This is a genomic window from Aquisalimonas asiatica (assembly GCF_900110585.1).
GTDB classification, from domain to species: Bacteria; Pseudomonadota; Gammaproteobacteria; order Nitrococcales; family Aquisalimonadaceae; genus Aquisalimonas; species Aquisalimonas asiatica.
Map to the genome: position 1 here is coordinate 45,001 of NZ_FOEG01000005.1, position 56,216 is coordinate 101,216.

Genomic DNA, 56,216 nt, shown 5'->3' on the forward strand with positions numbered 1-56,216 from the left:
GGGTTAGCCCTCGGGCGAAGCTCTTGATCGAAGCCCCGGTAAACGGCGGCCGTAACTATAACGGTCCTAAGGTAGCGAAATTCCTTGTCGGGTAAGTTCCGACCTGCACGAATGGCGTAACGATGGCCCCGCTGTCTCCACCCGAGACTCAGTGAAATTGAAATCGCTGTGAAGATGCAGTGTACCCGCGGCAAGACGGAAAGACCCCGTGAACCTTTACTACAGCTTCACACTGAACTTTGAGCCTGCTTGTGCAGGATAGGTGGGAGGCTTCGAAACCGGGACGCTAGTCCTGGTGGAGCCATCCTTGAGATACCACCCTGGCATGTTCGAGGTTCTAACCTAGGTCCGTTATCCGGATCAGGGACAGTGTGTGGTGGGTAGTTTGACTGGGGCGGTCTCCTCCCAAAGAGTAACGGAGGAGTGCGAAGGTACCCTCAGCACGGTCGGAAATCGTGCTATGAGTGTAAAAGCAGAAGGGTGCTTGACTGCGAGACTGACAAGTCGAGCAGGTGCGAAAGCAGGCTTTAGTGATCCGGTGGTTCTGTATGGAAGGGCCATCGCTCAACGGATAAAAGGTACTCCGGGGATAACAGGCTGATTCCTCCCAAGAGTCCACATCGACGGAGGAGTTTGGCACCTCGATGTCGGCTCATCACATCCTGGGGCTGTAGCAGGTCCCAAGGGTATGGCTGTTCGCCATTTAAAGTGGTACGCGAGCTGGGTTTAGAACGTCGTGAGACAGTTCGGTCCCTATCTGCCGTGGGCGTCGGAGATTTGAAGGAAGCTGCTCCTAGTACGAGAGGACCGGAGTGGACGCACCTCTGGTGTTCCGGTTGTCACGCCAGTGGCATTGCCGGGTAGCTAAGTGCGGACGGGATAACCGCTGAAAGCATCTAAGCGGGAAGCCCCTCCTGAGATGAGATCTCCCTGGGTCCTTGAGACCCCTGTAGGGCCGTTGAAGACTACAACGTTGATAGGCTGGGTGTGGAAGCGCAGTAATGTGTGAAGCTAACCAGTACTAATTGCCCGTGAGGCTTGGCCATATAACACCCAAGAAGTTTGGTGTGGCCTGCGCTCTCCAATGCGACGTGCGCGATACAGCAACTTTCCGAATTCACGGCCGGCGCCGAAAGGCGTTGGCAATCGTGAGCCAGTTTGCCTGGCGACAATAGCAAGTGGGAACCACCCGAATCCATTCCGAACTCGGAAGTGAAACCACTTAGCGCCGATGATAGTGCCGCCTCGCTGTGGTGCGAAAGTAGGTCATCGCCAGGCTCCTAAACGCTAAAACCCCGCAGCAATGCTGCGGGGTTTTTTTTTGTTTTGTTATTCTGGACGGCGTCCTGGCGCGCAGCCCTGCCGTCAGGAACCGGCTTCCCTGCTTGGTATCACAGGACAGAACGTGGACAACGACAACGCAAGGGCGCGCGCCAGCGCGCGTGATCTGCTGGAGTTCATCGACCGGAGCCCCTCTCCCTGGCACGCCGTGGCAGAGATGCGCGTGCGCCTGGAGCAGGCCGGATTCCAGAGGCTCCATGAGGAGACAAAGTGGTCACTGACCGCGGGCGGCGCCTATTACGTGATCCGGGACGATTCCACGATCGCCGCCTTTCGGCTTGGTGCCGGATCGCTGGCGGACGAGGGCTACCGGATCATCGGCGCGCACACCGACTCGCCCGGATTCCGGGTCAAGCCTGCGGGCGGTCAGCCGCGGGGAGGGCATGCCAGCGTGGATGTCGAGATATACGGCGGGCCCATTCTGGCCACCTTTGCAGACCGGGATCTGGCTCTGGCAGGGCGCGTGATGCTTCGTGATCCGAACACGGGCGACGTGGTACGCCGCCTGTACCACTCGGACAAAGCCGTGCTGCGACTGCCCAACGCAGCCATCCACCTGAATCGCCAGGTCAACCAGGAGGGGCTGCGGTTCCAACAGCACGACGAGCTGTCACTGGTGGCCGGCATGCTTCATGACGGACTCCCGCCGGAGGACGCGTTCAGGGCGCACCTGGCATCCCGCCTGAGCTGTGAGCCGGATGACGTGCTTGCCTGGGAGCTCGCAGTGGCGGATACGCAGCCGGGCGGGTTCTGCGGGCTTGACGATGAATTCATCGCCACCAGCCAGCTGGACAATCTCGCCTCCTGCCACGCCGGGCTCGACGCGTTGCTCGCGTCGGACGGCGACGCCTTCTCCGGTGTGTCCATGCTGGTGTGTTTCGATCACGAGGAGGTCGGGAGCCAGAGTTTCAAGGGCGCCCAGGGCTCGTTTCTTCCGGACCTGGTATCCAGGATCAACGCAGCGTCCGGGGTCGACCCGGACGACCGCCACCGCGCGGCGGCGGCAAGCATGCTGCTGAGCGCCGACATGGCCCACGGCTACCACCCGAACTTCGGGCGGCTGTACGATCAGGCCAATCAGGCGAAGCTCAACGGCGGCCCCGTGATCAAGATCAACGCGCAGCAGCGCTACGCAACCGATTCCGCAGCTGAAGCGGTGTTCATGGCGCTGTGCGAAGAAGCTGGCGTACCCTGCCAGAAATACGTCCACCGCAATGACATCCCCTGCGGGAGCACCATCGGGCCAATGACCGCCTCGGCGCTGGGCGTGCGAACGGTTGATGTGGGTAATGCCATGTGGTCCATGCACAGCCTCCGCGAGACCGCCGGTGCCAGTGACCAGGTTGCGATGATTGACGTCATGACCCACTTCTTCGGGCGTGAGCGCCTGCCGTGGAGAACGGATAGAGCGACATGACACGGGTTGAGCGTCTACTGAGCCTCCTGGCAGACGGTGCCCCGCACTCCGGGGAGGCACTTGGTGAAGCCCTGGGGGTCACCCGGGCGGCCGTGTGGAAACTCGTGCGACAGCTCCAGGACACCGGTGTGCCCGTGGAATCCGTGCCGGGCAAGGGCTACCGCCTGCAGGAGCCGGTGGAGCTGCTCGACAGCGGCGCGATCCGTGCCGCCATGGGGCGGCCTACCGCGGCGATGCTGCGTGACGTGTCGGTGGAACGGGTGGTGGATTCCACCAACCGCAGACTCTTCGAGAGCAGTCGTCGGGACGCCCTGCCCCAGGCACTTCTGGCGGAAGCGCAGAGTGCCGGACGGGGGCGGAGGGGGCGTGACTGGCATTCCCCGTTCGGGCGTAACCTCTACCTCAGCGTGGCCTGGCCGTTCGACGCCGTTCCCGGCGGGCTTGGTGGCCTGAGCCTTGCGGTGGGTATCGCCGTTGCCGACGTGCTTTCCACCCACCGCACTCCCGGGCTGGGGCTGAAGTGGCCCAACGACCTGCTGGTTGACGATCGCAAGCTGGGCGGGATTCTGGTGGAGTTGCAGGGAGAGCCTGCCGGCCCGTGCACCGCGGTGGTGGGCCTGGGGCTGAACCTGTTCATGGACGACGCCCCCGCCGTCGAGCAGCCCTGGACGGCGCTGGCGGAACACGTCATCAGCTGGCCCGGGCGGAATGTCCTTGCAGGTCAGGTGCTCGACGGTATCGTCGACGCCCTGTCCCGGTTCGGCCATGAGGGGTTTCCTGGTTTCGTCGATCACTGGCCGCGGCACGATCTCTTGGCGGGCAAACGCGTCCGCCTGTTTGCCGGCAACCGGACGGTGGACGGGATTGCCGCAGGGGTGGACCAGACCGGCTGCCTGCTCCTGGAGCGGGACGGCCGCCTTGAGCCGTGGAGCGCCGGGGAGGTGTCCCTGCGACCGGTCCAATGAAGCTGCTCTTCGATCTCGGCAATTCCCGTTGCAAGTGGTGCCTGTGGCAGAACGGGGAGGCCCACGCCCACGGCGCAGCCGCCTATACTGCGGATGGTGGGCTTCCGGAGGCGCTGTTCGCCGCGCTCGAGCGGCGCAGCGAACCGGTGGACACCGTCGTGGTGTGCACGGTATCCGCGCCCCGCGTGGTGGATGACCTGGAGGCGTGGGCGCGCCGGTGCCACGGACTTCCGATCCGGCGGTTCACGTCCCGAGCCTCCCACGGCGGCATCGTCAACGCCTACCCGGATCCCTCGAGCCTGGGCGCAGACCGCTGGGCTGCCATCATCGGCGCCCGCAGCCGGTACTCAGGGGCCCTTTGCATCGTCGATTGTGGTACCGCAGTGACCGTGGATGTCCTCGGGCACGACGACCGTCACGCGGGCGGCCTCATCTTCCCCGGTCTTGGTCTGGCCCGTCGTGCGCTGTCGTCCGGGGCCCACCAGCTGGGCGAAGCCGGGCAGGGGGAGTTGCCACTGCTGGCCACCGACACGCCTACCGCGATCCGCGCCGGCACGTTCCATGCCCTGGCCCATGGCATTCAGGGGGTGAAGCGCCAAATGGAGCAGGGGGGCGTTACGCCGCTCACGGGCGTCATCACCGGTGGCGATGCCGATGTGCTCGCCGGCGTGCTGGAGGACGACTGGCGTGTCGACCACCAGCTGGTATTTGCCGGCATGGCGAGGGAGGAGGGTGCCGCGTGAAAGCGTTCTTCATCCTCATGCTGCTGCTCAACGCCGGCGTGTTCGCATTGTTCACGATCAACGCCCGCGACGACGCGCCACCCTATCCCTCGCAACCTGCAGACGGATCGCTGCGTCTGCTCAGCGAGGTTCCCGCAGACGAACCCCCGGAGCCCGAACCCGACGATGAGGCCCCCGACGTGACCGCCGACGACAACGGCCTGGAGTGCTTCAGCGTGGCCGGCCTGGACCGCACGGACGCCGAAGCCCTCGCCGCAACGGTGCGCACCGCCGGTGACGTTGCCCGCGTGCTGGAAGTCGAGGACCGGGACTTTGTCGGTTACTGGGTTTACGTGCCGCCCCATGCCACCATGGCGGACGCGCAGGAAACCATGGCTGAACTGGCTGATCAGGGCATCAGCGATTACGGGTACGTCGGCGGTGATGATGAACACGCCGTCTCCCTGGGCGTGTTCAGCACACGTGACCGCGCCGCGGAGCGGGAAGCGGAGATCCGCGACCTGGGCATCGACACCGAGATCGGCGAACGTTACCGCACCGCAACCGAGTACACCCTGCTCGTGGGTGTCGAGGATGCCGACGCGCTGCCCGCTGCGGATTGGCAGCCCGCCGATTGCCAGGACATCGAGGATTGAACTACCATACCTGCCCGTGACGCTGGCGTAGCTCAGTTGGTAGAGCAACTGATTTGTAATCAGTCGGTCGCAGGTTCGACTCCTGTCGCCAGCTCCATATCCGCTCGGGTCTGTACCGGACACATGGGTTACCGATCATGGCGAGCACATCGGTAACACCCTTGACCCCAAGGGGGTCTCGACTCCCCACCGCGCCGTCTCCCGGCCTCGATCCGCTGCTCTAGCCGCGCAGGCCCCGTGAGATGGAGCCTTGGGCGGCTGCTCCGGATACGGGGCGGTGACTCCTGGTCGCGGCCGTGTCAGCCTGTCGTCCCAACTGCCGCTGCTTGTGCGCGTGATCATGACCGGGAAGACAATCGATGCCAACGGAGGCCCGCTCAACGCGGGCTTCACGAGCCCACGCCGCGGACCCCGCGAGTACCGGTTCGGTTTTCTGCTGGTCCCGAACTTCTCCTGTATCGGGTTCGCCTCGGCGATCGAGCCCCTGCGGCTGGCCAATCTGGCATCGGGGGAACGGCGCTTTACCGCAGGCGTGATTGCCTTGGATGCGGCCCCCGTTCCTGCCAGCAATGGCATGACGGTCATGCCCGACGCCACGATCGCCGCCGTGCCCGGCGAGCTGGATGCGCTGTTCGTCGTGGGGCCCAATCCCATTCATTTCCCCGGCGAGAGGGACCTGTGTGCCATGCTCAGACGGTTCGCCCATGACGGCGTGGCCCTTGGCGGCATCTGCACGGGGAGCTACCTGATGGCCCGGGCCGGGCTCCTGGACGGGTATCACTGCACCATTCACTGGCAGGACTCGGGCGAGCTGCTGCAGGCATTCCCCGATCTCATCGTATCGACCCATCTGTTCGAGATCGACGGCCGGCGCTACACCAGCAGTGGCGGCACGGCGTCCATGGACATGATGCTGCGCCTGATTGCCGGGCTGCCGCAGGGGGCGGAGCTTGCCGCTGCCGCTGCGGAGCTGCTGGTTCATGACCGGGTGCGTGAATCCGGTGAGCGTCAGCGTATGCCGCTGCGTCTGCGTCTTGGCAGTGATCAGCCCCAGTTGGTGGATGCGGCCATGATCATGGAGGCCAACCTCGAAGACCCGATCAGCCTGTCGGAGCTGGCAGGCCACGTCGGGATCTCCGAGCGCCAGCTGGAGCGCATGTTCCGGGCGGCGCTGGACTGTACGCCGAGTCAGTACTACATGGAGCTCCGTCTCCAGTACGCCCGGCAGTTGTTGCGCAGCTCGTCCCTGTCGGTGAGCGAGGTTGCCCGGGACTGTGGCTTCATCTCCGGATCCCATTTCGCGCGCCGGTACCAGCGGTGTTTCGGTCTGTCCCCGAGCGGGGAGCGGCGCCGCAGCGGCCTTTCCCCGCGCACGGGCACCGGCTGACGGGCGCAAGCCGGAGGCCCGCGTTCCGTCCCTGCGCTGCATGTCGGAATCGTACTCCCCGACGTCGGAATCGAGAGCGACTCGGTCTCCGCTAGCCCCGATCGTAGTGGTCATGCCCGTGAGTAACGCCCGCGGGCTCGGTGAACCACGACGAGGAGGGGAGATTCATGGAGCTGCCGCAAATCCTGCAGATCCCGAACGGGGAGAAGGTCAGGGGCACGTTCTCCAGCGAGGAGATGCAGTCCCGGCTGGACCGCCTGCGCAAGGTGATGGCCGAACACGACATCGATGTCGCGCTGTTCACGTCCCATCACAACATCAACTACTACAGCGATTTCCTGTACTGCTGTTTCGGCCGCCTGTACGGGCTGGTGGTGACACACGACAACTCCACCTCCATCTCCGCGAGTATCGACGGTGGCCAGCCCTGGCGCCGGACCTACGGCGACAACATCGTCTACACGGACTGGCACCGGGATAACGACTACGTCGCCGTGAAAAGCCTGGTCCCCGATGGCGTGCGGGTGGGGATCGAGTTCGACCACATCAACTACGAGACTCTCCGCAAACTCCAGGGCGCGCTGCCAACCGCGGAGCTGGTGGACATCGGCAAGCCGGCCATGCGCCAGCGCATGATCAAGTCCGCGGAGGAGATCGCCCAGATCAGGGAGAGCGCACGGATTGCCGACGTTGGTGGCGAGGCGTGCGTCGAGGCCATCGGTGTCGGTGTCCCGGAATACGAGGTCGCACTACACTCCACGCGGGCCATGGTGCGGGAGATCGCGAAGACGTTTCCTCATGCGGAGCTCATGGATACCTGGACCTGGTTCCAGTCCGGTATCAACACCGATGGCGCCCACAACCCCGTGACCAGCCGCAGGATCGAGCGCGGGGACATCCTCAGCCTGAACTGCTTCCCCATGCCCGCCGGCTACTACACGGCCCTGGAGCGTACCCTGTTCGCCGAGGAGTGCTCCGATGTCCACCGGCGCCTGTGGGAGATCAACTGCCAGGTGCACGATGCCGGCAAGGCTCTGATCCGGCCGGGCATGCGCTGCTGCGACATCGCCAACGCGCTCAACACCATTTACCGGGAGCACCACCTGCTCAAGTACCGCGCGTTCGGCTACGGTCACTCCTTCGGCGTGCTCAGCCACTACTATGGTCGCGAGGCCGGGCTGGAGCTGCGCGAAGACATCGAGACGGTGCTGGAGCCCGGCATGGTGGTCTCCATGGAGCCCATGATCATGATCCCGGAAGGCCAGCCGGGTGCCGGCGGCTACCGGGAACACGACATCCTGGTGGTTACGGAGGACGGTGCCGAGAACATCACCGGCTTCCCGTACGGCCCCGAGCACAACATCATCCGTAACTGAACATCCTGCAGCGGCATGGAACCAGCCCTGGGAGGGCAGGGCTGGTGTGTCCGAGGGCGCCAGCCCGAGTCGCCGGCTACCGGCCGCAGGCCGGTCATATCCGGCGGCAATGGATCGACATGTCGCAACAGCCAGACAGCGCGCTGTACATCCCGGAGCCCGGACCTTATACTGATCGGAATACGAATCAGTATCATTTGTAATTGCGTCGGTGTGCGCACTCGGCTGGAAGGCGGCCGCGTGGCTCTGCCGCTTCAGCAATGAGCGGCCGCAGGCGGCGTGCCCCTGGCCAGTTGTTCGGAGAGGTATGTGGAGGCCGGAATCAGCAGGAGCGCTGCCGGATGTGTCACGCTGGTTTGTGCCGGATTGCTCTGGGTTCCCGCGATGAGTCACGCGGGCGGTGACGAGACGCAGATGCTGGCGCCCCTGTTGGTTCAGCCCCTGCGCGACACGCCGGTCAGTGGCGTGGAATCCGGTGAAGGGCGGTTCCGCTTCGACCGTGACGCCATCGACCGGTATGGCGGCGCGGACGGAAGCCTGGATGGTGTGTTCCGGCAGATCCCGGGGGTGCAGTTCGGTGAAAGCGCCCTGGAGCCGGAGTCCGCCTCGGATCTGCGCCCCGAATCCATCTCGATCTCCGGTGGGCGCTTCTACGAGAACCGCTTGCTGCTGGACGGCCTCAACGTCGGCAGCCGCCTCGACCCCGCGGCGAGTTCGGCGACCGGGGTGGACGCCCTGCCGGGCCACGAGCAGGGCTGGTTCGTCGACTCGGATCTGATCGGCGAGGTTCGCGTGTTCGATAGCAACGCCCCCGCCGAGTACGGGCGTTTCACCGGCGGCGTGGTTGACCTGGATACCCGCCGCGCCGGCGTGGAGCCGGAAGGCAGCCTGTTCTACAGCACCACGCGCAGTGACTGGGTCCGTTACCACACGGTCTCCGGGGCCTGGGATCCGGACGGCGATACCCCACCACCCGCACCCCGGGAGCAGCCGGACTTCCGGCGTGAGCGCGCCGCCTTCAACTACAGCGCCCCCGTCGGTGAGACCTCCGGGGTTGTCGCCGGAGCCAGCATCGCGCGGTCCAGGACGCCGCAGGTCACTCTGGGCGAAAGCCGGTCCGAGCGCCAGGAGAACATCAATCTGCTGGGCAAGTTCAGTACAGCGGTGGGAGAGCGTGGCTACCTGGACCTCTCCGCAACGTACGCCCCGTTCCGCAACGAGACCTTTCTCACGGATGTACGGGACAGCGACTTCACCACCACGGGGGGTGGATACGGTGTCAATGCGTCGCTGGATTACGCCGGCGCCGGCCTGGACCAGGAATGGAAACTCGGCGCCACGTACAGCGAGAACAGCCGGTCGGCACCGAACGGGTATTTCAACTCGCGCAACACCGCCAGCCGGAGCTGGGGGCGCGAGGCCGATGTCGGCAATAGCCGCGAAGGGGGCTACGGCGATCTCGAAAGCCACCAGGCGGCGATGACCGCGGGCTGGCGCGGCACCACGTCCACCTTCCGCCGGGGGCGTCTGGCCTATCGGCACCGCATCGGTGTGGATGCCTCCCACCAGCGTTACCGCTTCAACCGGCCCGACCCGCTGTTGCGCCATACGACCGCGGTTGAAAACACGGATGTGCAGTGCCGGGGGATCACCCGTGACTGCGTGCAGGGCGAGCAGTACTTTGCCGTACGCCAGGTCCACCCGGCCGACGACGTGGAAGTCGGCGTCAACGAGTTTGCCGCGTTCGGAGAGACAACGTTCGACTACCGGCGGCTGAGCCTGACCCTTGGGTTGCGCTACGACCACGACGACTTCCTGGATAATCAGGATATTGCCTATCGCAGCCGCGCCGTCCTGGATGTCTTCGGTACCGGGCGCACAAAGGTCCGGGCCGGCCTCAACCGCTACTACGGCGCCCCACTGCTGACGTATCGGCTGCGGGAGGCGCGACGCCCGTACTTCACTGAACAGCGGGGGACCAGCCGTAACGTCGTGCAGGACTGGAGCCGGGACGTCGGCCAGGGGCGCATCCGCTATCGCTTCGAGGACCTGAGCACGCCGTACAGTGACGAGCGCGTACTGGGAATCGAGCAGGCACTCCTGGGCGGTCGTCTCCGTGCCCAGGTCCTGCAGCGGGACAATCGCGACGAATTCGCCCAGACCACTACCGAGACACAACCGGACGGTTTCCGGTACCGCATCATGAACAACGACGGGCGCTCCCGTCATCGCGAGATCAGCGCGGCGTGGTATGCCGAGTACGGCCGGACCGCTGTCAGCCTGAGTGCGAGCTACTCGGAAACGGAAACCTCCAACGCCAATTACGACGACCCGCTCAACGACACCGGGGGCAGCGAGTTCGTCCTGCTGGACGGCGAGCGCCTGCAGTTCCGGGACCTGGAGATTCTGAGGAGCGACTTCGCCCGCCCCGTTGTTGCCAACCTGCACGTTGCGCGAGAGATCGGTTCCCGGGTCACCGCCGGCGTCAATGTCCGCTACCGGGGGAGCCAGGACGTCATCGCCCGGACCGGGGCCACCGCCCCGGGCGAGACCATCGAACTCGACTCCGGGGAAGTCATCCGCGAAGACCTGGACGTCTACCGCAAGACCCGTCGGCCCGCGACGTTTCTCACCGGTATCAATCTCGACTATCACCAGCCTCTCCAGGGGCGGCACTCCCTGACTCTGGAGGCTGAAATCACCAATCTCTTCAACTCTCGGACACACACCGTCGCCTCCGGCGAGTCGGGGGTGGAGATGGGGCGGTTCTTCTGGGTGGGTGCGCGCTATGGCTTCTGACGGTGCCCGGAGGCGCGCGCGGATCATCCGCGTTTTTCATTCCCTGGTGGACAGGAAGGGGGGCCACGCATGTTCTCTGTAATTCATCGACGACACCTGTTGGTGTCGCTCCTGTGTATCTCGGCCCTGGCGGCGTCCGGCTGCTTCAGCAGCGGTTCGTCGTCCGGCAGTGACGCGCCCGCACAGAGCAACGGGCTGGAAGGCCTGGTGACCGACCCGCCCATTGCCGGGGCCGCCGTGTGGCTGGAGGCTACCGACGGTGAGGTGCTGACCAACATCGCCCGCACCGACGAGCGCGGCCGCTTCGAGCTGGAGGCGCCCGCCAGCCTCGACAGCGGGGCGCGCCTGGTCGCCACCGGCGGTGTGGATACCCGGACCGGGCACAGCTTCCAGGGCGTCATGCTGGGTGCCGGGGTTCGTGACGGCCAGTCGCGGCAGGTGGTCACGCCACTCACCCGGCTGGTCGACGTCCGGGCTCAGTCGGCGGGCGCACAGTCGGCTGCGGCGGAGTACATGGGCCAGCTCCTGGACCTGGATCCGGATGCACTGCTGGGGGATCCGGCCGCGGCGACCGACGTGCAGCGCGCGAGTCTGCTGGTGACAGAACTCGTCATGGCCATGCAGGGCGTCGCAGACCCCTTCGAGCGGCTCGCTGACGCCCTTGAGGGGACCGGCGGCAACTTCGCCAACGCCGCGTCCGCGCTTGGTACCGACAGCTCGCTGCCCGGGTCCGTCCGCGACAGGCTGCTCGCGCTGGAGGGGCGCCTGGCGCATCTGCAGGATCTCCAGGTTGCCGATGCGGACGCCATGATCGGCGCACTCAACCGCGCCAATCTCGAAGCCGGGCTCACGGGGTATCTCGAGCGGCAACTGGGTGTGCCGGTCAATGGAGACCCCCTTGCCGGCAACCTGGAAGAGCTGGCCCATGCCGTCTGGCAGGCATCGGGCCGTCGTGGCATGCCTGCCGATGGGCCCGCCATCGTCAACGTGGCCCGCTATCTCTTCCAGCAGTACGACGACGCCATCTCCTCCGAGGCATTGGCGGACGACGGGTTCTCCGTTCCTCAAGGTCTGCGTGATGATGCGCAGGTGTCGGCCCTTGCGGCAACACAGGTGATCGATCACACCCTGCCTCTTGCCCCGGACGAGACCCTGGGGATGGACAACGCCGCGCGCGCGGCCTACTTCTTCGGTTCCGATCTGTCGCCCTACTACCGGGCTGCAAGGCTGTTTGACGCGGTCTTCGACGACGCCACCACCGACCCCGTGTTCGCCCGCATTGCGCGCGGCCAGGCCGCGGCAGGGCGTGTGGAGGAGGCGTCGCTCACCCTGGAGACGCGGATCTTCCAGCCGGCCGAGCGGGCCGAGGCGCGGCGGCTGGTCGGCGAGGCGCTGTTCCGCAACGGTGACACCGGGGCGGCACTGGAGCAGTGGCGACAGTCCCGGGCCATCTACCAGGGCATTCTCGACCGCAAGGGCGTGACCAACCTGGAAGCCGAGGATGCCCGCTTTCTTGCGCGGCTCAGCGGCAACTTCGGCGAGACCGGCAAGACGGACGAGGCGGAGCGCACCCTGGAGGCCGTGCGCACCTTCATCGACATCGAGGGGGGGCGCAACCAGCCGTACAGCGACGCCTACCGGTCCATTGCCCTGGCCGGCTACGACAACGCCCGGCTTGCCGTTGAGCAGTTCCAGGCGGCGCCCGGTGAAAGCGGGCGCCGGGCGCGGGCCGAATCGGCGATGGCGCTGGCCCAGGAGTTGATCTGGGGCATCGGCACGGAGCCGAACCCGATTTTCGCAAGGATTGAACGCGTCTACAGTACCCGCACGCAGCACGTTGCCCAGTACGGTGAGTTGGCGGCGCGGCTGGGCCTGAACACGGAAGCGCAGCGGAGTGCCACCGAGTTTGAATCCCTGCTGGAGACCTCGGACAACCTGGACGCGGCGGGCCTTTTCCTCACCAACATGGCGGCGGTCTACGATTTTCTGGATCGGGTCGAGGACTATGCTGCACTGGTGGACCGGGGCGATGCCCTGGATGGCCCGGGCGACTGGAGCCGTGCCGCGTCCCCGCGCGCAGAGATCCGCCTCCTGGAGGCGCGCGCCCTGGCCCTTGAAGGCGACGTGGACGCTGCCATCGACGAGGCCCTGGACGCACGGGCCGACCCCGATGGCGCCGCCCGGATCCGCGATCTCACGTTCAACCTCATCAGCCGCGAGTCACTGCAGCCGCAGTCGCCAAGGCTGGCTCTCTCCCTGGTGGACGCGGGGCAGTTGGCGGCCGCCCGCCAGGTGACCGAGGCGGCCGCCGGGATCGCCCTGAGCGACGCGTTCGCCGATGAACAGTTCGACGGCAGTAACGACTGGCAATACGTCTACCTCGGTTGCCGGCGCGTGGCCTTCATGTTCGAGCTGGCGGAAGCTCCGGATCGCGCCGTGGCCCACCTGCGGAGCTGTGCCGACGCCGTCGCCAGTCGCATGGCGTCCGCGCCGGTGGTGACGGCGGATCGGGCCGAGGCCACGCGCCTGTTGGCAGCAGGGCACCTGTTCCTCGGCGACGTCTCCGGCGCCCGGGATCGGGCACAGGAGTTCGCCACCATTGGTGAGGCGTTCACGGGTGTTGAACGGGTCGCGAACCGGGGGCAGCTCGCGCAGTTGCAGAGTGGGGCAGGCGACTACGCGGACGCCCTCCGGAGCCTGGACGCGGCGGCGGACGCCATGACCCAGATCGCAACACCCGGCAGCGATGAGCAGGCGCTGCTGCAGGCGTCACGCTGGTTTACCCGGGGTGGATCGACGACGGCCCGCGGCAGTGCCGCCAATGACGGCCTGGTGATCATTCACGCGCAAGTGGCGGATGCCGTGCGTGAACGGGTGGCGGCCGGTGCCCAGGTCAGTGCCAACGACCTGGAGCGGGTGCAGGCGGCACGTGACAAGGGTGTGGAGCTGGTCGAGGGCGCGAACGGGTCCAGCGGGGCGCTGGCGCTGATCGAGGCGCTTCCCAATCAGGACGATCGTGATCTGGAGATCCGTGAGATCGTCTCCGCGCTCGCGCAGGTGCGCGGGTTCGACGTGGCCAAGCGCCTTGCAGGCGCCGAGGACCGGTCGAGTGAGCGCAACCGGCTGCTTCGCACCGTCGCGGAGTCTCTTACCGAACTGGATGACTATCCCGGCACCGCTATCGCCCGCTTCGATTTCGACGGCGACGGCCAGGCCGACTTCTTCAACCCGCGCAGCAGCGAGAGTGAGCGGCTCACCGCAGGGATCGCGATGGACTCCGATATCGACGGCGATGCCATTCCGGATTCCGACGACCTGACACCCTACTGCCCGGCGTCGCGGGCAACCTGCTGGCAGCCTTGAGGGGGGAGCGTGGCATGTCCGGAGCCAGGCCCTTCGTGCTGGCGTGTGGTGTACTGCTGGCGTGTCATGCGGGCGCGCCGGCAACGCTGGCTGACGATGACGGGGAACCGGAACAGCGTCGCCACCTGCAGGAGCAGGATTTCGGTGCCTGGGAGCGGATGGGCGGCTTCGCCCTCGCCCCGGAGGGCGACTGGTTCATTTACACAACCCGGACCGTGGATGGTGACACCACGACCCGCCTCACGGCGACCGACGGCTCCACGCCCCCGGAAGACCTGGGAGCGGCCCGGACCGCACGCTTCAGTGACAGTGGGCGCTTCCTGATCCATGTGCAGCCCGGTGCATCTTCGGATGAACAACAGGGGGTGGTGGTGCGCAACCTGGACACGCAGGAGGTGACGGACTGGCCCCTGCTGTCGTCCTTTCAGCTCGCGCAGGGCCGGGATGTGCTTGTGGGCACGATCCCGGAAGGACGGCGCGGCGCGGACACCCCGCGAGCCCTCGACGTGCGCCACCTCGGGGCGGACAGGACGCGCCGGTTCGACCACGTGGTGCGCTCGGCGCTCTCTCCCGAAGGGTCGCAGCTGGCGGTTGTGGTGAATGAGCAGGGCGACGGCGAGACGTTGCTGATCGTGGACCTGGACAGCCTGGAATCCCGGACCGTCGCCACGGCGCCCCGGTTTGCGTCCCGCCCGCGCTGGCGTGCGGACGGAGATGCGCTGGCCGTTCTGGAGCAACGGGAGACCGACGACGCCCCGGACCACCAGCGCTTGCTGGTGGTACACGACGTCACCGGCTCCGATCCCCGGCGGCATCGCTTGAGCCCGGCACACCTGGACGATCTCTGCCCGGATACCCGGTGCGGGCCGGTAGCACGCATGGAAGGGCTGGGTCCGCCGAGGTGGATCATGGGGGGCGACCGCATTCTCGTGGGGATCGAAGCCGATCATCCGCACGATGAATCCGGGGGTAACCCCGGGGGTGAATCCCGGAACGTCACCGTCTGGCACTGGAGAGACCACACCCTCGCGCCGCGCCGTGCCTCCGCCGCCCCGGGGAACGGGCGCGGCCGGACCGTCGCCGTATGGGCCCCGGACGACGGGACCATCACGCCACTCCTGCACCTGCAGGGTGAGCAGTCCCTGCAGCGTCTCGACGACCGTACGGCCCTGCTCACCGATCCGACGCCGCACCAGCCCCATCTGCGCGAGCGGTGGCGGGACTTCCGCACGCTGGACCTTGAGACGGGGCGGCTTGAAACCGTGGTCAGTCGCCAGGAGCGTGTGGAGGTCTCACCCGACGGGCGCTACGTCCTCTACTTCCGGGATGGCGACTGGTGGAGCGTCGATCTCGCCGATGGCACCGCGAGCAACCTCACCGAAGCAGTGGCTACGGGCTTCGAGGACGACAGCCACATCAGTGGTCGTGAGCAGCCCGAAGCCTTTGGCAGCGGCCAATGGGGGCAGGACGATGAATGGGTGCTGCTCCACAGCCGGTATGATGTCTACCGGGCGGCATCCGACGGCAGCGGTATCGAGCGGCTGACCGAGGGGGGCGGCCCCGAGGGTCTGCGCTACCGCGACCACAGGATCGACTGGCATGCGGACGCGCCGGGCCCGGACGACCCGCTCTATTTCTCGGTATTCGGACAACGGGACAAGTCACACGGGTACGCGCGCCTGAACACGGATGGCGATCTACGGATGCTGACCCGGCAGCCCAGGACCCTGCGTTTCCTGCACCGGGCGGACGACGCACCCGTGTACACCTTCATGGCGGAGAGCGCCACGGAATCACCGAACTTCCACGCGACGCGGGACGATTTCGAGACGGTTCACCAACTCTCCGATACGAACCCGCAGCAGGATCAGTACCACTGGGCGGGGGATACGCTGCTGCACTACCAGGACCAGAACGGCCGCGACCAGCAGGCCAGGCTCCTCTACCCGGCGGACTACCGCCCCGGGCAGCAGTACCCCATGGTTGTGCTGATCTACGAGAACCGGTCCGACAACCTGCACAGGTACACGGCGCCGAGCCTGGCGGGGCTGTTCAATCAGCGCGTGCTGTCCTCGGCGGGCTTCTTCGTCCTGGAACCGGATATCGGGTACAGCCTGAATGCCCCCGGGCGATCGGCGTCGGCCAGCGTTGTGTCGGCCGTGGAAGCCGCGCTGGAGACAGGCAAGGTGGATGCGGACGCCGTGGCCCTTGCCGGGCACTCCTGGGGGGGATACCAGACCGCGTTCATCATCTCGCAGACCGACGTGTTCGCCGCTGCCGTCGCGGCCGCTCCGGTCACCAATCTAACCAGCCAGTACAGCGCGGTGTACCAGCGCACGGGGCGGTCCAACACCGGGATCTTCGAGGTGGGGCAAGGGCGGTTCGCAGCCCCGTTCTGGGAGCTGCCGGACGCGTACACGGACAACTCCCCCGTGTTCCATGCCCATCGCATCGCGACCCCGCTGCTCATGGTTTTCGGGACCGACGACCAGGCCGTGGATTTCAATCAGGGTGTGGAGCTGTACAACGCCATGCGACGAGCCGGGAGCCCGGTCGTCATGCTCGCCTACGAGGGGGAAGGGCATCGCTTTCAGGACCAGGACAACCGCAAGGACGCGACGCGCCGGAAGCTGGCATGGTTCCGGCACCATTTGACGGGCGACGCCCCCGAGCCGTGGATGATCAGCCCGGACGGAGCGCCGCGGCGCCCCGGCCTGCCGACAGCCGGTATCCGGGGCGACAGTTGTGCGGTGGGTCTCCTGCTACTGTGCGGCGAGGGATGACCTCTGGAGGGCCGGGGCCCCACGGGGCTGGTCTGCCTCAAACGCCGATGTCCTCGTTCCAGACGTCCGGAGACGTGCGGATGAACGTCTCCATCAGCTCGATGCACTCGGGGAGCTGCTGCACGTCCACGTCCACGCCGCGCTCCCGCAGCAGCGCCTCCTCGCCCAGGAAGGTCCGGTTCTCGCCCACCACCACCCGGGGGATGCCGTAGAGCAGAATGGCCCCCGAACACATGGGGCACGGTGACAGTGTCGTGTACAGCGTGGACTCCCGGTACACGGCAGCCGGCTGTCGGCCCGCGTTCTCCAGGGCGTCCATCTCCCCGTGCAGCACGGTGCTGCCGCGCTGCTGGCGCTGGTTGTGGCCGCGGCCGATGATCCGGCCCCGGTGCACCAGCACCGAGCCGATCGGCACCCCGCCTTCGCCGAGCCCTTTTCTGGCCTCGTCCAGGGCTGCCTGCATGAACTCATCCATTATCGCTCTCCGTCCTCTGCCGTTGCCGGCCTGCCATCCGCGTGCCGACGAGCATACCGCCCCAGCACCACGTGGGCGAGGGCGGCCACGGCGACGCCCACCACGGGCGCAAGAAACGGCGAGAAATACGCCGCCGCGGCGCCTACCCCGTAGGCCGCCAGGCCGGACCAGAGGTAGTCGGGTAGCGCGGTGTCGGCCAGCGGCGTGTAGCGCCGCCGGTGCAGTACGAAGAAATCCGCCATGAGCACGCCGCCCAGGGGCGGGATGAACGTCCCCAGCAGAACCAGGAAAGGCACCAGCATGTCGTGCATACCGAAGATGGCGAGGGCTGTGCCAATGCCCGCACCGACCAGGGTGACCAGCCCGCGCTTTTCCGTGCGCAGCAGGTTGCAGCCCGCCACGGCGAAGTTGTAGATGGTGTTGTCCTGGGTGGTCCAGATGTTCAGGAACAGCATCACCACCGCCAGGGCCGCCAGCCCCTGGGCCAGCATCACGTCCACCACGTCCGCCTCCTGGTAGACCAGCGCGCCCAGCGCGCCGGTGAACACCATGAGCCCGTTGCCGATGAAGAACGCAACCAGGGTGGCAAGCACCGCCTGTCGGCCGGAGATGGCGAACCGCGTCCAGTTGGTGGCCTGGGTGCCGCCGCTGACGAACGTGCCGATGACCATGGTGATCGCAGCGCCCACGGAGAGGGTCTCCGTGGGGGACATGGCCAGAAGGCCGTCGATGCCGCCCACCTCCACGACCCCGAGGGTCAGGCTCACCGCGATCAGCAGCAGCATCGCGGGTACGGCGAAGCGGGACAGGAGTTCCAGTCCGCGGTAGCCGACGATGGCGGTGATGCAGAACCCGAAGCCGAACAGGATCATCAGCGGAATGGTGAGAATCTCCGGCAGGCCCAGGATCCGCACCAGCAGGATGGCGATGGTGGCTGTCCCCCACGCGTACCAGCCCACCTGGGTAAAGCCGAGAATGCCGTCCGCCAGGCGGCTGCCCTTTTCACCGAAGGCGTAGCGCGCCATGAGCACCGTGTTCAGCCCGGAGCGGGCGGCCATGTAGCCCAGGGCCGCGGCGTAGGCGCCGAGCAGCAGGTTGCCGGCGAGGATGACCAGCAGCAGGGCCTGGAAATCGAAGGCCACCCCCAGGCTGCCGCCGGCCCACATGGTGGCCGTGAAGAACGTGAAGCCCACGAGGACCAGCGTCAGCGACCAGAACCCGCGCCGCTCGGAAAGGGGGACTTCGCTCAACGGGTAGTCGTTGTGCGGCACATCTGCCAGTTTTTTCATTGTTCGCCCTTATACTGGATGGATCGGATCTCGGGCGGCCTGTGCCGGCCCCAGGCTGCCACGCAGGCCGAGCGTCCTTGCAAAAGGCATACCCTGACGGCGTGCCGCCGACATGGGGATGCTGCGTATGCTACCTGCACCGGTACCGGGCCCGGTAGTGCCGGTTGCGCACCACGGGAGTGCTTGAGACGGCATGACGTTTGATCAATGCTTGCGCGAGACTCCGCGGCGCCTGGTCAGGTGGATCGGCGTGGCTGTCGGGTTGGTGATCCTCGGTGTTGCTGCAGGCGTCAGCGCGGGGGAGACCCGCCTCGAGCGCGTGGAGGCGTCTGCGGCATCCATGGAACGTCTGCACAGCCTGCTTGTGCTGGTGGATGGGGAGCCGCGGATCGAGCGGGTGTTCCAGGGCGGGGATCTGGAGACCCCGGTCAACATCAAGTCCGTTTCCAAGACCGTGCTCTCGGCACTGGTGGGCGCAGCCATCCAGGAGGGCGTGCTGACCGGCGTCGACCAGTCCATCGCCGATGCCCTGGGTGGCCGGCTGCCGCCGGACGCCGACCCGGCGGTGGCGGACATTACCATCGGCCACCTGTTGTCGATGCAGTCCGGGCTGGAGCGGACGTCCGGTGCCAACTACGGCACCTGGGTGGCCAGCAGCGACTGGGTCGCGGACGCGCTGCGTCGACCCATGGTGGGCGAGCCCGGCGGGCGCATGCGGTACTCCACGGGAAACTCCCATCTGCTGTCGGCGGCCCTGGTCGAGCAGTCGGGTCAGACCACCCTGGAGCTCGCCCGGCGCTGGCTGGGTGCACCGCTGAACATCCGCGTTCCCGACTGGCTGCGCGACCCCCAGGGCGTGCATTTCGGCGGCAACGAGATGCGTCTCAGCCCGCGGGCGCTGGCCCGGTTCGGCGAGCTCTATCGGCTCGGTGGCGAGATCGGCGGCCAGCGGATCCTGGCCGAGGAGTGGATCGACGCATCCTGGACGCCCCGCGGCCGCTCCCGGTTCACCAATGACGCTTACGGGTACGGGTGGTTCATCACGGACCTGAACGGGCACCGTGCCTACTACGGGTGGGGGTTCGGCGGCCAGATGCTCTACGTGGTGCCGGACCTGCGGATGACCGTGGTGCTCATCTCCGACCCGAATCCGCCATCGCCGGGGGGTGCGTATCGCCGGCAGCTGGAACGACTGGTTGCCGATCAGCTGATTCCGGCAGTGCAGGCCCATGCGGCATCAGCGGAATAGACTCATGCGCTGCATGACGCCATCCCGACGCCAGCGCCAGTGATACACCGCACCGGCGATGTGGACGCAGGCAAGCAACAGGATGGCCCAGCCGACCACCGCATGCCAGAAGAACAGCCGGCCTGACAGCGCCTCGTCCACGCCGATCAGCCCCGGCAGCGGCACGCCGAAGAAACTGACCGGGTAATCGCCGGCGGCCGTCGCCAGCCACCCGAGCACGGGCATGGTGATGAGCAGCAGGTAGAGCAGCGTGTGCACGGTGTTGCTCAGTGCCCGTTGCCAGGGCTCCAGGGGGCGGAAGTAGTCCGGCTTCCCGGCCAGCGCCCGCAGCATCACCCGCACGACCATGAGTACCAGAATCAGGATGCCAGCCGTCTTGTGGCCGGTGTAGAGGATGTCCGGTGCGAGGGTGCCGAACTGATCCCGCGCGCCCTCCGGCCCGAGCGTCCCCAGTGTCATGCCCACCCCCAGGGCAAGCACGACCAGTGCGGCGACCGCCCAGTGGAGCAGGCGCTGAACCAGGGCGTAGCGGCGCGTGGCGATCTCTGCCGTGGTGCGGTTCATGGGCGTGCGCCTCTCCTGCGAACGAACGGTCAGGGTCTCTGGTAAGGTATGCTGCAGCCATGGAACAGAGTCAATCCGAAGATCAGTTCGCGCCAGGCCGCCTGTATCGCGTCACGCCAAGACTCGCCCGCATCACCGCGCCCAATCCGGGCATGATGACCGGCCCGGGAACCAATACCTGGATCGTGGGGGATGCCGACCGGGTGGTGGTGGACCCCGGGCCGGACGACGAGGCGCACCTCCAGGCCGTGGCGGACGCCGGGGAGGGGCGCATACGCGCCATACTCATCACCCATGCCCACCCGGACCACTCGCCCGGCGCAAGGCGGCTGCAGGCCATCACCGATGCACCGGTCATGGCCCATCCCAACGAGCTCCAGGGCATCCGCGATGATGCGCTTGCGGCGGATCACGCCATTGACGACGGCGACCGGCTCGACGGTGACGACTTCACCCTGCACTGTCTGCACACGCCCGGTCATGCGGCCGATCACCTGTGTTTTCTGCTGGAGCAGGACCGCATCCTGATTGCCGGCGACCAGGTCATGGATGGCAGCACCGTGGTGATCAGCCCGCCGGACGGTTGCATGCAGGACTACCTGAGCTCCCTGCGCCGGCTGCGGGAGCTGTCGCTGGACGCGATCGCGCCCGGTCACGGCCGCCTGTTACGGCCGCCGCGCGACGTCCTCGATGCGGTGATCGCGCACCGGCTGGAACGGGAACGCATGATCCTGGAACTGGTCAGTGCAGGTGAGGCGCAGATCCCGGGGCTGGTGGGCCGCATCTACACCCATGTGCCGGAGGCCTTGCAGCGCGTGGCCTTCGGTTCGGTGCGCGCGCATCTGGAGAAACTGCGTGACGAGGGGCGGGTCACCGGAGACGGGCACGGGCCGTGGCGTCCCGCAAGTGCTGGAAATGGCGAGGATCAATCATGAGTACGCAACAGACCGCGATTCTGGGCGGGGGCTGCTTCTGGTGCCTGGATGCCGTGTTTCGGGAGTTGAGCGGCGTGCACGAGGTGGTCTCCGGCTACGCTGGCGGCGAGCGAGAGAACCCCACCTACGAGCAGGTGTGCAGTGGTGCCACCGGTCATGCCGAGGTGGTCCGCGTGCGCTTCGACCCGGACGTCATCAGCTACGCGGAGCTGCTGCAGGTGTTCTTCAATATCCACGACCCCACCCAGCTCAACCGGCAGGGCAACGACGTGGGCACGCAGTACCGCTCCACCATCATGCCCCTGGATGACGAGCAGGAGCGCCAGGCGCGGGAAGCGGTCCGTCGCGAAGAAGACAGCGGCGTGTGGCAGCACCCGGTGGTGACCACCATCGAGCCGGACGTTACGTTCTGGCCGGCGGAGACGGAGCATCAGGACTTCTTCAGCGCAAACATGTTCCAGCCCTACTGCCAGTTCGTGATCGCGCCGAAGCTCAAGCATGCCCGCGAGGCGTTTCCGGAGCGTATGCAGTCATGAGATCAGGACCCGGCTGGAAAGGCGTGATCTGCCTGTGCGCCATGGTTGTCGCGCCGGCGGCGTTCGGCGAGGGCCTTGAGCAGGCGCTGGAGGCGATCGACGGGCGCTGTGCCGATCGTGCGGCCGAGGAGGTCGCGGCCGAATGGCCGGAGATCGAGCGCGGTGCTGAAGAACGGGGGCTGGAAGTGACCCAGCGCCACCGGGCGGCGCACGAGCGCGTGCTCCAGCGTCGGTGCGCGGTGTCGGATCGTATCGAGCTGGTTGAAGGGATTCGGGAAGACCTGTCCGAAGACGAGTGGGAGGATTTCGGAGGGGATGAGCTGCTGCGGGATCTGCGTGACGAGATCCAGGCGCTGCAGGCCTATTGATGCGGCCGGGCCGCGACGGTCACGTTGCCCGTCGCGGCGTTGCCGGGGCACGATGGCTCAGGCGGCGGTGCGCGAGAACCGCATGGCCGCGGTGTGGATCGCGCGGATGACGTACTGGATGCCGGTGGCGATGACGGCGCCCCGGAGCATGTCCGCCTCCAGGCGAACCTGGGCGAGATGCGGCTGTTCGGCCGCCGGCGTGTGCTGCTGGATGGGATCGTACTGCATGACGGCCTCCTGTGTTGACTGCGTGAATGGCACTACAAAACGGACGAACGCGGCGCGCAGGCCGGTCGTCCTGTATCGGGTGCTCTCGGAAACGTCCCTGCTGCCAGGGTGTTTCACGGCCATCGGCAGGCACCGATGAAAGGCTCTGCGGGAGAGGAACGGTCCGCCTGCGCGATGTTCCGGAATAATAGTGGAAAATCCACCGTGAATCATCCTTTTAGGCGTCATAACCCTTATGATCGGTCAGACCAGGTCGCGCCCTTCCACACCGGTGTGACGGACAAAAAAAAGACGGGCCCCGGTAGGAACCCGTCGAACTTCGTAGAGACTACGAAGGAGGAGGAGAAGCATCACGGGTGGGCTGCATTGCCATGCCGGCCCACCGAACTACGGTCGAACTCAGGCCAGCCCGGAGGGGTCGCGGCCAGCGCAGACGCGGATCGCCGTCTGCAGCGCTTCACGGCTGTCGAATTCGGATTCGAGCAGGCTCACTGTCGCAGTCCGGGACTGGTCGTCACTGGGGGTAGCCGTGTCACCATCTCCCAGACTAAGGAAACTCTTGCGGAGAAAACGTGAAAGCCGCCTCATGGTCACCTCCCGGTGTCAGCTCAGACGATTGCGTCGATGTTGCGAAGCAGCATAACGAAATCTACACGAATAGACAAACCGGTCTTTATCATAAGGGTTTTTCCAGCCTGGCAATAATCAAAGGAGGCTTTGGCTGATGGATCGCGCTTCGGAAATGATGATCTTTGTCCGCTGTGTGGAGGATGGCAGTTTCTCCGCCGCGGCCCGCGCCCTGGACATGACGCCGTCGGCGATCAGCAAGCAGATCCGGCGCCTGGAAGACCGGCTTGGCGCCCGGTTGTTCAATCGCACCACCCGGCGCATCAGCCTCACCGAAGTGGGGCGGGACTTCTACGATCGCTGCTCGCGGATCATGGTGCAGATCGAGGAAGCGGAGGAGGCGGTCAGCTCCCTTCAGGATCAGGTGCGCGGTACACTGCGGGTGACGGGCACTGCCGCGTTCGCGCGGGGTGAAGTCCTGCCACGCATCAACCGGTTTCTCTCCCGGCATCCCGAACTCAACCTGGAGTTCGAGCTCACCGACCGGCAGGTGGACCTGGTGGACGAGGGAGTGGATGCGGCCATCATGCTGCAGGAGCAGGTCAACGACCCCTCGCTGGTGGCGCGCAAGCTCGCGGTGAACCGGCGGATCATCGTGGCGTCGCCGGACTACATCCGGCGCAACGGCGAGCCGCAGACGCCGGAAGAGCTGCTGGACCACAACTGCCTGACGCTCTATAACGTGTCCCGGTTCAACGACTGGGAGTTCGAGTTCGACGACGGTAGCCCCCGTGTCATCCACGTGCGCGGCAACTTCCACGCGAACACGGCCAGTGCGCTTTACGAGGCGGCATTGGCCGGCGTCGGCCTGGCGCGCCTGTCCACGTGGCTGGTCGCCCCCCGTATCCGCAGTGGTGAGCTGGTGCAGTTGCTGCCGGGGTATACGCAGGAGAGTTCGGCCTATTACGTGCTCTTCCCCCAGGGGCGGCACCTGTCCCGCAAGGTGCGTGCGTTCGTGGACTTCCTGGTGGACGAGTTCACCCCGCTGCCGCCCTGGGAGCGGGAAGACCTGGAGCTGGTCAAGGGGATCCGGCCGTCGGTGAACTAGCCGGCCCCGGACCGCTGCACAGTCAATCGAGGAGCGCCATGCCCGCCACATCCATGACCGTCGGTGAGCCGGCCGGACTGCAGCGTCTGGCGGGAATGCTGGGTGCCAGTCAGCGCCCCCTGGTCCTTACCGGTGCCGGGCTGAGCACCGAATCCGGGATTCCGGATTACCGGGACATCCACGGTGGCTGGAAGCGCAAGCCACCGATCCAGTTGCGTGAGTTCCAGCGCAGCGCCCACGCGCGCCGGCGCTACTGGGCCCGCAGCATGGCCGGCTGGTCGCTGATGCGCCGGGCCCGACCGAATGCCGGGCACGAGGCGCTGGCGCGCCTGGAGCAGGCGGGCCATCTGCACTGGCTGATTACCCAGAACGTGGACGGGCTGCACCAGCGGGCCGGAAGCCGTGCCGTGACCGACCTGCACGGGCGACTGGACGTGGTGGCGTGCCTTGACTGTGGCCACCGCCTGGCGCGGGATGCCATGCAGTCCACCCTGGTGGACTGGAACCCCGGCTGGGACGTGGAGCCGGAGCAGCTGGCCCCGGATGGCGACGTCGACCTGGAATCCGCCGCCTTCGAGACGTTTCGTGTCCCCGACTGTCCTTCCTGCGGCGGGCTGCTCAAGCCTGAAGTGGTGTTCTTCGGCGAGAAGGTGCCACCCGAGCGTGTCGCTACCGCATTCGCGCGCCTCGACGAGGCGGACCTGTTGCTGGTGGTCGGCTCTTCCCTGATGGTGTGGTCCGGCTACCGGTTCGTTCGCCACGCCGCCGCCCGGGGCATTCCGGTGGCGGTGCTGAACCTTGGTGAGACGCGCGGTGACCGTGAGGCGACGATCAAGGTCGAGGCCTCCTGCGGCGACGCACTGACCACCCTCCTGACCGCCCTGGAGGCCTGATCCGTGACCACCGCGCACGCCAATCGGGCCACCGCACCCGTCGGGGTGTTCGATTCCGGTCTCGGCGGCCTGTCGGTTCTGCGCGAGATTCGCGCGCTGCTGCCCGGCGAGGACCTGCTCTATGTCGCCGATGCGGCGCACGTCCCTTATGGTAACCGGACGCCGGATGCCATCCGCGCCCGGGCGCAGGCCGTCTCCGGCTTTCTGCTGGAGCAGGGCGCCAAGGCCGTGGTGGTCGCGTGCAACACGGCGACAGCCGTCGCCGTGACCGCGTTGCGGGAACGCTGGCGTGTGCCCATCATTGGCATGGAGCCGGCCATCAAGCCCGCCGCCGGGCTGACCCGTAACGGCACAGTGGGCGTGCTGGCGACGGAAGGGACGCTTGCGAGTGCCCGGTTCGCGGCGTTGCTGGAGCAGTACGCCGGCGATCTGCACGTGGTCACGCAACCGTGCCCCGGGCTGGTGGCGGCGGTGGAGTCGGGAGAGCTGCACGGCGACCGTGCCCGGGCGCTGCTGGCGCGCTACCTGCAGCCGCTGCAGGCGGCTGGCGCCGATGTCATCATCCTGGGCTGCACCCACTATCCGTTCCTGACCCCGGCCATCCGCCAGCGGGTGGGCGCGGACGTGGCCATTGTCGACACGGGGGCGGCGGTGGCGCGCGAGGTCCGGCGCCGGCTTCAGCTTCACGGGCTTCTGGCCCCGGCGGAGCGCTGCGGCAGCAGCCGGTTCTGGAGTACCGGCGATCTTGCAGCGGGCGAGCCCGTACTCGCCCGCCTCTGGGGCGAAGCGGCGCCGTTGCGGCCGCTGCAGTCCGCGCGGGAAGGCGGCCTCAGTGCGTGAGGCCCGCTGACGGGGGATGCAGGTTTCTGATTGGCCGGAACGAGAATGGCCCTGCCGCGCGCAACCCCTTGAACGGCGCGATACCGAACATGTCCCGGAATGACCGGCTCAGGTGGGCGAGGTCGGCGAACCCGGCCGTCAGGGCCAGGTCCGTCAGGTGCCGGTACTGTGGAAGCTCCTCCGCGGCCGCCTGGAGTCGTTGCCAGAGCCGGTAGCGGCGGAAACGGATGCCCGTCCCCTCCCGGAACACCGTCTGAAAGCGCCGGGGTGACAGATGCACGTGCCGCGCAACGTCCTCCAGCGAGAGCTCGTCCGTGGGGTGGTCCCGCAGCCAGGCGAGCGCCCGTTCGAGACGGGAATGCGTGGGGGGCGTATCCTCCAGCGCCAGCGCCTCGGCGATCCGGGTGAAGGCTTCGTCGCCGCCGGTGCGCTCGCGCCGGATCTCGCGCAGCAGTGCCGCCAGCGTCTGCAGCTGACCGGGGGTTTCGTGGCAACTGCTGCGCTCCGTTCTGGCGCGGGCGTCGGCAAACGCCGGGTGCTCCGCTGACAGGAACAGGAAGGCCATCTCCCGGCCGTCCGGCGTGATCGGCGGTGTTACCGTTTCCGGTGGTACGCACAGCAACGGCACGGACCGGGTCGCATCGCCGACCCGGATCGGTCCGTCCAGTCCCACGTACAGCCCCAGCGCAGGGTGCGCATGGGCGCTCAGCGGCGGCGTGGGGCCAAGGTAGGCCAGCCAGCCACAGCCCGCGTAGATGATCCCTCGTCGTTGTGCCCTTGCCATATCAGGCCTCCATGAGCCGGTGCCGCTCCGTCGATGCCTGCCTCGTCATGTTGACGTAGCGCAATCCTCTATTCATTATCAGGAAAGACTACTTGTCAAAAACGGAGCCTACAATGTACGCAGCCATCATGTTCGCCCTGCTGGCTTTTTTTCTTGTTGCCCTCTACCGCGGCGCCCGCCTCATTACTCTGACAGCGCTGGTTGCCGCGGCGTTCATGGTCACATGGCTGGCGGGGCCGCTGGGGACCGTGGGTGCAGTGATCGGGGCGCTGGTGCTGGTGCCGCTGGCGGCGCTGCTCAACGTCTCCGCGCTGCGGAGGCAGGTGCTGACAGCGCCCCTGTTCAGGGCCTTCCGTGCCGTGCTGCCCGCCATGTCGGATACCGAGCGCGAGGCGCTGGAGGCTGGTGACACCTGGTGGGAAGCGGAGCTGTTCCGGGGGCGACCCGACTGGTCGCAACTGCTGGATACGCCCTATGTCGCGCTCACGGAGGACGAGCAGCGGTTCCTGGACGAGGACACCGATGCGCTCTGCGCCATGCTCGACGAATGGCAGATCCACTTCGAGGACAAGGACCTGCCGCCGGAGGTGTGGGCGTTCATCCGCGAGCGTGGATTCTTCGGCATGCTGATCCACAAGGAGCACGGCGGCCTGGGTTTCTCCGCCCAGGCGCAGTCCATGGTGGTGTCCAAGATTGCCACCCGCTCGGTCACCGCCGCGGTGACTGTCATGGTGCCCAACTCCCTGGGGCCGGGCGAGCTCCTGCAGCACTACGGCACCGCCGAGCAGCAGGCCTACTGGCTGCCGCGTCTGGCGCGCGGGGAGGAGACCCCCTGCTTCGCCCTGACCGGCCCTGAAGTGGGCTCGGATGCCGGCGCCATTCCGGATACCGGCGTCGTCTGCCGTCGGCAGGTCGATGGGGAGTCGGTGCTTGGCATCGAGCTCACATTCGACAAGCGCTACATCACGCTGGCTCCCGTGGCCACCGTCATCGGGCTCGCGTTCCGCCTGCTGGATCCGGACGGGCTGCTCGGCGACGGCACGACCACGGATTACGGCATCACCTGCGCACTGGTCCCGGGTGATGCCGAGGGGTTGGAGATCGGCCGCCGGCATTACCCCGGCGGCGCCTTCATGAACGGCCCCCTGCGCGGGCGCAACGTGTTCGTGCCCCTGGATGCGATCATTGGTGGCCCGGCCATGGCCGGCGCGGGCTGGCGCATGCTGGTGGAGTGCCTGTCCGCCGGGCGTGGCATCTCGCTGCCGGCGCTGGCGACCGCCACGGGTAAGGGGTTGTACGGTGCCACCGGTGCCTACACGGCGATCCGCCGTCAGTTCAACGTGTCCATCGGCTGGTTCGAGGGCGTCCAGGAGGCCATGGGCCGGATCGGCGGCCTGACCTACACGCTCGAGGCCAGCCGGACCCTGACCGCAACGGCCCTGGATCAGTGCTCACCGGGCGTCATCACCGCGCTGCTGAAATACCACAGCACGGAGATGATGCGGCAGGTGGTCACCGACGCCATGGACATCCACGGCGGCCGTGGCGTGATCATGGGGCCGCGCAACTACCTGGCCATTCCCTGGCAGCTGCTGCCCGTGGCCATCACCGTGGAAGGCGCCAACATCATGACCCGCAGTCTGATGATCTTCGGGCAGGGCGCCATTCGCTGCCACCCGTACGTCTATCCGGAAATGGAGGCGACCCGCGACAACAACCTGGAGCGTTTCGACCGGCTGTTCTGGGCCCACGCCGGCTACACCGTCAACCGTGGCGTGCGCGCTTGGGGGCTGGCCCTCACCGGCGCGAGGCTGGCGCGGGCCCCGGTCACCGGCCCCCTCAAAGGGTATTACCGGGACGTGGAGCGCCTCTCGGCCGCCCTGTCGTTCTGCTCCGACGTGGCCATGAGCACCCTGGGGGGCAGCCTCAAGCTCAGGGAATCCACCTCGGCGCGGCTGGGCGACATCCTCTCGCAGCTCTACCTGGCCACGGCCGTGCTCAAGTACTACGAAACCTACGGGCGTGATTCCGACGACCACCTGCCCCACGCCCGCTGGGCGCTTGACCACGCACTGAGCCGAGCCGGCGAGGCGCTGGACGCGTTCTGCCGCAACTATCCGAAACCGCTCGTGGGGCGGTTGCTGGCGTGGGTGGTGCTGCCCTTCGGCCAGCCCTGGAAGCGGCCCGCCGATGCGCTCAATGGTCAGGTGTCCGAGCTCATGATGCGCCCGAATGCCGTCTCCGAGGCCCTGCGCGGGCACATCTACGTGGGGGATCGTGCCACCGACCCCACTGGCCAGCTGCTGGAGACGTTCGAGCAGTTGCAGACGGTGGGCCCGGCCTACGAGCGTCTCCTCAAGGCGGTCTCCCGTGGCCGGATCACCGGGGCTGATCTGGACGCCCAACTCGAAGCCGCCGTGAGCGAGGAGATCATCGGCCCGGCGGATGCGGACGCGATCCGTGCCTATGACGCCCTGCGCCGGGAGGCCATTCTCACCGACGACTTCGATGCGGAGTACGTCCGCGATCCGCTGGCGTTCCGGCGAGACGGAGCCGGGGCGGGCGCGCGCCACGCCGGGTGACACCCGGCGATCACAATGACAGGGAGGAGATCCCATGGAGGAGAAGACACGTGTCGGCATGACCGAGCTGGCCGCCGGGGCGCTGCGGATCATCCCGCGGCTGCCCACGGCCAACAAGGGGCTGGCATTGCTGCCACTGATCCGCTCCGGTCAGCGCCGTTCCATCGGCCGGATGGTGGAGAAGTGGGCCCGCAAGCGGCCCGGCGCCATCGCGCTGCGTGACGCCGGTGGCGAGCTGACCTACCGCGATCTGAGTGGTTCGGCCAACCGGATCGGTCACTTGCTGCAGCAGGAGGGAGTCCGCAAGGGCGATGCCGTTGCCGTACTCATGCACAACCGCAAGGAGCTTGTGGTGGCCGCCACCGGCGCTCTCAAGTTCGGCGGGGTCGCCGGGTTGCTGAACTACAACCAGCAGGGCGACGTGCTGGCGCACAGCCTGGCCCTGATCGAGCCCCGGGCCCTGATCGTGGGGACCGAATGCCGGGAGGCGTTCGAGTCGGTGCGTGACCGCCTGCCCGCATCCCTGGCCGGGCGGGTATTCTGGGTTGCAGACGGTGACGCCGCACCGATCGACGGTCTCCGCGACCTGGATGGTGAGTGCGCCGGCATGACCGCCGAAGATCCGCCCGCGGGTGAAGACGTGCGCACCCAGGATGCGGCGTTTCTCATCTTCACGTCGGGCACTACCGGCATGCCGAAAGCGGCCATCATGAGTCATGGCCGCTGGTTGCGGGCCATGGCGGGCGTGGGCATGGCGTCGCTGCGAATGGCCCGCAGCGATGTCTTCTACTGCCCGCTGCCCCTGTACCACAACAACGCCATTACCCTGGCCTGGGGGGCGACACTCAGCGCGGGGGCCACTCTGGCCATCGGCCGGAAGTTCTCCGCCTCCCGGTTCTGGGACGAGGTCAGTGCCTTCCAGGCCACCGCGTTCTGCTACATCGGCGAACTGTGCCGTTACCTGCTCGAGCAGCCGGCGCATCCGCTGGAGCGCAGCCATGGCGTGCGCGTGGTGCTTGGAAACGGGCTGCGGCCCGAGCTGTGGCAGGCCTTCCGCGAGCGTTTCGGCGTCCCCCATATCAATGAGTTCTACGGCGCCAGCGAGTGCAATCTGCTGTTCACCAACAGCTTCAACGTCGATGCCTCCTGCGGGTTCTGTCCGCTGTCCTACGCCGTGGTCGCCTACGACCCGGACACGGAGGAGCCCGTACGGGACAGCAAAGGCCGGCTGCGGCAGGTGCGGACCGGCGAGTCGGGGCTGTTGCTCTCCCGTGTTACCCGCCTGTCTCCCTTCGACGGGTATACCAGCGAGGAGGAGGGGGAGCGCAAACTCCTGCGCGACGGGTTCCGCCGTGGCGACTGCTGGTTCAATACCGGTGACCTGGTGCGCGCCATGGGGTTTCGCCATGTGCAGTTCGTGGACCGGCTCGGGGATACGTTCCGCTGGAAAGGCGAGAACGTGGCCACCACCGAGGTGGAGTCGGTCATGAACGCCCATGAGCAGGTTCACGAGGCGGTGGTGTACGGGGTCGAAGTGCCGGATGCGGAGGGACGGGCCGGCATGGCCTCCCTCACGCTCGTGGATGACCGCAGGCCGCTGGATGGTCGCGGGCTTGCCGAGCACCTGCACGCCCGGCTGCCCGAGTATGCCGTGCCGCTGTTCCTGCGGGTACGTGACGGCCACGACAGCACCACCACGTTCAAATACCAGAAAACCGCCCTCAAGCGCGAAGGCTTCGATCCGCGGACGGTACCCGACCCGGTCTATGTGCTGCGGGACCGTCAGCGCGGTTACGAGCCCATGGATGCGCAGCTCCACGACGCGTTCTGCGCCGGGGCGCACGGCGATCAGCGGGAGGCGGTGAATGAGTGACTACCTGATTCGCGCGAGCCGCCATCCCGTTCTGCGCCGGGGCATCGACGCGCTGGGGTTGCCGACGCCCGCGCCACTGGTACGCGCCCGCCAGCCCTGGGCCGATGCACTGCTCGGGGGGCGGCGGGTCGCCTGCGCGGCGCCGAACCGTGATCAGGCCGCTGTCGAGGGGGTGCTGACGGCGGCGGGAGCGTCTGTGGCAGGTGATCAGGAGGCGGTGGAGGGGCTGGTCTTCGACGGCCGCGGGCTGGAACGGCCCGCGGATCTGGGGGCTGTATACGCGTTCTTCCACGGCGTACTGCCGCGCCTGCAGCACAACGGCCGGGTCGTGGTGCTGGCCGTGCCCCCGGAGTCCGTGGCAGATCCCGCGGCGGCGGCAACCCAGCGCGCCCTGGAAGGGGTCACGCGTTCGCTTGCCAAGGAGCTGGGGCGTCGCCAGGCCGCCGCCAACATGATTTACGTGCGGCCCGGCAGCGAGGCCATGCTGGCGCCGCCGCTGCAGTGGCTGCTGTCACCCTGGGCCGCGTACGTGGACGGGCAGCCGCTGACGGTTGACTCACCGGCTGAAGGTCACGCCGTGCCTCTGGCGGGGTCCCTGCGCGGAAAAACGGCACTGGTGACCGGCGCGTCCCGGGGTATCGGGGCGGCCACCGCAAGGCGGCTTGCCGCCGAGGGGGCGCAGGTGCTGTGCCTGGACCGGCCGGCGGTCGACGCCGAACTCCAGGCGCTTGCCAGTGAGCTGGGCGGCGGGGCCCTGGCGGTGGACATCACCGCGCCCGGCACCCCCGCCGAGACCGCAGCGGTGCTGCGCACGATGGCGGGCGGTGTGGACCTGGTGGTCCACAATGCCGGGGTGACCCGGGACCGGACCCTGGCACGGATGAGCCGGGATGAGTGGGATGCCGTGCTGGCAGTGAACCTGGAGGCCGTCCTGGCCATGGACGGGCAGCTTCTGGACGTGGAGGATCTGGTCCGGCCGGGTGGCCGGATCGTATGCCTGTCGTCCATCGGCGGGATTGCCGGCAACGTGGGGCAGACCAACTACGCGGCCAGCAAGGCGGCGCTGATCGCCTACGTCGCCGCACAGGGGCGCAGGCTCGCCCCGCGCGGGATCGGCTGCAACGCGGTTGCTCCGGGATTCATCGAAACGCAGATGACCGCGGCCATGCCCTTCACTGTCCGGGAGGGTGGGCGCCGGCTGAATGCGTTCTCCCAGGGCGGGCATCCGGACGATGTGGCCGACGCGGTGGCGTTCCTGGGCAGTCCGGGTGCCGCGGGGATCACCGGCCAGACCCTGCGCGTTTGCGGACAATCCCTGCTGGGGGCGTAGCCATGGGGGGCAGCAGCCATACACGGCATTATTCGCGCATGCCGTCGGCGTTCCGGGGCCTGGTCCGCGCCGCCCTGCGTGGCGGCGCCACCGCAGAAACCGCTGGCGACGTGCCCCCCATCGTGGCCTGCGTGCCCCCGGCGCCACCCGATGCGCGCCGCCTGAACGCCTACCGTGCCGTGTGTGGCTTCGCCGACGACGGCCTGCTGCCGGTCACCTATCCGCACGCCATGGCCGGGCCGCTCCATCTGGCGGCGCTGACACACCCCGCGTTTCCGTTTCGGTTGCCGGGGCTGGTCCATGTGCGCAACACGGTGTGCCAGTACCGCGGCATCGACGCCGGCGAACCGCTCGCCCTGCAGGTGGCGCTTGGTGGCAGGCGGGAGGTGGACAAGGGCGTGGAGTTCGACATGACCACGTCGGCACTGGACGCCGCGGGAGCTGTCGTGTGGACCGGCACCAGTACCAATCTCGCCCGCCGCGCCGGCAGGCGCCCGGGCGGGGCGCGGAGCGTGCCGGCCATGGGGGGTTATGCCGAGATCGGCGCCTGGGAGGCGCCGGCGGGGATCGGGCGCCGTTACGGGTGGATTGCAGGGGATCTCAACCCCATCCACCTGCATGATGCCCTGGCACGGGTCTTCGGCATGCCCGGGTCGATTGCCCACGGTATGTGGCTGTTCGCCCGCAGCCTCGCTGCGCTGCAGCCGTCCTGGCCGGGTGCGGTCCGCCTGGAGGTCGCGTTCCGCCGCCCGGTGCGTCTGCCGGGCCAGGTCCGCCAGTGGGTCCGTGATGACGACGGGGGCACCACCTATGTACTCACGGACCCCGGGGCCGAGGTGCGGCATCTGAGCGGTTCCGTGGCCGCCGTGCCCTGAGTCAGCCGCCAAGCCCCTCCGGCAGTTCCCCGTTATCGTCGTCCGACTCCCGCTCCGCTTTCCACTCGGCCTTGATCCGGCGTGCGCGCTCCCGCTCCAGTGCGTCGTCGGCGTCACGGGGCTCGGTGTCGAGAGCGCGTTCCAGCTGCGCCATGGCCGCGTCCCAGTTACCGTCACGATCCAGTCGCAGCAGCGCTTCGCCATACTCGGTGCGTGCCATGACCAGATCCGGGTCTTCCTCCAGCGCCTTCTCGAACCAGGAGACCGCTTCGTCGCGATTGGCGCCGTAAGTGAGCCGGGCCAGGGCACCGCCGACCCGGTCGACCAGCTCCGTGTGGTAGCCGCCATAGGTCCCCAGCGCGGAGGGGAGTTCCGGCATTTCCTCCAGGGCCGCGTCCAGGTGATCGGTCACCCGTCCGGGGATACCGGCACGCACTGCCTGACCAGTGGAGAGGTGCTTCGAGTGCTGGCCCAGCAGCAGGGCGAAGCCGGCGTGCTCCCAGGGCGGGATAGCGCCGTCGCGGCTCTGCATCCGTTCCTCCATCATCTCCACGCCGTGGGCGAGCATGGCGGCACGGTCATCGCTGTCGTCGGGAAGATGGTTGGCGTAGGTCAGCCAGGCGCGGCCGGCGAGAAGATTGCCGGCGTGGCCGGCTTCGGTGCCGATCCGGTAGGCCTTCTGGAAGTCGCCGGCGTGGTATTGCCGCCACCCCTGGACGAGCGTCTCTGCGACCTGCGCCGGGTCGTCCACGCCTTCCCCCCACCGTTCCACGTGGTCCGCGTCCGGCCAGGGGAGCCCGTCGCGCCTGTGCAGCGCCTGCCACGCCTCGCGCAGCTCGTCCGGGGAGTACTCGAAGGTACCGAGATCGTCCGGGAAGGCGTTCCATTCACCCTCCCAGTGCGGTGGTTCGTCCGCGGTGGCAAGCCCTGCGCCCAGCAGGATCGAGCCGACCAGCATGCGCGCTGTGCCCATGGGGCCCCTCCTCAAGTCGGCGATACCCGATTGAGGGTACGACGCGCCCGCCGGCAAGGCTTGAAAGTATCGGCTGCCTTTGCCGGGAAATAGGTGTCAAGAAAACCGACAGGCGCCGCTAGTGCCAGTACGTGGGCAGGTCGATGGCCACCTCGGCTGCTGGTCGTTCGCGTTCCCGCAGTGACGGGCCGTAGCGCTCCTCGGCCTTGCGCTGGAAATAGGCGCGGTTGTCGCCCACCAGGCCGCCAGCAGTCGCGTGGGCAACCACGCTGAGGGTGTAAGGGAAGGTGTCGGGGTCAACCGCGCGGCTCCCCTGGATGCCGCGATTGTATGCGGTGATCAGCTCCCGCCACGTCATGCTCTGGCGGGTGTTGAGGCGGTCGAGAAAGCACACGCCGACCCGGATATTCCATCTGTCGTCATGAATCAGCCGGGCGATGATCTCCTCTTCCGTGCGGAAGCGGCCCAGTTCCGGGCAATGCTCCAGGGCGTCACGGGCGGCGCCGAGCTGCAATTGCATGACACCATAGGAGCGGCGCCCGAAACCGTTGCTGCGGTCGCCCACCTTGTGATCGGTTCCGGCGGAGGACTCCTGGAGGAGAATGGACGTGGTGGTGACCGCCAGATTGCGCTTCATGCCTTCGTGCCAGGCGTACACGAGCAGATCGTGCTGACGTTCGGTCATCCCCGGCGGGATGGGGTCGGCCACCGCGGCGTGGCTGGACGACGCCACCATGACGACGGCAACGACCAGCGGCCTGAGCCAGCGCCGGGGAATGCCGGAGCCGTAGCGGACGGGTGACGGGCACAGCGACGGAGCGGTGGATGCGGGTGCCATGGCGTGAACTCCTGCGTAATCGACGGGCACGGCAGCGCTTTTTATGATTGTCGCGAGCCGCGGACCGACCGCATGCAGCTTCGTTGCCAACGCACCGAACCTGTATCGCTAACACGCGGTTAGCTGCTGAATTGAATCAGGAGTCTTATCTTTTTGTGCGGGAGATGTAAAAAATTCCGACAAGCGCCGGGCAGAGGGTGTTCGACGGCGTCCTGGAGAGGGGAAATTGGTGGGTCGTGCAGGATTCGAACCTGCGACCAGCGGATTAAAAGTCCGATGCTCTACCAACTGAGCTAACGACCCGACCGCCGCGAATCATACCCAAACTAATCTGGCTGTCAAACCTTGGGCCATGTTCGCCAGGGTTCACACGCCGGGCCGGTAGCGTGTGGGGTCGGTGACGCCGGCCTCGCTGAAACCGGCCGCCCGCAGGCGGCAGGAGTCACAGACACCACAGGCGCGGCCCTGGTCATCCGCCTGGTAGCAGGAGACGGTGCGGCTGTAATCCACGCCCAGGGCGAGGCCGTGGCGAATGATATCGGCCTTGCTCATGTCGCTCAGCGGTGCATGGACGCGGAAACGCTGCTCACCCTCGGTGCCGGCACGGGTGGCCAGGTTGGCCGTGGCCTCGAACGCACGGATGAAATCCGGGCGGCAGTCGGGATATCCCGAGTAATCCACGGCGTTGACGCCGATGAACAGGTCGAACGCCCCCACGACCTCCGCGTAGCCCAGGGCCAGTGACAGGAAGACGGTGTTGCGCGCGGGCACGTAAGTGACGGGAATGCCGTCGGCGGGCGTCTCGGGGACGTCAATGGCGGTATCGGTCAGTGCCGAGCCGCCGATGGCGCCCAGATCCAGGGTGACTCGCCGGTGCTCGTGGGCGCCCTGTGCGGCGATGGCGTCGCAGGCGGCCAGCTCCGAGCGGTGGCGCTGGCCGTAGTCGAAACTGATGGCGTGGCACCGGTAGCCGAGATCCCGGGCCATGGCGAGTACGGTGGCCGAGTCGAGTCCTCCGGAGAGCAGGATGATTGCGGGGCGCTGTGTGCCGCTCATGGTCAGCGTCCCGGGACGTCGCCCCAGAGCAGCTTGTGCAGCTGGAGCTGGAAGCGGACGGGCAGGGCGTCGGCAACCACCCAGTCCGCCAGGTCGCGCCCGGAGAGCTGGCCGAAACTCGGGGAGAAGAGCACTTCGCAGCGGTCCGCCAGGGCGTAGTCCGCGAGCACGGCGCACGCCCACTCGTAGTCGGCCCGGTCGCAGATGACGAACTTGACCTGATCGTTCGGCTCCAGGAGCTCGATGTTGGACCACAGGTTCCGACTGGACTCGCCCGATGCCGGGGTCTTGAGGTCGACCACGCGGCTGACGCGGCTGTCGATGCCGTCGATGTCCATGGCGCCGGAGGTCTCGATGGAGACCTCATGACCGGCGTCCACCAGCGCCTGCAGCAGGGCGTGGCACCCCTTGCGCTGGGCCAGCGGTTCGCCTCCGGTCACGGTGACGTGGCGGCTGCCGTGGCGCTGCACCTCGGCCATGATCTCGGGCAGCGACCGGGTATCCCCGCCGTGGAACGCATAGGCGGTGTCGCAGTAATGACAGCGCAGCGGGCAGCCGGTCAGGCGCACGAACACGGTGGGCCAGCCCACGCTGCGTGCCTCGCCCTGCAGGGAGTGGAAGATCTCGGTGATGCGCAACCGCGCTGTCTCGGTGGTCTCGTTCATGGTCGCCGCTCAGCGGCCTTCGTCGTCCATTTGTTCGAGCCGGTTGCCGGCGAGGCTGGCGACGGTGCTGTCGGGGTATTCGTCGCGTACCGCCTCCAGCAGCTCGCGGGCCTCGCTCCACTCTTCCCGCTCGTAGTGTATGTATCCGGCCTTGAGCTTGGCATCGGCGTGTTTGCCGCTGTCCGGGTTGTCGATCAGGGTCTGGAAGTGTTCCATGGCTTCATCGAATTCCCGCACCACATAGTGCGTCTCGGCGAGCCAGTAGCGGGCGTTGTCCGCGTAATCGCTGTCGCCGTGGTCATCCAGGATCTCCTGGAACCCGTCGCCGGCTTCCGCGTAATCGCCGTCGCGAAGCTTATCAAAAGCGCGCGAGTAGATCTCGGCCGCGTCAGAGGTGTCGTCTTCCGCTTCTGCGGCTGCCTCGTCGTCCATCAGGGCGTCATCGTCGTCAACGGCGGCGTCCAGGGCCGGCGTGTCGGGCAGGGTGTCGGCGGTGCCGCCCGCGACGCCGGACTGTTCCAGTTCGAGCACCCGGTCGTCCAGGTCTTCGAAGAGGTTGCGTTGCTGCCGGTTGACCTCCTCGATCTGCCGCTCCAGGGACTCGATTTCACCGATGAGCTGGGAGACCTCCCGCTGCAGCCGCTCCTGGCGGTTGCTCAGCTCGGCCAGGGCCCGGGAGTCCAGCACGCGCTCCAGCCGTTCGATGCGGCGTTCCAGGTCGTCGTCGGCGCTGGCAAGACCGGGTGCTGACAGGGACGCTGCCAGCAACAGGCTCAGACAGCTGGCGAAGATGGACCGGCGCTTGGTGGGCATGTTCGGAACGCGATTCATGGATCGTCACCTGTGGAAGCAGGCGGCAATGACCGCGCGTCACCGCCGCTCAGGGGTGTCCCGGGGGCATTGCCCCCGGGGGGTCGGTCTGTATCAGTAGACCAGTTCGGCGCGACGGTTCTGCTGGTAGGCTTCTTCATCGCTGCCGCTGGCGACCGGGCTCTCTTCGCCGTAGCTGACCACCTCCAGCTGATCCTCGGAGGCGCCGCTCAGCACGAGGATACGCTTCACCGATTCCGCGCGGCGTTCGCCGAGTGCCAGGTTGTACTCGCGCGCACCGCGCTCGTCGGTATGGCCCTCGATGGTGACTTCCTGGTTCGGGTGGTCCGACAGGAACTCGCCATGGGCTTCGAGTATCTCCATATCCTCGTCGCGGATGTCGCTACTGTCAAAAGCGAAGTAGACCACGCGATCGGAGATCGGGCTGTCCGGGTCGTCCAGCGCCGCCTCCAGGGCTTCGCCTTCGAGAGCGCCGCGCTCGCGGGCCGCACGGGCTTCCGCCTCGCGCCGCTCTTCCTCGTCCAGGGCGGCCATCTCTTCTTCGGTGAGTTCGTCGTCCTGATCCTCCACCCGCTCCTCGTCCTCGCCCGGTGTGGCGCAACCGGCAAGGACCAGTGCGAAAGCGGCGGCGAGCAGCCAGGGGGCAAACCGTTTGCTATGCGTCATCGTGTATACCTCTCACGTTCAATCATCGTTGTAATGGTTCTACTGCGGCGACCAGGCCGGTTCCCGCAGCGTGCGGCCTTCCGTGGCCATGATGTGGCGTGCCTCGCCATACATGGAGGCCGTACCGAGAACGCCAACGCCATCCTGGCGAGTGGCGTAGACCAGCAACGCACCGTTGGGTGCAAAGCTCGGGCTTTCGTCGTGGGGCCCCTCGCTGACCACCCGGAACCGGTCGCGGTTGAGGTCCTGCACGGCGATGCGGAAGCCGTCGTCGGTGCGGTGGACCATGGCCAGCTGTTCGCCGTCCGGGGAGATGTCCGGGGAGGCGTTGTAGGTGCCTTCGTAGGTGATGCGCTCCACGTTGCCGCCGTCGGCGTCGACCCGGTAGATGTTCGGGTTGCCGGCACGGTCGGAGGTGAAATAGATGCTGTCGCCGTCGGGGCTCCAGGCGGCTTCCGTGTCGATGCTGTGGTGGTTGGTGATCTGGGTGGTGGAGCCGGTCTCCACGTCCAGCGCGTAGATGTCCGTCTGGCCGTCCTTGGACAGGGTCACCGCCAGGGTGCTGCCGTCCGGGGACCACGCCGGTGCGCTGTTCAGGCCCCGGAAGCTGGCGATGTTGTCACGCTCGCCGGTACGGATGTTCTGCACGAAGATCTCCGAGCGGCGGCCCTCGAAGGAAACGTAGGCCAGGCGTTCCCGGTCCGGGGCCCAGGCCGGGGAGAGCAGCGGTTCCGAGGAGGTCAGGATCGACTGTGGGTCGTGCCCGTCGGCGTCGGCGACGATGAGCTCGAACTCCCGCTCGTCCCCGCTTTCGTCGATCGCCACATAGGCCACCATGGTGTTGAAGGCGCCGGGGCGGTCCAGCAGTTCCTCGTGGATGCTGTCGCTGATGACGTGGGCCACCGCCCGCAGGGAGCCGGGCTGGACACGGAAGGAGCGGCCGAGCATGCGGTCGCCGGTGAATACGTCCAGCAGCTCGAAGCGGACCTGAAAGTTGTCGCCGTCGCGCCGGGTTTCCCCCACCACCAGGTTGTCGACCCCGAGGGCGCGCCAGTTCTCGTAGCGCACGTCATCGCTGCGGGTCGGGTTGTCGATGAACTCCTCCTGGGGCAGCGGATCGAACTGGCCGCTGCGCAGCAGGTTGTTGCGGATGATGGTGGCGATGTCCTCCGGTGGTGCCTCACCATCGTCACCGAACTCGGCGACGGCGATGGGCAGCGCCGCTTCCGCGCCCTGGGTGATCTCCACTACGAGTTCCGCTTTTGCCAGCCCGGGAAGTAACCCGAGGGTGAGCGCGGCGGCGGCCAGTGCTTTCAATCGTGGATGCATGATTATCCGTCCGGGTTGAATCGGAAAACGAAATGCTCGAGGCCGGCGCGCTGGAAGACCTCTTCATCGTCAGGGACCGTCAGTGGCGAGGCGCGCCGGATGGCGTTCTCGGCGGAGCGGTCAAAGGACGAGCTGCCGCTGCTGCGCGCCACTTCGGTGCTGACCACTTCGCCGTTGGGTCGCAGGCGGACTCGCACGTCGGTGACCAGCCCCTCATCGGTGCCGGGTGGCCGTGACCAGGCGCTTTCCACCTCTTGCTGCCAGACGCGTTGCAACCGGGTGGTCTCGCGTTCCGCTCGACGGGCAAGCTGCTCTTCCCGCGCCTGCCGCTGGAGCTCTTCCTCGCGCTCGCGCTGTGCCTCTTCCTCGGCACGCCGGCGCGCCTCTTCCTCTTCCTGGCGGCGGCGCTCCTCTTCCTCGGCCTGCCGCTGCCGTTCCGCCTCTTCCTCCTGTCGCCGCCGTTCCTCTTCCTCCTGGCGTCGACGCTCTTCCTCGGCCTCCTGCCGCCGGCGTTCCTCTTCGGCTTCCTGTCGCCGCCGCTCTTCCTCTTCGGCCTCGCGCCGGGCTTCCTCTTCCGCACGCCGCTGTTCTTCGGCCTCCTGGCGTTGCCGCTCGGCCTCGGCTTCCCGCTGAGCCTGCTCCTCGGCTTCCTGCTGCCGCTGGCGTTCTTCCTCCTGCCGCTGGCGCTCTTCCTCTTCGCGCTGGCGCTGCTCTTCTTCCTCGCGCTGCCGTTGTGCCTCGGCTTCCGCCTCACGCTCCGCCTGTCGTTGCGCTTCCTCGGCGGCACGCTGGCGTTCGCGCATGGGCTCCAGCGCCGTGTCCTCGTCGATGGCGAGGGCGTTGATGACCTCCGGCGGTTCCTCGTGCTCCTGGGTCACCATCGGGCCGCTGAACTGGACGAGAAACAGGCCGAACAGCGCCGCGTGCGCCACGGTCGAATAGATCACGTAGCGTGCGGCGGACAGTTTCGCGAGCCAGTCTGCCATCGCTGATCAGTCGTCCGATGGTGGTCGGGTCATGAGGCCCACCTGTGGCACGCCGGCCTGCTGCAGCATGGACATGGTATCGAGCACCCGCCCGTAGGGCACCTGTTCGTCGCCGCGCACGAGCACGGGTGTGTCCGGGCTGTTGCGCATCACCCGGCTCACCAGGTCGACGACCTCGCTGGCACCAACGGGCTCGTCCGGGTCCGTGCCAATACTGACCAGCAGTTCCCCGTCGCGGTTCACCGTGACGATCACGGGATCGTCCTCCTCCGGGGGGAGCGGCTCGGCCTCGATCCGGGGCAGGTCCACGTCGACGCCCTGGTAGAGCAGGGGGGCGGTGACCATGAAGATCACCAGCAGCACCAGCATCACGTCGATGTAGGGCACCACGTTGATCTCGGACATGGGTTTGCGTTTGGCGCGGTAGGCGCGGCGCATGGTTCAGTCCCGTTGTTCCTGAGGTGTCTGCGAGGCCTGCGCGTGGGCGTGACGCTGGAGGATGCTGATGAACTCCTCCATGAACGTCTCGTAGCGGCCGCACAGGCGTTCCACCGAGCTGGCGTAGCGGTTGTAGCCGATGACCGCGGGAATGGCTGCGAACAGCCCCAGTGCCGTGGCAATCAATGCCTCCGCAATGCCGGGAGCAACCGTGGCGAGCGTCGCCTGTTGCTGTGTGCCCAGGGCGCGGAAGGAGTTCATGATGCCCCAGACGGTACCGAACAGGCCGATGTAGGGGCTGGTCGAGCCGACGGTGGCAAGAAAGGGCAGGTGCGACTCCAGTTCGTCCTCCTCGCGCGCGAGGCTGATGCGCATGGCCCGCTGCGATGCTTCCACCTGCGCTTCCGGGGAGGCGCCCTGCTTGCGCATGCGGGAGAACTCCCGGAAGCCGGCGCGGAACATCCGTTCCATGCCGCCGTTGGCCTCTTCGGACGAGCCCACCCGTGCATAGATCTCGGCCAGGTTGCCGCCGGACCAGAAGTGATCCTCGAACTCCTCGGCGGTCTCCACGGCGTCATTGACCACGGCGCGCTTGCGGAACATCAGCGCCCAGGATGCCACCGACGCCAGCACCAGAATCAGCATCACCGCCTGAACCAGCAGACTGGCATCGAGTACCAGCTGGAGGATGGACATCTCACCTTGCATGCTGCATCTCCGCTCGAATCATTTTCGGGATGGGGCGCGGCCGGAACGCCCGGTTATCGATACACGCGACCGTCAGGCCGGCATCACAGAGTCGCGTGTCCTGGTCTGCGGCCAGGATCTCCTGATGGAACGTCATGCTTGCGCCGCGCGCCTGCCGGACGTCACAGGTCACGACCAGCTGATCGTTGAACCGTGCCGGCTGATGGAATCGCAGGTTCATGTCATGGACCACAAACACCAGGCCGTGTTCATCGCGGAGCCGGTCCTGCTCGAAGCCCAGTGCCCGCAACCATTCCGTGCGCGCCCGCTCGAAGAACTTGAGGTAGTTGGCGTGGTAGACGACCCCGCCCGCGTCGGTGTCTTCATAGTAAACCCGTATGGGCCATCGAAATTTGGTCACGTTCACATTTACCTGCAAGGCCGGAGAATCGGATCGCGAGGAAGTCGCCCAATTTAATGCCAACCCCCGGGAGCGGCAACCGGCGCGGTGCCGGTGTCGCTCCGACGGGGTGTCGCTTGAGGGCGACGTTTTTTGGCGCTCCGCCCGCCGGGGCGCCGGACGGAAGGACTGAGCGTGTCGCCGCCTGGCAACACGCCCGGCCGGTTCAACGGCCTGCCCGGGCCGCATGCCGTTCAGCGATCCTGGGCCTTGAACAGGGATGGGTCGATCTGGTGTCGGTGCAGGAGCTTGTAGAACTCGGTGCGGTTACGCCGTGCCAGCCGCGCTGCCTGGCTGACATTGCCGCCGGTGGTCTGGAGCAGGCGCGCAAGGTAGTCCTTTTCAAAGCGGCGGCGGGCATCCGCGAAGGGCAGGATCGAGCCCGGCTCGTCGCGCAGGGCGGACTGCACCAGGCTGTCCGGTATCACCGGCGTAGTGGAGAGGGTCACGGTCTGTTCAACCACGTTGTAGAGCTGGCGCACGTTGCCGGGCCAGGGCGCACTGACCAGCCGCTCCATGGCGTCGGGCGCGAAGCTGCGGGCCAGCTTGTCGTACTTCTGTGCCAGGGTCTGGAGGAAATGGTTGGCCAGCAGCGGGATGTCCTCGCGGCGGTCCGCCAGGGCGGGCAGCTCCAGGGAGACCACGTTCAACCGGTAGTAGAGGTCCTCGCGGAAGCGCCCCTCCTGCATTTCCTCGTCGAGCTGGCGATGGGTCGCGGAGATGATGCGCACATCAACGGGCACGGACGAGGTGGCGCCCACGGGGCGGACCTGGCCCTCCTGCAGGACGCGCAGCAGTTTGACCTGCAGCGGCTGCGGCATGTCACCGATCTCGTCCAGGAACAGCGTGCCGCCGTCGGCGGCCTGGAACAGGCCCTGGTGGTCCTGCGTTGCGCCCGTGAACGACCCCTTGCGGTGGCCGAACAGTTCGGACTCCAGCAGTGGTTCGGGGATGGCGCCGCAGTTGACCGCGATGAAGGGCTGCTCCCGGCGCCGGCTGGCCCGGTGCACGGCCTGGGCCAGCAGCTCCTTGCCGGTGCCGCTGTCGCCGCGGATGAACACGCTCGCGTCGGAGTCGGCGACCATGCGCGCCTTGCTGAGCACGTTCTTCATGGGTGCGCTGCGGGAGATGATGTGCTCGCTCCAGTCTTCCGCGGCGGGTGCGTCGTTGCTCTCGGAGCCGCCGGAGACCTCCAGTGCGGCGGCCACCTGTTCCAGCAGTTTCTGGCTGTCGAACGGTTTGGTGACGAAGCTGAACACGCCGCTGCGGGTTGCCTCGACTGCATCCGGAATCGAGCCGTGCGCCGTGAGAATGATGACCGGCAGGGTGGGGTGGTCCTGGTGGATGGCCTCGAACAGCGCCAGCCCATCCATGCCGCCCATGCGCAGATCGGTAATGACCACGTCCGGGCGCGCGGCGGACATGTTCGCCAGCGCTTCCTCGCCACTTTCGGCGGCGGTCACGGTGTATCCAGCTGATTTCAGACGGATGGACAGGAGCCGGAGCAGGCCCGGGTCGTCATCCACCAGGAGAATGCTGCGCCGCTTCATTCGTTTGCCTCCTCGCTCAATCGCGGCCACGCTCGATAATGCTCCGCTCAATGGCCTTGAGGGCCTCGAGCTGCTCTTCAAGTGCGGCATTGCGTGATCGCTGTTCATCAAGTGCTGCCTCCAGCTCCGTCATTCTTGACGACGTACCAGCCAGTTGCTCGTGAGCGTCATGCAATACTGATGCCAGGGCGGCATGTGCCGGGTGGATGTCGGTGGCATCCCGGCAGGCCTGGAGCCCGTCCAGGGCCGCATCGTCGAGGCTGCCGTTCGGCTCCAGGCGGCTTGACACAAGGGCCAGGCGCAGATGGTCCATTGTGCATTCGGAATGGCGAACCCGGCCGTTCAGCCGTTCATGCTCCGCCTGCAGCATGGTCGCATTCATCCGGTCGACCATGAGCGCGTAGTCGATGAGGTCTTCATCGAGCTCATGAGTGTCCCCGTTGGGCGACACTTCACAGTACTCCGCTGTCTTGCACCACTGCTCCGTCATGGCCTGGCACCCACCCAGCAGCAGCGTGATGGTGACCAGACCGGCGATGCGCCACCCGCGCACCGGGCTGGCGTTCCGTTCCGTCGTGTTGATGTTCATTGACTTGTCGACCCTGCATTGAGCGGCAGGTCCACCCTGATCCGGGTTCCCGCCTGCCCCGGTGATTCCAGATTGATCGAGCCCCCGTGGGCTTCTGCGTAGTCCTTGGCAATGGACAGACCCAGGCCTGAACCCTTGACGTATCCCTCGGCCCGGATGCTGCCCTGGAAGAAGGCGTCGAACACGGCGTCCTGCTCGTCCGCTTCGATGCCAGGCCCTTCGTCGGCCACTGTCAGCGCGACCCCGTCACCGTCGCGCGTCAACCCAACGTGGATGCGCCCGCCCGTGGGCGAGAACTTGACTGCGTTGGACAGCAGATTGTCCACGATCGTGCGGAGCTTTTCAGCGTCCGCACGGATGTGGATGTCCTGCAGCTCCGTCTCGAGCTGCAGATCTTTTGAAAGCATGGCAGGTTTGTGGTTTCGGGCCACCTCTTCGATCAGGGGGGCCAGCCGCGTGCGTTTGATGTCCATGGCCATGGCCGTATCCCGCGCCGTGCTGAAGTTCAGCAGGTCCTCGATCAGGTGCTGGAGCTGCTGGGTGTTGCTGGCGAGAATGCGGGCAATCTCCTGCTGCTCGGCGTTGAGCCGCCCCACGGAGCTGTCCTCCAGCAGGTCCGCCCCTTCGCGGATGGCGGTGAGCGGCGTCTTCAGCTCGTGGGAGACGTGGCGCAGGAAGCGGGCCTTCTGCTCCTCAAGATCCAGCAGGCGCTGCCGTAGCCAGTCGAGGCGTTCGCCCACGTATTGCAGGTCCTGGGGGCCGGCGACCTGGATCGGCTGCTGGAAGTCCCCGGTGCCCATGCGGCGGATGATGCGGTCCAGCTGCCGGATGGGCCGTGCGATCAGGGTCGTGAAGAACCCCACCGAGACAATGGTGAGTGGCCCCAGGGCGACGGCCAGCCAGAAGAGCAGCTGCTGGGCGCGCGTGGCGGTCTCCTGCATGGTCCGAACCTCCCGGTCGACCATGCGGTTGCTGCCCGAGAGGACGTCCTGCCCCAGCTGGGTCAGCTCCATGAACTGGCGTGCCAGCGCGATCTGATCGGTTTCCCCGCCGTCGTAACCGGAGATCTGTTCGTAGACGTACCGTTCGGCGTCGATGAGGTCATCCACCCGCTCGCGGTGTGCCTCGTCCAGCGGGAGCCTGTGCAGGCGCTGCGCGGTCTCCTGGAACTCCTCGTGCGCATCCTCGACGTTCTCGAGAAATTCCGGCTCCTCCAGGATCAGGTATTGCCGGCCGCTGCGCTCCATGGTGGTCACCAGGTCGATAAGCTGCCGGCTGGCCGTGATGGCCTGGACAGCCTGGTAGACCGCGTGCTGGCTCTGATTGGCCAGCCGATCCACGTACAGCCCTGCGTACCCCAGGGCGATGATCAGCGGCAGGCTGACAAAGCCGAAACCGTAGAGGATCAGCTTCAGCGTGGATTTGGGCTGATACAGGCTCATGGTGTCAGGCGTCCGTGTCGTCGGCGAACAGGTCGCCGGATGGTGCGTCCGTTCGTGGCGGCGGTGCCAGGCCGAAATGGCGGTAGGCGGTGGCCGTCGCCATGCGGCCCCGCGGCGTGCGCATCATGAAGCCGCGCTGGATCAGGAAGGGCTCCAGGACTTCCTCAATGGTGCCCCGCTCCTCGCCGATGGCGGCAGCCAGATTGTCCACGCCCACGGGGCCGCCGTCGAATTTCTCGATGATGGTCTGCAGCAGGCGGCGGTCCTGGTCGTCGAAGCCGGAGTCGTCCACGTTGAGCATGCGCAGGGCCTGGTCGGCCACGGCCACGGTCACGTGGCCCTCGGCGCGGACTTCCGCGTAATCGCGCACCCGGCGCAGCAGCCGGTTGGCGATCCGCGGCGTACCCCGCGAGCGGCGGGCGATCTCGCGGGCGCCGTCCGGGTCCATCTCCAGCGCCAGCAGGCGCGCCGATCGGGTGACGATGCCCGCGAGGTCATCCTCACCGTAGTATTCCAGCCGCTGGGTGATGCCGAACCGCGCGCGCAGTGGTGCCGTGAGCAGCCCGGCGCGGGTGGTGGCACCCACCAGGGTGAACGGCGGCAGGTCGAGCTTGATCGAGCGCGCCGTGGGGCCTTCGCCGATCATGATGTCGATCTTGTGATCCTCCATGGCCGGGTAGAGGACCTCTTCCACCACGGCGCTGAGACGGTGGATCTCGTCCACGAACAGCACGTCGTGGGGCTCCAGGTTGGTCAGCAGTGCCGCCAGATCCCCTGCCTTCTCGAGCACCGGGCCGGAGGTCTGGCGCAGGTTGACGCCCATTTCATTGGCGACGATGTGGGCCAGCGTGGTCTTGCCCAGCCCGGGTGGGCCGAAGATGAGCAGGTGGTCCAGGGCGTCGCCGCGCCGGCGCGCGGCCTCGATGAAGATCTCCAGCTGCTCGCGCACCGTTGGCTGGCCGACGTAGTCCGCGAGCTGTTTCGGGCGGATCGCGCGGTCCAGCGCCTCGTCCTCCGGAGAGGCATTGGCGGTGACGACGCGGTCGGATTCGATCATGGGATCATCCTGTCCTCGGTGGGCGCTGGGCGCGTAAACCCTTTATTTTACGGATTTCTGTAGCGCTCTGCGTATCAGTTCTTCACTGGGCACGTCCGGTTCGTCAACGTTGTTGACCAGCTTGCTGGCCTCGGCCGGCTTGTAGCCCAGGGCCACCAGCGCGCTGACGGCGTCGGAGGCGGCGTCTCCGGCCGCTGCCCGGGGCGCCGCGGCGCCCGGTTGTGAAGGGCCGCCGCCGGTCAGTGTCTTGACCCGGTCCTGCATCTCGATGACCAGCCGCTCGGCGGTCTTGCGGCCCACGCCGGGGGTCCGGGTCAGCCGGCTGACGTCCTGGTCGTGCAGGCACTGGATGAACTCATCCACACGCATGCCCGAGAGCAGGGTGAGACCGAGCTTCGGACCCACCCCGCTGACCTTGATCAGTGCCCGGAACAGCTCGCGCTCACGCCCGGTGGCGAAACCGTAGAGGTTCTGCCCGTCCTCGCGCACGGCCAGGTGTGTATGCAGCGACACGGTTCCGCCGACGGCGGGCAGGTCGTAGAAGGTGGTCATGGGGGCCTGGACTTCGTAGCCCACGCCGTGCACGTCCACCAGCAGGTTGGGAGGCTGTTTCTCGGCAAGTATGCCGGTAAGACGACCGATCATGGCCGGCTCTCCTGAGTGTTGTGGATACGTTGCTGCAGAGGTGTCTGGTGGACATGGCAGAGTGCCACGGCGAGCGCGTCCGACGCGTCCTCGGCCAGCGGCGCGTCGATGCCCAGCAGCTGCCGTACCATGTGGGCAACCTGCGCCTTGTCGGCGCTGCCGGTGCCCACCAGCGCCTGCTTGACTGCGCGCGGCGTGTACTCGGCCACGTCCAGGCCGCTGGTGGCACCGGCACAGATGGCGGCGCCCCGGGCATGACCCAGTTTGAGCGCGGAGCTGACGTTCTTCTGCACGAAGACCTGCTCCACGGCCATGATCGCCGGTTGATGGGTGGCGATGAGCTGGGCCAGGTCCTCGAAAATGATCCGCAGCCGTTCCGGGAACGGGGCCTCCAGCGTGCGGATGACGCCGCTGTCGACGTAGTGGTAGCGGCTGCCGTCGGCATCGACCACGCCGAAACCGGTCAGGCGGGAGCCCGGGTCGATGCCGAGAACCCGTGTCATTGCGCCGGCCTACGCCTGGGCGTAGGCGTCCTCCTCGATGTCCGCGTTGTGGTAGACCCGCTGGACGTCATCCAGGTCCTCCAGCCGCTCCAGCAGCTTGACCATCTTCACGGCGTCGTCGCCGGTGAGGCTGACCGTGGTGGCCGGGCGCATGGTGACTTCGTTGTCCGCCGGCTCCAGGCCGCCCTCCACGAGCGCGTCCCGGACCTGGATGTAGTCCTCCGGCGATGTGAGTACCTCGATGGAGCCGTCGTCATTGGTGATGACGTCCTCGGCGCCGGCCTCCAGCGCCAGCTCCATGACCTGGTCCTCGTCGGTGCCGGGCTCGAACATGATGACGCCCGCATGGCTGAACAGGAACGCCACCGAGCCGTCGGTGCCCATGTTGCCGCCGTGCTTGCTGAACGCGTGGCGCACCTCGGAGACCGTGCGGTTGCGGTTGTCGGTCATGGCTTCAACCATGATCGCCGCGCCGTTGGGGCCGTAGCCCTCGTAGCGGAGCTCCTCGTAGACGGCGTTGTCGTCCTGTCCGGAGGCCCGCTTGATGGCGCGTTCGATGTTGTCCTTGGGCATGTTCACGGCGAGCGCCCGATCCACCGCCAGGCGCAGGCGCGGGTTGGTGTCCGGGTCGGGATCGCCGAGGCGTGCCGCCACGGTGATCTCGCGGATCATCTTGGTGAAGATCTTGCCCCGTTTCGCGTCCTCGGCCTTCTTCTTGTGCTTGATGTTGGCCCACTTGCTGTGACCTGCCATGCCAAGTCCTCGTCCTTTCGTCCAGCGATGGAAGCGCACCTGCGCCAATGGGCTGAGAGCTTAGCACGACGGCCCGGGCCGGTTCAGGTGCAGCGCCGTGGTGCCCGTTGCGCCCGGGGTCTTGCATCCGGGCCGGAGAGGGCATAGTCTTGGAGGTGACGTCGGTGTCATGTTGGTGTTTTTCCATCCGCCCGATAACGGCGGAAAGCTCGGTGAAACAAGGCGATCGGCGCGACAGATAACTGAATCAGTGCTCACATTCCGGGGCACATAACAACAATGCTCACCTGGTGACCAGGGAGGAGAAGGCCATGAAACGTATCCTGACTACCGCGGCGGTTGCCGCGTCGGCGCTCACGGTCGGCCACGCCTCGGCCGATTCCGTGCGCATTGCTCACGTGACCGGGTTTTCCGGTGCCCTGGAGGCCTACGCGGAACAGACGGCACGCGGGATGGAGATGGGGTTCGAGTACGCAACCGACGGCTCCATGGAGGTGGAGGGCCGCGCCATCGATCTCATGCGCAAGGACGACCAGGGGGACCCCTCCCGGGCGCGCGCGCTGGCCGAGGAGGCCTACGCCGAGGATGACGCCCACTTCGTGGTCGGCTCCATCGCCTCCGGCGTTGCCCTGGCCATGCTGGACGTGGCCGAGGAGTGGGAGCGGATCATGATCCCCGAGGGTGTCGCCGACGGCATCACCGGCGCGCGGCACAACCGCTACGTCTTCCGCATTGGCCGCAACTCCTCCCAGGACGCGGTCTCCAACGCCGTGGCCGTCGGTGGCGAGGGAGTCTGTGTGTCGACCATCGCCCAGGACTATGCCTTTGGCCGTGACGGTGTGGCGGCCTACAAGGAAGCCATGGAGGCGGAGGGTGGCGAGATCGTCCACGAGGAGTACTTGCCCACGGACGCCACCGACTTCACCGCGGCGGCGGAGCGGCTGTTCGAGTCCCTGCGTGACCGGGACGATTGCAACGACAAGTACATCTTCGGCATCTGGGCTGGCCAGACCAACCCGTTCGGCCGCATCCAGGACCTCAACCCGGAGCGCTACGGCATCACCATGAGCACCGGCGGCAACATCCTCCCGGCCATGGTCGGCTACTCGGACTTCGACGGCATGGAAGGGGCCACCTTCTATTACTACGAACACACCGAGAACGACATGAACCAGTGGCTGGTGGATGAGCACTATGAACGCCACGATGCCGCGCCGGACTTCTTCACCGCGCAGGGGTTCTCCCAGGCCATCGCCATCACCGAGGCGCTGCGGGCAACCGGCGGCTCCACCGATACCGAGGATCTGATCGACGCGTTCCGCGGGCTGGAGTTCGACACGCCCAAGGGTGCCATGCGCATCCGGCCGGAGGATCACCAGGCCATGCAGTCCATGTTCCACTTCCAGATCGAGGCGCAGCGGCGCAGTGACTGGTTCGCCGGTGACGACGAGCAGACCGTCGGCGTACCGGTACTGGTGCGCGAGATCCCCATGGACGAGCTGGACATCCCGATCCGTAACTGATCGGCGACCGTCCGGCACGGCAACCCAGGACTGCGACCCGTCTCCCGGGTCGCAGGCAGCACCGCCGGGGCCGCTCCGGCCACCGGTGGTGCTGCCACCGACTCCGCCTCACGATCGAGAAGGCTTATGGCATCGGAAAATCCCGTTATCGAGTCCCGGGATCTGACTATCCAGTTTGGTGGTCATGTGGCCGTCAATCAGGTCTCCTGCGCGTTCTATCCCGGCACCCTGACCTCCATTGTCGGGCCCAACGGCGCCGGCAAGACCACCTGGTTCAATCTGATCTCCGGGCAGCTCAGGCCCACCAGTGGGCAGGTTCTGCTGCATGGTGAGGATATCTCCCGCCTGCCGGCGCCGACCCGGGCGGACAAGGGGCTGGGGCGCGCGTTTCAGCTCACCAACCTGTTCCCGAACCTGACCGTGCTGGAGAACACCCGCCTGGCCGTCGCCTCGCGCTACAACATTGGCTACAACTTCTGGCACATGGCCGCCCGCCGTCAGGACATCACCGACAGGGCCATGGACTACCTCAGGCAGGTCCGGCTCGAGCACCGGGCCGACGCCATTGCCAACGGTCTTCCCCACGGTGACCAGCGCAAGCTGGAGGTCGGCCTGCTACTCGCGCTGGAGCCGGAGGTGTTCATGTTCGACGAGCCCACCGCCGGCATGAGCGTGGACGAGGTCCCGATCATTCTGGGCCTGATCGCCGACATCAAGGCGCGACAGGACAAGGTCGTGCTGCTGGTGGAGCACAAGATGGACGTGGTGCGCAGCCTCTCCGATCGCATCGTCGTGCTGCACAACGGCGAGCTGGTTGCCGACGGCGAGCCGGCCGAGGTGATCGCCTCGCCGGTGGTCCAGGAGGCCTACCTCGGGGTCGCGCAGGACGAAACGGAGCAGGTGTGACGCCCCGGCCAGGGGGTTGCCATCTTGACGGATGAGGGACGCGAACATGGCTGAGCCATTGATGAAACTGTCCGGCGTCCATGCGGACATCGGCCAGTACCACATTCTCCACGGCGTTGATCTCGAACTGCCGAGGGGGGAGCTGACGGTATTGCTGGGGCGCAACGGCGCCGGCAAGAGCACCACACTGCGCACGATCATGGGCCTCACTGACGTGCCGCGCGGGCGCGTCGAATTCAAGGGCGAGGACATCACCGGGTGGCCGACCCCGCGCATTGCCCGCAGTGGCATCGCCTTCGTGCCCGAGGACATGGGCATCTTCCAGCTCCTGTCCGTGCGCGAGAATCTCGATCTGGCCGCGGCCAGCGGACCCATCGACAAGGAGCGCCTGGAATGGGTGTTCGGGCTGTTTCCGGCGCTGAAGAAGTTCTGGCAGACCGACGCCGGCAACCTGTCCGGCGGCCAGAAGCAGATGCTCGCCATCGCCCGCGCCATCATCGAGCCGCGGGAGCTGCTGCTGGTGGACGAGCCCACGAAGGGGCTGGCGCCCTCGATCATCAACGACCTGCGTGACGCCTTCCGCGAGCTCAAGGACCAGGAGGCGACCATCCTGCTCGTGGAACAGAACTTCAATTTCGCCCGTGCGCTGGGCCAGACCGTGGCGGTCATGGACGACGGCCGGGTCGTGCATGCCGGCAGCATGGCGGCCCTGGCCGAAGACGACGCCCTGCAGCAGGACCTGCTGGGGCTGAGTCTGGGCGCGCACCAGTAGGGGGAGTGGACCAATGACCACAGAAACAAGCGTGTTGCAGGACACCCGGCCAACGCCGGGAGTGCGGCAGCGGCTGGCGGCGTTCCGCCAGGGGTACCCGCATTTCTTCCTGCTCGGGCTCCTGGTGGGCGTCATGCTGATCCTGGCGCTGGTGCCGTATCAGCTGGTTGCCGGGCCGTGGCTGCGTGCCGGCGAGGATGTGCCGTACCTGATCCAGTACTTCCGCATGGGCACCACCACGTGGTTCGTGCTCACGGTCAGCGGCATGGCCATGGGGCTGCTGATCTTCATCATGTCCTCGGGCATGACCCTGACCTTCGGGCTCATGAGCGTGCTCAACCTGGGGCATGGTGGCTTCATCTCGTTCGGCGCCTTCTGCGGCGCCACCGTGGTCGTCTACTTTTCGGCCTGGGGGGCGAGCGGCAACCTGTTTCTCACCATCGCCGTCCTGATGCTGGCGTGCTTCTACGCCATGCTGATCACCGGCGCCCTGGGGGTGTTCTTCGAGCGGGTCGTGATCAAGCCCGTTTACGGCGATCACCTCAAGCAGATTCTCGTGACCATCGGCGGTGCCATCATCCTGATGGAGCTCATTCACGTGATCTGGGGCGCGAGCGATGTGCCGGTTCCCCGGCCACAGCTGTTGCGCGGTGCCGTGATCATCGATCAGGCGGTCCCGTTCATCGGCGGTGCAGCCATCGAGATCTACCGGCTCATGGCGGTGATCGTGGGGTTGATCCTCTACGGCCTGATGCTGCTGATCATCAACAAGACCAAGGTCGGCGTGCTGATCCGTGCGGGCGTGGAAAGCCGCGAGATGGTCGAGGTCCAGGGCTACCGCATCAACCTGCTGTTCCTGGCCGTGTTCGTCGCGGGCTCGGCGCTGGCCGGCCTGGGCGGCGCCATGTGGGGCATGTACGAGCAGATCGTCAATGCGCACATGGGTGAGCACCTCATGATCATGGTGATCGTGGTCATCATCCTCGGCGGCCTCGGCTCCATCACCGGCTGTTTCTACGGCGCCATCCTGGTGGGCCTCATCAATCTCTACGTGGGGTACCTGGAGCCGCGGCTCGCGGGGATTGCCACCGTGGGGTTGATGGTGGCCGTGCTCATGTGGCGGCCGCAGGGCCTGATTCCGGTGCTCCGGCACTGACCTGATACGGGGAGAAGGACAACCATGATTCATTCACTGCTATCAGGCGATTACCCGCGCAGCCGCGTTCTGTCCGTGCTGCTGATTGCCATCCTCGTCGGGCTGGCCCTGGGGCCGTTCCTGTTCAGCGGCACCGTGGCGTTCCGGACCATGGGACTGATCGTCGTCTTCATTCTGGTGGTGGCGGCCTACGACCTGATGCTCGGATACACCCACGTGGTGTCGTTCGCGCACCTGATGTTCTTCGGCTTTGGCGCCTACGGGGTGGCCATGGCCCTGGACAGCATGGGGTCGAATTTCACCGCCATCGCCGTGGGTACGGGCGCAAGCCTGCTGTTGTCCATCGTGGTGGCCCTGCTTCTCGGCCTGCTGTCGTTACGGGTGAAAGCGATCTTCTTTGCCCTGGTGACGCTGGCCATCGCGTTCTCGTTCATGGTGCTGGTCAACCAGCTCTACACCCTGACCGGCGGCGAGGACGGCATGCGCGTGGCCGTGCCGCGAGAACTGGGTCCCGCCTTCCGGCTGGACGAGCCGTGGACCGGTTTCAGCATCATCGGCTGGGTCTGGGGGGTGATCACCAACCCGCTGAACATTGCCGAGGTGACCCGTGACGCGTTCTTCGACGTGCGCGCGAACGGGCGGCTGCTCATGTACTACGTGTCGTTCGTGGTCACGCTGGTGCTGTTCATCGGCATGCTGCGGCTCGTCAATTCGCCCTTCGGCCGCGTGCTGCTGGCGATCCGCGAGAACGAGTTCCGCGCCGAGGCGCTGGGCTACCGCACGGTGTACTACCGCACGGCCGTGGTGGTTCTGGCGTCGGCGCTGGCCACCATCGGTGGCGTGATGTTCGCCCTGGTGACCCGGTACATCACGCCGGAGAGCACGCTCGACTTCGAGCTGGCGGTGTTCGTGCTGCTGATGTGCGTCATGGGCGGCATGGGGACGCTCTATGGTGCGGTGGTCGGGGCGACGGTGTTTCTCATCGCCCAGAACTACCTGCAGGACCTGCTCGGCGTCCTGTCGGGCTGGATGGATCAGGTGCCGGTGCTGGCCATGGCCGCGCCGCTGTTCGGTGCCGATCGCTGGCTGCTGTGGTTCGGCGTGCTGTTCGTGCTCAGCGTCTATTTCTTCCCCACGGGGATCGTCGGCCAGCTGCGCGAGTGGGCCGCCCGGCGCTCGCGCGCGGAGGCGGGGCAGAAAGCCGGTGACAACGCCGACGAGCCCGCCAGCCACGGGGCGTGATCAGGCGCCCGTCTCGAAGGAGCTGCGGCGGCCCAGGTGGCCGCCGCAGCGCTGCAGCCACGCCTCCGCCGCAGCGCGCCCTTCGTCGCGCATGTGGCAGAGGAAGTTCCAGTCCGCATTGATGCGGCTGTTGCGCCCCATGCCCTCCGTGACCGTACCGGTGTCGATGGCGTGCAGCCGGTGGGCGCGCCACGGCAGGCCGTGGTGGACCGCGGCAATGCCCTTGCGCAGCATGCCGAGCACTTCCAGTTCCCGCATCAGGTTCGCGTTGAAGGCGATTTCGTTGGCCCGATCGACGATCTCGGGGACGCTGGTGGGCAGATCCCGGCGCTCCGGCGGCGTCAGCTGCACCAGCAGCAGGTCCTTGGCGCGGCACTCCAGCACCAGCGGCCAGAGCGCCGGATTGGCGGTATAGCCGCCATCCCAGTACGGCTCACCATCAATCTCGATGGCGTGGAAGAGCAGGGGCAGACAGGCGGAGGCGGCCACCGTCTCCGGTGTGAGCTCGCTGTTGCGGAACAGCCGCAGCTTGCCGGTGCGGACCTGCGTCGCCGAGACGAACAGCCGCAGCCGCGGGTCACGGCGCAGGCGCTCGAAGTCCACGGTGTCCGCGAGCACTCGCAGCAGCGGATTGTAGCCGGTGGGGTTCAGTTGATAGGGCGACGCCATGCGGGTCAGGCTGTTGACCAGCAGAAAACCGGGCGACCAGTCCCGGTTCCAGCCGTGCAGCAGGTAGTCCAGCGGAGTCGCTTGCAGCGGGCCCAGCTGAGCCTGTTCGCTGACCGTGCGCCAGAGACGCTCCAGGCTGTTGCGCGCCCCTTCGCGCCCGCCGTCCAGGTAGCCGTTGGCAAATGCCACCGCGTTGATGGCGCCGGCGCTGGCACCGCTGAGGCCATCGTAGCCGATGCGCCGTTCATCCAGCAGCCGGTCGAGGACCCCCCAGGTGAATGCACCATGGCTGCCGCCGCCCTGCAGGGCGAGGTTCAGCCGAACCCTCGGCATGCCGATGAACTGATCGCGCGCGTGACTCAGCCAGCCCATGGCGTGTTCCGGTCCATCGAGGGCTGCCGTGGCTGTGAGCTGCGTCGCACTTGGCGGAGACCTCCCTGTGGTAGCGTGCCCGATACTCCACCAACGATAACACGCGATCATGGATTCGATTCGTCAAGACGTTCTGGAAGAGCTGGTTCCCCTGGTTGAGCTGCCCGAGCACGCCCTGCGTCAGCTCGCCGAGGAGGCGGAAATCGAGGACCACACCGCACGCAGTGTCATTTTCCGCAAGGGGAGCGATGACGGCTGGCTGCGGTATGTGCTCTCCGGCGCCGTGGTGCTGGTGGACGACCAGGGCCACCGGCGAACGTTCACCGGCACGGGCGATGCCGGCGTGTACCCGGAACCCCTCGCCGGAGCCAGGCCCTCTGCGCATCACGCGGTCGCCAGCACGGACGTGCGCCTCATCAGGGTTCCGCGGGACCGGGTGGATGCCCTGCTCGATCTTGCCCGGCCCCCCGGTTACGCCGTGGACGAGCTGCAGCCCGACGCGGACGACCCGGGCGAGGGCCTGTTCTACCGGCTGATCGACGATCTCATGAGCGATCGCCTGGACCTCCCGAGCATGCCGAACATGGCGTTGCGGGTGCGCCAGGCCGTGGAACAGGACGACGCCTCCGCGAGCGAGGTGGCGAAAATTATCCAGGCCGATCCGGCGCTGGCAGCGCGGCTCATCCAGATTGCCAACAGCCCGGCGTACGGCGGGCAGGGCACCGTTGACTCCCTCGCGGTGGCGATTACCCGCCTCGGGCTCAAGGCGACGCGGGAGATGGTTCTGGCCGTGACCCTGCGCT

Annotated in this window: 51 protein-coding genes, 2 tRNA genes and 2 rRNA genes (2 of these 55 only partly in view); 29 read left to right on the forward strand and 26 right to left on the reverse strand. The window is 67.0% G+C overall.

The features are described 5' to 3' along the window. The 12 genes from BMZ02_RS12185 to BMZ02_RS12240 form a co-directional block, all read left to right on the forward strand. Positions 1-1,046: ribosomal RNA gene (locus tag BMZ02_RS12185) — 23S ribosomal RNA — on the forward strand (it extends 1,842 nt beyond the left edge of the window). Between the two features lie 115 nt (positions 1,047-1,161). Then, a 5S ribosomal RNA gene (gene rrf / locus BMZ02_RS12190) occupies positions 1,162-1,278 on the forward strand. A 127-nt stretch (positions 1,279-1,405) separates the two neighbouring features. After that, on the forward strand, positions 1,406-2,758 hold the full coding sequence (locus tag BMZ02_RS12195) for a M18 family aminopeptidase (RefSeq protein ID WP_245754030.1): 1,353 nt from the start codon (positions 1,406-1,408) through the stop codon (positions 2,756-2,758). Further along, complete coding sequence (gene birA / locus BMZ02_RS12200) at positions 2,755-3,723, forward strand: bifunctional biotin--[acetyl-CoA-carboxylase] ligase/biotin operon repressor BirA (RefSeq protein WP_091644216.1); 969 nt, start codon at positions 2,755-2,757, stop codon at positions 3,721-3,723. Before BMZ02_RS12195 ends, birA begins: the two co-directional genes overlap by 4 nt. Continuing rightward, positions 3,720-4,466, forward strand: coding sequence for a type III pantothenate kinase (locus tag BMZ02_RS12205; RefSeq protein WP_091644221.1), 747 nt, complete (start codon positions 3,720-3,722; stop codon positions 4,464-4,466). Before birA ends, BMZ02_RS12205 begins: the two co-directional genes overlap by 4 nt. Next, positions 4,463-5,101: an SPOR domain-containing protein gene (locus BMZ02_RS12210; RefSeq protein ID WP_091644224.1), complete on the forward strand. Its 639-nt coding sequence runs from the start codon at positions 4,463-4,465 to the stop codon at positions 5,099-5,101. The genes BMZ02_RS12205 and BMZ02_RS12210 overlap by 4 nt, the downstream gene beginning before the upstream one ends. A 21-nt stretch (positions 5,102-5,122) precedes the next feature. After that, positions 5,123-5,198, forward strand: a tRNA-Thr gene (locus BMZ02_RS12215). Between the two features lie 243 nt (positions 5,199-5,441). Beyond that, a complete protein-coding gene (locus BMZ02_RS12220) occupies positions 5,442-6,488 on the forward strand; it encodes a GlxA family transcriptional regulator (RefSeq protein WP_091644598.1) in 1,047 nt (348 codons plus the stop codon). A gap of 167 nt (positions 6,489-6,655) precedes the next feature. Beyond that, the gene (locus BMZ02_RS12225) at positions 6,656-7,864 is read left to right on the forward strand and encodes a M24 family metallopeptidase (RefSeq protein ID WP_091644226.1); all 1,209 of its coding nucleotides are present in this window, start codon (positions 6,656-6,658) and stop codon (positions 7,862-7,864) included. Positions 7,865-8,248: 384 nt separating this feature from the next. Continuing rightward, the gene (locus BMZ02_RS12230; protein ID WP_091644229.1) at positions 8,249-10,663 is read left to right on the forward strand and encodes a TonB-dependent receptor plug domain-containing protein; all 2,415 of its coding nucleotides are present in this window, start codon (positions 8,249-8,251) and stop codon (positions 10,661-10,663) included. 69 nt (positions 10,664-10,732) lie between these two features. Then, a complete protein-coding gene (locus BMZ02_RS12235; RefSeq protein ID WP_091644232.1) occupies positions 10,733-14,026 on the forward strand; it encodes a carboxypeptidase-like regulatory domain-containing protein in 3,294 nt (1,097 codons plus the stop codon). Between the two features lie 14 nt (positions 14,027-14,040). Continuing rightward, a complete protein-coding gene (locus BMZ02_RS12240; protein ID WP_091644234.1) occupies positions 14,041-16,809 on the forward strand; it encodes a S9 family peptidase in 2,769 nt (922 codons plus the stop codon). Between the two features lie 37 nt (positions 16,810-16,846). Here the strand turns inward: BMZ02_RS12240 and BMZ02_RS12245 are convergent, their stop codons facing one another. Then, entirely contained in the window at positions 16,847-17,284 is a 438-nt protein-coding gene (locus tag BMZ02_RS12245; RefSeq protein WP_091644237.1) for a nucleoside deaminase, read from the reverse strand. Then, entirely contained in the window at positions 17,284-18,573 is a 1,290-nt protein-coding gene (codB, locus tag BMZ02_RS12250; protein WP_091644240.1) for a cytosine permease, read from the reverse strand. Before codB ends, BMZ02_RS12245 begins: the two co-directional genes overlap by 1 nt. Positions 18,574-18,766: 193 nt before the next feature. Here codB and BMZ02_RS12255 point away from each other — a divergent pair, with 193 nt between their 5' ends. Next, positions 18,767-19,822: a serine hydrolase domain-containing protein gene (locus BMZ02_RS12255; RefSeq protein ID WP_091644243.1), complete on the forward strand. Its 1,056-nt coding sequence runs from the start codon at positions 18,767-18,769 to the stop codon at positions 19,820-19,822. On the opposite strand, the gene BMZ02_RS12260 is transcribed toward BMZ02_RS12255, so the two are convergent. After that, positions 19,811-20,386, reverse strand: a complete 576-nt coding sequence (locus tag BMZ02_RS12260; protein WP_091644245.1) for a cytochrome b — start codon at positions 20,384-20,386, stop codon at positions 19,811-19,813. The two genes, BMZ02_RS12255 and BMZ02_RS12260, sit on opposite strands and share 12 nt — an antisense overlap. Before the next feature lie 59 nt (positions 20,387-20,445). Here BMZ02_RS12260 and BMZ02_RS12265 point away from each other — a divergent pair, with 59 nt between their 5' ends. From BMZ02_RS12265 to BMZ02_RS12275, 3 genes are read left to right on the forward strand one after another with little or no spacing between them, the layout of a single operon-like run. Further along, entirely contained in the window at positions 20,446-21,321 is an 876-nt protein-coding gene (locus tag BMZ02_RS12265; RefSeq protein WP_091644248.1) for an MBL fold metallo-hydrolase, read from the forward strand. Further along, a complete protein-coding gene (gene msrA / locus BMZ02_RS12270; protein WP_091644250.1) occupies positions 21,318-21,857 on the forward strand; it encodes a peptide-methionine (S)-S-oxide reductase MsrA in 540 nt (179 codons plus the stop codon). Before BMZ02_RS12265 ends, msrA begins: the two co-directional genes overlap by 4 nt. Then, positions 21,854-22,225, forward strand: coding sequence for a hypothetical protein (locus BMZ02_RS12275; protein ID WP_139209206.1), 372 nt, complete (start codon positions 21,854-21,856; stop codon positions 22,223-22,225). The genes msrA and BMZ02_RS12275 overlap by 4 nt, the downstream gene beginning before the upstream one ends. 57 nt (positions 22,226-22,282) lie before the next feature. On the opposite strand, the gene BMZ02_RS19035 is transcribed toward BMZ02_RS12275, so the two are convergent. Then, entirely contained in the window at positions 22,283-22,453 is a 171-nt protein-coding gene (locus tag BMZ02_RS19035) for a hypothetical protein (RefSeq protein WP_171909918.1), read from the reverse strand. 399 nt (positions 22,454-22,852) lie between these two features. After that, a complete protein-coding gene (locus tag BMZ02_RS12280; RefSeq protein WP_091644256.1) occupies positions 22,853-23,041 on the reverse strand; it encodes a hypothetical protein in 189 nt (62 codons plus the stop codon). 136 nt (positions 23,042-23,177) lie between these two features. Between BMZ02_RS12280 and BMZ02_RS12285 the strand changes: the two genes are divergently transcribed. Genes BMZ02_RS12285 through murI form a run of 3 tightly spaced genes read left to right on the forward strand, consistent with a single transcriptional unit; the run spans position 23,178 to position 25,861 of the window. After that, positions 23,178-24,128: a LysR family transcriptional regulator gene (locus tag BMZ02_RS12285; RefSeq protein WP_091644258.1), complete on the forward strand. Its 951-nt coding sequence runs from the start codon at positions 23,178-23,180 to the stop codon at positions 24,126-24,128. 38 nt (positions 24,129-24,166) lie between these two features. Next, positions 24,167-25,021, forward strand: a complete 855-nt coding sequence (locus BMZ02_RS12290; protein ID WP_091644261.1) for an NAD-dependent protein deacetylase — start codon at positions 24,167-24,169, stop codon at positions 25,019-25,021. 3 nt (positions 25,022-25,024) lie between these two features. Further along, entirely contained in the window at positions 25,025-25,861 is an 837-nt protein-coding gene (murI, locus tag BMZ02_RS12295; protein WP_091644263.1) for a glutamate racemase, read from the forward strand. On the opposite strand, the gene BMZ02_RS12300 is transcribed toward murI, so the two are convergent. Continuing rightward, entirely contained in the window at positions 25,851-26,645 is a 795-nt protein-coding gene (locus tag BMZ02_RS12300; RefSeq protein ID WP_091644266.1) for a helix-turn-helix domain-containing protein, read from the reverse strand. The two genes, murI and BMZ02_RS12300, sit on opposite strands and share 11 nt — an antisense overlap. 113 nt (positions 26,646-26,758) lie before the next feature. Between BMZ02_RS12300 and BMZ02_RS12305 the strand changes: the two genes are divergently transcribed. The 4 genes from BMZ02_RS12305 to BMZ02_RS12320 are packed head-to-tail and all read left to right on the forward strand — an operon-like array spanning position 26,759 to position 33,305. Further along, the gene (locus BMZ02_RS12305) at positions 26,759-29,227 is read left to right on the forward strand and encodes an acyl-CoA dehydrogenase (protein ID WP_091644269.1); all 2,469 of its coding nucleotides are present in this window, start codon (positions 26,759-26,761) and stop codon (positions 29,225-29,227) included. A 34-nt stretch (positions 29,228-29,261) separates the two neighbouring features. Then, positions 29,262-31,100, forward strand: a complete 1,839-nt coding sequence (locus BMZ02_RS12310; RefSeq protein WP_091644272.1) for a long-chain-acyl-CoA synthetase — start codon at positions 29,262-29,264, stop codon at positions 31,098-31,100. Further along, positions 31,093-32,430 carry a 3-oxoacyl-ACP reductase gene (locus BMZ02_RS12315; RefSeq protein ID WP_091644274.1) on the forward strand — a complete coding sequence of 446 codons (1,338 nt, stop codon included), beginning with the start codon at positions 31,093-31,095 and terminating at the stop codon, positions 32,428-32,430. Before BMZ02_RS12310 ends, BMZ02_RS12315 begins: the two co-directional genes overlap by 8 nt. 2 nt (positions 32,431-32,432) lie before the next feature. Beyond that, positions 32,433-33,305, forward strand: coding sequence for a MaoC/PaaZ C-terminal domain-containing protein (locus BMZ02_RS12320; RefSeq protein WP_091644277.1), 873 nt, complete (start codon positions 32,433-32,435; stop codon positions 33,303-33,305). Position 33,306: 1 nt separating this feature from the next. On the opposite strand, the gene BMZ02_RS12325 is transcribed toward BMZ02_RS12320, so the two are convergent. The 19 genes from BMZ02_RS12325 to BMZ02_RS12415 all read right to left on the reverse strand — a co-directional run bounded on the left by BMZ02_RS12325 (position 33,307) and on the right by BMZ02_RS12415 (position 48,773). Continuing rightward, a complete protein-coding gene (locus tag BMZ02_RS12325; RefSeq protein WP_091644280.1) occupies positions 33,307-34,278 on the reverse strand; it encodes a tetratricopeptide repeat protein in 972 nt (323 codons plus the stop codon). Between the two features lie 118 nt (positions 34,279-34,396). After that, positions 34,397-35,116: a hypothetical protein gene (locus tag BMZ02_RS12330; protein ID WP_091644282.1), complete on the reverse strand. Its 720-nt coding sequence runs from the start codon at positions 35,114-35,116 to the stop codon at positions 34,397-34,399. A gap of 227 nt (positions 35,117-35,343) precedes the next feature. Continuing rightward, positions 35,344-35,419, reverse strand: a tRNA-Lys gene (locus BMZ02_RS12335). Between the two features lie 63 nt (positions 35,420-35,482). Further along, complete coding sequence (gene queC / locus BMZ02_RS12340) at positions 35,483-36,172, reverse strand: 7-cyano-7-deazaguanine synthase QueC (RefSeq protein WP_091644285.1); 690 nt, start codon at positions 36,170-36,172, stop codon at positions 35,483-35,485. A 2-nt stretch (positions 36,173-36,174) separates the two neighbouring features. After that, complete coding sequence (gene queE / locus BMZ02_RS12345; RefSeq protein ID WP_091644288.1) at positions 36,175-36,837, reverse strand: 7-carboxy-7-deazaguanine synthase QueE; 663 nt, start codon at positions 36,835-36,837, stop codon at positions 36,175-36,177. A gap of 9 nt (positions 36,838-36,846) precedes the next feature. Then, positions 36,847-37,668: a tol-pal system protein YbgF gene (gene ybgF, locus BMZ02_RS12350; protein ID WP_091644290.1), complete on the reverse strand. Its 822-nt coding sequence runs from the start codon at positions 37,666-37,668 to the stop codon at positions 36,847-36,849. A gap of 93 nt (positions 37,669-37,761) precedes the next feature. After that, positions 37,762-38,334, reverse strand: a complete 573-nt coding sequence (gene pal, locus BMZ02_RS12355) for a peptidoglycan-associated lipoprotein Pal (RefSeq protein ID WP_091644293.1) — start codon at positions 38,332-38,334, stop codon at positions 37,762-37,764. A 39-nt stretch (positions 38,335-38,373) separates the two neighbouring features. Beyond that, positions 38,374-39,663, reverse strand: coding sequence for a Tol-Pal system beta propeller repeat protein TolB (gene tolB, locus BMZ02_RS12360; RefSeq protein WP_091644295.1), 1,290 nt, complete (start codon positions 39,661-39,663; stop codon positions 38,374-38,376). Positions 39,664-39,665: 2 nt separating this feature from the next. After that, positions 39,666-40,649 (reverse strand): cell envelope integrity protein TolA, encoded by a 984-nt coding sequence (gene tolA / locus BMZ02_RS12365; RefSeq protein WP_091644298.1) that lies wholly within the window; start codon positions 40,647-40,649, stop codon positions 39,666-39,668. 6 nt (positions 40,650-40,655) lie between these two features. Next, positions 40,656-41,087 carry a protein TolR gene (gene tolR, locus BMZ02_RS12370; RefSeq protein WP_245754031.1) on the reverse strand — a complete coding sequence of 144 codons (432 nt, stop codon included), beginning with the start codon at positions 41,085-41,087 and terminating at the stop codon, positions 40,656-40,658. A 3-nt stretch (positions 41,088-41,090) separates the two neighbouring features. Further along, the gene (gene tolQ / locus BMZ02_RS12375; protein ID WP_091644301.1) at positions 41,091-41,795 is read right to left on the reverse strand and encodes a protein TolQ; all 705 of its coding nucleotides are present in this window, start codon (positions 41,793-41,795) and stop codon (positions 41,091-41,093) included. Next, a complete protein-coding gene (ybgC, locus tag BMZ02_RS19225) occupies positions 41,785-42,195 on the reverse strand; it encodes a tol-pal system-associated acyl-CoA thioesterase (protein ID WP_281244340.1) in 411 nt (136 codons plus the stop codon). Before ybgC ends, tolQ begins: the two co-directional genes overlap by 11 nt. Before the next feature lie 233 nt (positions 42,196-42,428). Beyond that, the gene (locus BMZ02_RS12385) at positions 42,429-43,784 is read right to left on the reverse strand and encodes a sigma 54-interacting transcriptional regulator (RefSeq protein ID WP_091644306.1); all 1,356 of its coding nucleotides are present in this window, start codon (positions 43,782-43,784) and stop codon (positions 42,429-42,431) included. Positions 43,785-43,800: 16 nt separating this feature from the next. After that, on the reverse strand, positions 43,801-44,373 hold the full coding sequence (locus BMZ02_RS12390; RefSeq protein ID WP_091644308.1) for a hypothetical protein: 573 nt from the start codon (positions 44,371-44,373) through the stop codon (positions 43,801-43,803). Beyond that, on the reverse strand, positions 44,370-45,815 hold the full coding sequence (locus BMZ02_RS12395; protein WP_091644311.1) for a HAMP domain-containing sensor histidine kinase: 1,446 nt from the start codon (positions 45,813-45,815) through the stop codon (positions 44,370-44,372). Before BMZ02_RS12395 ends, BMZ02_RS12390 begins: the two co-directional genes overlap by 4 nt. A gap of 4 nt (positions 45,816-45,819) precedes the next feature. Then, positions 45,820-46,872, reverse strand: a complete 1,053-nt coding sequence (ruvB, locus tag BMZ02_RS12400) for a Holliday junction branch migration DNA helicase RuvB (protein WP_091644314.1) — start codon at positions 46,870-46,872, stop codon at positions 45,820-45,822. Positions 46,873-46,914: 42 nt separating this feature from the next. Continuing rightward, on the reverse strand, positions 46,915-47,517 hold the full coding sequence (ruvA, locus tag BMZ02_RS12405; RefSeq protein ID WP_091644316.1) for a Holliday junction branch migration protein RuvA: 603 nt from the start codon (positions 47,515-47,517) through the stop codon (positions 46,915-46,917). Further along, the gene (gene ruvC, locus BMZ02_RS12410; RefSeq protein WP_091644319.1) at positions 47,514-48,020 is read right to left on the reverse strand and encodes a crossover junction endodeoxyribonuclease RuvC; all 507 of its coding nucleotides are present in this window, start codon (positions 48,018-48,020) and stop codon (positions 47,514-47,516) included. The genes ruvA and ruvC overlap by 4 nt, the downstream gene beginning before the upstream one ends. Before the next feature lie 9 nt (positions 48,021-48,029). After that, positions 48,030-48,773 (reverse strand): YebC/PmpR family DNA-binding transcriptional regulator, encoded by a 744-nt coding sequence (locus tag BMZ02_RS12415; protein ID WP_091644322.1) that lies wholly within the window; start codon positions 48,771-48,773, stop codon positions 48,030-48,032. A gap of 311 nt (positions 48,774-49,084) precedes the next feature. Here BMZ02_RS12415 and BMZ02_RS12420 point away from each other — a divergent pair, with 311 nt between their 5' ends. The 5 genes from BMZ02_RS12420 to BMZ02_RS12440 all read left to right on the forward strand — a co-directional run bounded on the left by BMZ02_RS12420 (position 49,085) and on the right by BMZ02_RS12440 (position 54,372). Then, on the forward strand, positions 49,085-50,296 hold the full coding sequence (locus tag BMZ02_RS12420) for a substrate-binding domain-containing protein (protein ID WP_091644325.1): 1,212 nt from the start codon (positions 49,085-49,087) through the stop codon (positions 50,294-50,296). 126 nt (positions 50,297-50,422) lie between these two features. After that, the gene (locus BMZ02_RS12425) at positions 50,423-51,202 is read left to right on the forward strand and encodes an ABC transporter ATP-binding protein (RefSeq protein ID WP_091644328.1); all 780 of its coding nucleotides are present in this window, start codon (positions 50,423-50,425) and stop codon (positions 51,200-51,202) included. A 46-nt stretch (positions 51,203-51,248) separates the two neighbouring features. Then, positions 51,249-51,974 (forward strand): ABC transporter ATP-binding protein, encoded by a 726-nt coding sequence (locus BMZ02_RS12430; RefSeq protein WP_091644329.1) that lies wholly within the window; start codon positions 51,249-51,251, stop codon positions 51,972-51,974. A 13-nt stretch (positions 51,975-51,987) separates the two neighbouring features. Further along, positions 51,988-53,130, forward strand: coding sequence for a branched-chain amino acid ABC transporter permease (locus tag BMZ02_RS12435; RefSeq protein WP_216110831.1), 1,143 nt, complete (start codon positions 51,988-51,990; stop codon positions 53,128-53,130). Positions 53,131-53,154: 24 nt separating this feature from the next. Next, positions 53,155-54,372: a branched-chain amino acid ABC transporter permease gene (locus BMZ02_RS12440; RefSeq protein ID WP_091644333.1), complete on the forward strand. Its 1,218-nt coding sequence runs from the start codon at positions 53,155-53,157 to the stop codon at positions 54,370-54,372. On the opposite strand, the gene BMZ02_RS12445 is transcribed toward BMZ02_RS12440, so the two are convergent. Continuing rightward, entirely contained in the window at positions 54,373-55,413 is a 1,041-nt protein-coding gene (locus BMZ02_RS12445) for a patatin-like phospholipase family protein (RefSeq protein WP_245754032.1), read from the reverse strand. It lies immediately after the preceding gene. 109 nt (positions 55,414-55,522) lie between these two features. On the opposite strand from BMZ02_RS12445, the gene BMZ02_RS12450 reads away from it, so the two are divergent. After that, on the forward strand, positions 55,523-56,216 hold the 5' portion of the coding sequence (locus BMZ02_RS12450) for an HDOD domain-containing protein (protein ID WP_091644336.1). It continues 548 nt past the right edge of the window; only the first 694 of its 1,242 coding nucleotides appear in the window; the start codon lies at positions 55,523-55,525; its stop codon lies beyond the right edge, outside the window.

Excerpts from the sequence above, each read along its gene's own strand:
- birA (WP_091644216.1), top strand. The coding sequence starts at position 2,755 with ATGACACGGGTTGAGCGTCTACTGAGCCTCCTGGCAGACGGTGCCCCG.
- BMZ02_RS12205 (WP_091644221.1), top strand. The coding sequence starts at position 3,720 with ATGAAGCTGCTCTTCGATCTCGGCAATTCCCGTTGCAAGTGGTGCCTG.
- BMZ02_RS12220 (WP_091644598.1), top strand. The coding sequence starts at position 5,442 with ATGACCGGGAAGACAATCGATGCCAACGGAGGCCCGCTCAACGCGGGC.
- BMZ02_RS12225 (WP_091644226.1), top strand. The coding sequence starts at position 6,656 with ATGGAGCTGCCGCAAATCCTGCAGATCCCGAACGGGGAGAAGGTCAGG.
- BMZ02_RS12230 (WP_091644229.1), top strand. The coding sequence starts at position 8,249 with ATGAGTCACGCGGGCGGTGACGAGACGCAGATGCTGGCGCCCCTGTTG.
- BMZ02_RS12235 (WP_091644232.1), top strand. The coding sequence starts at position 10,733 with ATGTTCTCTGTAATTCATCGACGACACCTGTTGGTGTCGCTCCTGTGT.
- BMZ02_RS12240 (WP_091644234.1), top strand. The coding sequence starts at position 14,041 with ATGTCCGGAGCCAGGCCCTTCGTGCTGGCGTGTGGTGTACTGCTGGCG.
- BMZ02_RS12245 (WP_091644237.1), bottom strand. The coding sequence starts at position 17,284 with ATGGATGAGTTCATGCAGGCAGCCCTGGACGAGGCCAGAAAAGGGCTC.
- codB (WP_091644240.1), bottom strand. The coding sequence starts at position 18,573 with ATGAAAAAACTGGCAGATGTGCCGCACAACGACTACCCGTTGAGCGAA.
- BMZ02_RS12255 (WP_091644243.1), top strand. The coding sequence starts at position 18,767 with ATGACGTTTGATCAATGCTTGCGCGAGACTCCGCGGCGCCTGGTCAGG.
- BMZ02_RS12260 (WP_091644245.1), bottom strand. The coding sequence starts at position 20,386 with ATGAACCGCACCACGGCAGAGATCGCCACGCGCCGCTACGCCCTGGTT.
- BMZ02_RS12265 (WP_091644248.1), top strand. The coding sequence starts at position 20,446 with ATGGAACAGAGTCAATCCGAAGATCAGTTCGCGCCAGGCCGCCTGTAT.
- msrA (WP_091644250.1), top strand. The coding sequence starts at position 21,318 with ATGAGTACGCAACAGACCGCGATTCTGGGCGGGGGCTGCTTCTGGTGC.
- BMZ02_RS12275 (WP_139209206.1), top strand. The coding sequence starts at position 21,854 with ATGAGATCAGGACCCGGCTGGAAAGGCGTGATCTGCCTGTGCGCCATG.
- BMZ02_RS19035 (WP_171909918.1), bottom strand. The coding sequence starts at position 22,453 with ATGCAGTACGATCCCATCCAGCAGCACACGCCGGCGGCCGAACAGCCG.
- BMZ02_RS12280 (WP_091644256.1), bottom strand. The coding sequence starts at position 23,041 with ATGAGGCGGCTTTCACGTTTTCTCCGCAAGAGTTTCCTTAGTCTGGGA.
- BMZ02_RS12285 (WP_091644258.1), top strand. The coding sequence starts at position 23,178 with ATGGATCGCGCTTCGGAAATGATGATCTTTGTCCGCTGTGTGGAGGAT.
- BMZ02_RS12290 (WP_091644261.1), top strand. The coding sequence starts at position 24,167 with ATGCCCGCCACATCCATGACCGTCGGTGAGCCGGCCGGACTGCAGCGT.
- BMZ02_RS12300 (WP_091644266.1), bottom strand. The coding sequence starts at position 26,645 with ATGGCAAGGGCACAACGACGAGGGATCATCTACGCGGGCTGTGGCTGG.
- BMZ02_RS12305 (WP_091644269.1), top strand. The coding sequence starts at position 26,759 with ATGTACGCAGCCATCATGTTCGCCCTGCTGGCTTTTTTTCTTGTTGCC.
- BMZ02_RS12310 (WP_091644272.1), top strand. The coding sequence starts at position 29,262 with ATGGAGGAGAAGACACGTGTCGGCATGACCGAGCTGGCCGCCGGGGCG.
- BMZ02_RS12315 (WP_091644274.1), top strand. The coding sequence starts at position 31,093 with ATGAGTGACTACCTGATTCGCGCGAGCCGCCATCCCGTTCTGCGCCGG.
- BMZ02_RS12320 (WP_091644277.1), top strand. The coding sequence starts at position 32,433 with ATGGGGGGCAGCAGCCATACACGGCATTATTCGCGCATGCCGTCGGCG.
- BMZ02_RS12325 (WP_091644280.1), bottom strand. The coding sequence starts at position 34,278 with ATGGGCACAGCGCGCATGCTGGTCGGCTCGATCCTGCTGGGCGCAGGG.
- BMZ02_RS12330 (WP_091644282.1), bottom strand. The coding sequence starts at position 35,116 with ATGGCACCCGCATCCACCGCTCCGTCGCTGTGCCCGTCACCCGTCCGC.
- queC (WP_091644285.1), bottom strand. The coding sequence starts at position 36,172 with ATGAGCGGCACACAGCGCCCCGCAATCATCCTGCTCTCCGGAGGACTC.
- queE (WP_091644288.1), bottom strand. The coding sequence starts at position 36,837 with ATGAACGAGACCACCGAGACAGCGCGGTTGCGCATCACCGAGATCTTC.
- ybgF (WP_091644290.1), bottom strand. The coding sequence starts at position 37,668 with ATGAATCGCGTTCCGAACATGCCCACCAAGCGCCGGTCCATCTTCGCC.
- pal (WP_091644293.1), bottom strand. The coding sequence starts at position 38,334 with ATGACGCATAGCAAACGGTTTGCCCCCTGGCTGCTCGCCGCCGCTTTC.
- tolB (WP_091644295.1), bottom strand. The coding sequence starts at position 39,663 with ATGCATCCACGATTGAAAGCACTGGCCGCCGCCGCGCTCACCCTCGGG.
- tolA (WP_091644298.1), bottom strand. The coding sequence starts at position 40,649 with ATGGCAGACTGGCTCGCGAAACTGTCCGCCGCACGCTACGTGATCTAT.
- tolR (WP_245754031.1), bottom strand. The coding sequence starts at position 41,087 with ATGCGCCGCGCCTACCGCGCCAAACGCAAACCCATGTCCGAGATCAAC.
- tolQ (WP_091644301.1), bottom strand. The coding sequence starts at position 41,795 with ATGCAAGGTGAGATGTCCATCCTCCAGCTGGTACTCGATGCCAGTCTG.
- BMZ02_RS12385 (WP_091644306.1), bottom strand. The coding sequence starts at position 43,784 with ATGAAGCGGCGCAGCATTCTCCTGGTGGATGACGACCCGGGCCTGCTC.
- BMZ02_RS12390 (WP_091644308.1), bottom strand. The coding sequence starts at position 44,373 with ATGAACATCAACACGACGGAACGGAACGCCAGCCCGGTGCGCGGGTGG.
- BMZ02_RS12395 (WP_091644311.1), bottom strand. The coding sequence starts at position 45,815 with ATGAGCCTGTATCAGCCCAAATCCACGCTGAAGCTGATCCTCTACGGT.
- ruvB (WP_091644314.1), bottom strand. The coding sequence starts at position 46,872 with ATGATCGAATCCGACCGCGTCGTCACCGCCAATGCCTCTCCGGAGGAC.
- ruvA (WP_091644316.1), bottom strand. The coding sequence starts at position 47,517 with ATGATCGGTCGTCTTACCGGCATACTTGCCGAGAAACAGCCTCCCAAC.
- ruvC (WP_091644319.1), bottom strand. The coding sequence starts at position 48,020 with ATGACACGGGTTCTCGGCATCGACCCGGGCTCCCGCCTGACCGGTTTC.
- BMZ02_RS12415 (WP_091644322.1), bottom strand. The coding sequence starts at position 48,773 with ATGGCAGGTCACAGCAAGTGGGCCAACATCAAGCACAAGAAGAAGGCC.
- BMZ02_RS12420 (WP_091644325.1), top strand. The coding sequence starts at position 49,085 with ATGAAACGTATCCTGACTACCGCGGCGGTTGCCGCGTCGGCGCTCACG.
- BMZ02_RS12425 (WP_091644328.1), top strand. The coding sequence starts at position 50,423 with ATGGCATCGGAAAATCCCGTTATCGAGTCCCGGGATCTGACTATCCAG.
- BMZ02_RS12430 (WP_091644329.1), top strand. The coding sequence starts at position 51,249 with ATGGCTGAGCCATTGATGAAACTGTCCGGCGTCCATGCGGACATCGGC.
- BMZ02_RS12435 (WP_216110831.1), top strand. The coding sequence starts at position 51,988 with ATGACCACAGAAACAAGCGTGTTGCAGGACACCCGGCCAACGCCGGGA.
- BMZ02_RS12440 (WP_091644333.1), top strand. The coding sequence starts at position 53,155 with ATGATTCATTCACTGCTATCAGGCGATTACCCGCGCAGCCGCGTTCTG.
- BMZ02_RS12445 (WP_245754032.1), bottom strand. The coding sequence starts at position 55,413 with ATGGGCTGGCTGAGTCACGCGCGCGATCAGTTCATCGGCATGCCGAGG.